Annotated in this window: 55 protein-coding genes, 1 pseudogene and 1 riboswitch (1 of these 57 cut by a window edge); of the genes and pseudogenes, 23 read left to right on the top strand and 33 right to left on the bottom strand. The window is 54.2% G+C overall.

Features of this window, described 5'->3' with window-relative positions:
• Positions 1 to 435 carry the end of an L-lactate permease gene (locus tag KTE_RS41670; protein WP_201392577.1) on the top strand. Its footprint begins 1,362 nt before the window's first position, so 435 of the gene's 1,797 nt are visible here — the last part of the coding sequence; the start codon falls outside the window, past its left edge; it ends in the stop codon at positions 433 to 435.
• Between the two features lie 79 nt (positions 436 to 514).
• Here the strand turns inward: KTE_RS41670 and KTE_RS41665 are convergent, their stop codons facing one another.
• Together KTE_RS41665 and KTE_RS41660 are read right to left on the bottom strand one after the other, a co-directional pair.
• Positions 515 to 1,291, bottom strand: a complete 777-nt coding sequence (locus KTE_RS41665; RefSeq protein WP_201392575.1) for a metallophosphoesterase — start codon at positions 1,289 to 1,291, stop codon at positions 515 to 517.
• A gap of 114 nt (positions 1,292 to 1,405) precedes the next feature.
• Positions 1,406 to 1,624: a hypothetical protein gene (locus KTE_RS41660; RefSeq protein ID WP_201392573.1), complete on the bottom strand. Its 219-nt coding sequence runs from the start codon at positions 1,622 to 1,624 to the stop codon at positions 1,406 to 1,408.
• 147 nt (positions 1,625 to 1,771) lie between these two features.
• On the opposite strand from KTE_RS41660, the gene KTE_RS48460 reads away from it, so the two are divergent.
• Both KTE_RS48460 and KTE_RS41650 read left to right on the top strand, forming a co-directional pair.
• Positions 1,772 to 2,524, top strand: a complete 753-nt coding sequence (locus KTE_RS48460) for a group II truncated hemoglobin (protein ID WP_236600967.1) — start codon at positions 1,772 to 1,774, stop codon at positions 2,522 to 2,524.
• A 52-nt stretch (positions 2,525 to 2,576) separates the two neighbouring features.
• Positions 2,577 to 2,861: a hypothetical protein gene (locus tag KTE_RS41650; RefSeq protein WP_201392571.1), complete on the top strand. Its 285-nt coding sequence runs from the start codon at positions 2,577 to 2,579 to the stop codon at positions 2,859 to 2,861.
• Between the two features lie 73 nt (positions 2,862 to 2,934).
• Here the strand turns inward: KTE_RS41650 and KTE_RS41645 are convergent, their stop codons facing one another.
• The 7 genes from KTE_RS41645 to KTE_RS41615 form a co-directional block, all read right to left on the bottom strand.
• Positions 2,935 to 4,491 (bottom strand): alkaline phosphatase family protein, encoded by a 1,557-nt coding sequence (locus tag KTE_RS41645; protein WP_201392569.1) that lies wholly within the window; start codon positions 4,489 to 4,491, stop codon positions 2,935 to 2,937.
• A gap of 279 nt (positions 4,492 to 4,770) precedes the next feature.
• Positions 4,771 to 5,784 carry an alpha-hydroxy acid oxidase gene (locus tag KTE_RS41640; protein ID WP_201392567.1) on the bottom strand — a complete coding sequence of 338 codons (1,014 nt, stop codon included), beginning with the start codon at positions 5,782 to 5,784 and terminating at the stop codon, positions 4,771 to 4,773.
• 230 nt (positions 5,785 to 6,014) lie between these two features.
• Positions 6,015 to 6,515 carry a hypothetical protein gene (locus KTE_RS41635; protein WP_201392565.1) on the bottom strand — a complete coding sequence of 167 codons (501 nt, stop codon included), beginning with the start codon at positions 6,513 to 6,515 and terminating at the stop codon, positions 6,015 to 6,017.
• A gap of 283 nt (positions 6,516 to 6,798) precedes the next feature.
• Positions 6,799 to 7,398 carry a riboflavin synthase gene (locus KTE_RS41630; protein WP_201392563.1) on the bottom strand — a complete coding sequence of 200 codons (600 nt, stop codon included), beginning with the start codon at positions 7,396 to 7,398 and terminating at the stop codon, positions 6,799 to 6,801.
• Positions 7,399 to 7,426: 28 nt separating this feature from the next.
• On the bottom strand, positions 7,427 to 7,909 hold the full coding sequence (gene ribH / locus KTE_RS41625) for a 6,7-dimethyl-8-ribityllumazine synthase (protein WP_201392561.1): 483 nt from the start codon (positions 7,907 to 7,909) through the stop codon (positions 7,427 to 7,429).
• A complete protein-coding gene (gene ribB, locus KTE_RS41620) occupies positions 7,906 to 9,195 on the bottom strand; it encodes a 3,4-dihydroxy-2-butanone-4-phosphate synthase (protein WP_201392559.1) in 1,290 nt (429 codons plus the stop codon). The genes ribH and ribB overlap by 4 nt, the downstream gene beginning before the upstream one ends.
• A gap of 440 nt (positions 9,196 to 9,635) precedes the next feature.
• Positions 9,636 to 9,793: riboswitch (FMN riboswitch) on the bottom strand.
• Positions 9,794 to 10,002: 209 nt separating this feature from the next.
• On the bottom strand, positions 10,003 to 11,412 hold the full coding sequence (locus KTE_RS41615; RefSeq protein WP_201392557.1) for a PQQ-binding-like beta-propeller repeat protein: 1,410 nt from the start codon (positions 11,410 to 11,412) through the stop codon (positions 10,003 to 10,005).
• A 262-nt stretch (positions 11,413 to 11,674) separates the two neighbouring features.
• Here KTE_RS41615 and KTE_RS41610 point away from each other — a divergent pair, with 262 nt between their 5' ends.
• From KTE_RS41610 to KTE_RS41585, 6 genes are all read left to right on the top strand, one after another.
• Positions 11,675 to 12,574 (top strand): LLM class flavin-dependent oxidoreductase, encoded by a 900-nt coding sequence (locus tag KTE_RS41610; protein ID WP_201392555.1) that lies wholly within the window; start codon positions 11,675 to 11,677, stop codon positions 12,572 to 12,574.
• Entirely contained in the window at positions 12,571 to 14,736 is a 2,166-nt protein-coding gene (locus KTE_RS41605; protein ID WP_201392553.1) for an FAD-dependent monooxygenase, read from the top strand. The genes KTE_RS41610 and KTE_RS41605 overlap by 4 nt, the downstream gene beginning before the upstream one ends.
• Before the next feature lie 21 nt (positions 14,737 to 14,757).
• Positions 14,758 to 15,552: an SDR family NAD(P)-dependent oxidoreductase gene (locus KTE_RS41600; protein WP_201392551.1), complete on the top strand. Its 795-nt coding sequence runs from the start codon at positions 14,758 to 14,760 to the stop codon at positions 15,550 to 15,552.
• A gap of 101 nt (positions 15,553 to 15,653) precedes the next feature.
• On the top strand, positions 15,654 to 16,283 hold the full coding sequence (locus KTE_RS41595; RefSeq protein WP_201387435.1) for an IS607 family transposase: 630 nt from the start codon (positions 15,654 to 15,656) through the stop codon (positions 16,281 to 16,283).
• Entirely contained in the window at positions 16,243 to 17,538 is a 1,296-nt protein-coding gene (locus KTE_RS41590; RefSeq protein WP_201392549.1) for an RNA-guided endonuclease TnpB family protein, read from the top strand. Before KTE_RS41595 ends, KTE_RS41590 begins: the two co-directional genes overlap by 41 nt.
• 185 nt (positions 17,539 to 17,723) lie before the next feature.
• Positions 17,724 to 18,518, top strand: coding sequence for an enoyl-CoA hydratase family protein (locus tag KTE_RS41585; protein ID WP_201392547.1), 795 nt, complete (start codon positions 17,724 to 17,726; stop codon positions 18,516 to 18,518).
• Between the two features lie 121 nt (positions 18,519 to 18,639).
• On the opposite strand, the gene KTE_RS41580 is transcribed toward KTE_RS41585, so the two are convergent.
• From KTE_RS41580 to gvpA, 7 genes are all read right to left on the bottom strand, one after another.
• A complete protein-coding gene (locus KTE_RS41580; RefSeq protein WP_201375110.1) occupies positions 18,640 to 18,801 on the bottom strand; it encodes a hypothetical protein in 162 nt (53 codons plus the stop codon).
• 291 nt (positions 18,802 to 19,092) lie between these two features.
• Positions 19,093 to 19,335, bottom strand: a complete 243-nt coding sequence (locus KTE_RS41575) for a gas vesicle protein GvpG (protein WP_201392546.1) — start codon at positions 19,333 to 19,335, stop codon at positions 19,093 to 19,095.
• Between the two features lie 14 nt (positions 19,336 to 19,349).
• Positions 19,350 to 20,111: a GvpL/GvpF family gas vesicle protein gene (locus KTE_RS41570; protein ID WP_201392544.1), complete on the bottom strand. Its 762-nt coding sequence runs from the start codon at positions 20,109 to 20,111 to the stop codon at positions 19,350 to 19,352.
• 29 nt (positions 20,112 to 20,140) lie between these two features.
• Entirely contained in the window at positions 20,141 to 21,151 is a 1,011-nt protein-coding gene (locus KTE_RS41565) for a GvpL/GvpF family gas vesicle protein (protein ID WP_201392542.1), read from the bottom strand.
• 9 nt (positions 21,152 to 21,160) lie between these two features.
• Positions 21,161 to 23,278, bottom strand: a complete 2,118-nt coding sequence (locus tag KTE_RS41560) for a CDC48 family AAA ATPase (RefSeq protein WP_201392540.1) — start codon at positions 23,276 to 23,278, stop codon at positions 21,161 to 21,163.
• A gap of 1 nt (position 23,279) precedes the next feature.
• Entirely contained in the window at positions 23,280 to 24,086 is an 807-nt protein-coding gene (locus KTE_RS41555) for an Hsp20/alpha crystallin family protein (protein ID WP_201392538.1), read from the bottom strand.
• A gap of 180 nt (positions 24,087 to 24,266) precedes the next feature.
• On the bottom strand, positions 24,267 to 24,482 hold the full coding sequence (gene gvpA, locus KTE_RS41550; protein WP_201392536.1) for a gas vesicle structural protein GvpA: 216 nt from the start codon (positions 24,480 to 24,482) through the stop codon (positions 24,267 to 24,269).
• Positions 24,483 to 24,868: 386 nt separating this feature from the next.
• Between gvpA and KTE_RS41545 the strand changes: the two genes are divergently transcribed.
• From KTE_RS41545 to KTE_RS41520, 7 genes and pseudogenes are all read left to right on the top strand, one after another.
• A complete protein-coding gene (locus KTE_RS41545; protein WP_201392533.1) occupies positions 24,869 to 25,135 on the top strand; it encodes a gas vesicle protein GvpO in 267 nt (88 codons plus the stop codon).
• 13 nt (positions 25,136 to 25,148) lie between these two features.
• Positions 25,149 to 25,958 carry a GvpL/GvpF family gas vesicle protein gene (locus KTE_RS41540; RefSeq protein WP_201392531.1) on the top strand — a complete coding sequence of 270 codons (810 nt, stop codon included), beginning with the start codon at positions 25,149 to 25,151 and terminating at the stop codon, positions 25,956 to 25,958.
• Positions 25,959 to 25,967: 9 nt separating this feature from the next.
• Positions 25,968 to 26,123: pseudogene (gene gvpJ / locus KTE_RS50295) on the top strand (gas vesicle protein GvpJ); the annotation flags it as partial.
• A gap of 285 nt (positions 26,124 to 26,408) precedes the next feature.
• The gene (locus KTE_RS50290) at positions 26,409 to 26,690 is read left to right on the top strand and encodes a gas vesicle protein K (RefSeq protein ID WP_374226887.1); all 282 of its coding nucleotides are present in this window, start codon (positions 26,409 to 26,411) and stop codon (positions 26,688 to 26,690) included.
• Between the two features lie 96 nt (positions 26,691 to 26,786).
• Positions 26,787 to 27,056, top strand: coding sequence for a gas vesicle protein (locus tag KTE_RS41530; protein ID WP_201392527.1), 270 nt, complete (start codon positions 26,787 to 26,789; stop codon positions 27,054 to 27,056).
• A 99-nt stretch (positions 27,057 to 27,155) separates the two neighbouring features.
• A complete protein-coding gene (locus tag KTE_RS41525) occupies positions 27,156 to 27,407 on the top strand; it encodes a hypothetical protein (RefSeq protein WP_201392525.1) in 252 nt (83 codons plus the stop codon).
• A gap of 139 nt (positions 27,408 to 27,546) precedes the next feature.
• Positions 27,547 to 27,900, top strand: coding sequence for a hypothetical protein (locus tag KTE_RS41520; protein WP_201392523.1), 354 nt, complete (start codon positions 27,547 to 27,549; stop codon positions 27,898 to 27,900).
• Between the two features lie 45 nt (positions 27,901 to 27,945).
• Here the strand turns inward: KTE_RS41520 and KTE_RS41515 are convergent, their stop codons facing one another.
• Complete coding sequence (locus KTE_RS41515; protein ID WP_201392521.1) at positions 27,946 to 29,700, bottom strand: serine/threonine-protein kinase; 1,755 nt, start codon at positions 29,698 to 29,700, stop codon at positions 27,946 to 27,948.
• Positions 29,701 to 29,878: 178 nt separating this feature from the next.
• On the bottom strand, positions 29,879 to 30,292 hold the full coding sequence (locus KTE_RS41510; protein ID WP_201392519.1) for an ester cyclase: 414 nt from the start codon (positions 30,290 to 30,292) through the stop codon (positions 29,879 to 29,881).
• Between the two features lie 349 nt (positions 30,293 to 30,641).
• On the opposite strand from KTE_RS41510, the gene KTE_RS41505 reads away from it, so the two are divergent.
• A complete protein-coding gene (locus tag KTE_RS41505) occupies positions 30,642 to 31,796 on the top strand; it encodes an RNA-guided endonuclease TnpB family protein (RefSeq protein ID WP_201392517.1) in 1,155 nt (384 codons plus the stop codon).
• Positions 31,797 to 31,982: 186 nt separating this feature from the next.
• Here the strand turns inward: KTE_RS41505 and KTE_RS41500 are convergent, their stop codons facing one another.
• Positions 31,983 to 33,032 carry a S66 peptidase family protein gene (locus tag KTE_RS41500; RefSeq protein WP_201392515.1) on the bottom strand — a complete coding sequence of 350 codons (1,050 nt, stop codon included), beginning with the start codon at positions 33,030 to 33,032 and terminating at the stop codon, positions 31,983 to 31,985.
• Between the two features lie 282 nt (positions 33,033 to 33,314).
• Between KTE_RS41500 and KTE_RS41495 the strand changes: the two genes are divergently transcribed.
• Positions 33,315 to 33,560, top strand: a complete 246-nt coding sequence (locus KTE_RS41495; protein WP_201392513.1) for a hypothetical protein — start codon at positions 33,315 to 33,317, stop codon at positions 33,558 to 33,560.
• A 72-nt stretch (positions 33,561 to 33,632) separates the two neighbouring features.
• Here KTE_RS41495 and KTE_RS41490 read toward each other — a convergent pair whose 3' ends face one another.
• The 9 genes from KTE_RS41490 to KTE_RS41450 all read right to left on the bottom strand — a co-directional run bounded on the left by KTE_RS41490 (position 33,633) and on the right by KTE_RS41450 (position 43,189).
• Positions 33,633 to 35,432, bottom strand: a complete 1,800-nt coding sequence (locus tag KTE_RS41490; protein ID WP_201392511.1) for an ABC transporter ATP-binding protein — start codon at positions 35,430 to 35,432, stop codon at positions 33,633 to 33,635.
• Positions 35,429 to 37,177, bottom strand: coding sequence for an ABC transporter ATP-binding protein (locus KTE_RS41485; RefSeq protein ID WP_236600966.1), 1,749 nt, complete (start codon positions 37,175 to 37,177; stop codon positions 35,429 to 35,431). The genes KTE_RS41490 and KTE_RS41485 overlap by 4 nt, the downstream gene beginning before the upstream one ends.
• Before the next feature lie 224 nt (positions 37,178 to 37,401).
• Positions 37,402 to 37,893: a hypothetical protein gene (locus KTE_RS41480; protein WP_201392509.1), complete on the bottom strand. Its 492-nt coding sequence runs from the start codon at positions 37,891 to 37,893 to the stop codon at positions 37,402 to 37,404.
• A gap of 179 nt (positions 37,894 to 38,072) precedes the next feature.
• On the bottom strand, positions 38,073 to 38,549 hold the full coding sequence (locus KTE_RS41475; protein WP_201392507.1) for a hypothetical protein: 477 nt from the start codon (positions 38,547 to 38,549) through the stop codon (positions 38,073 to 38,075).
• 21 nt (positions 38,550 to 38,570) lie between these two features.
• The gene (locus KTE_RS41470) at positions 38,571 to 38,903 is read right to left on the bottom strand and encodes a hypothetical protein (RefSeq protein ID WP_201392505.1); all 333 of its coding nucleotides are present in this window, start codon (positions 38,901 to 38,903) and stop codon (positions 38,571 to 38,573) included.
• A 26-nt stretch (positions 38,904 to 38,929) separates the two neighbouring features.
• The gene (locus KTE_RS41465) at positions 38,930 to 39,880 is read right to left on the bottom strand and encodes a S9 family peptidase (protein WP_201392503.1); all 951 of its coding nucleotides are present in this window, start codon (positions 39,878 to 39,880) and stop codon (positions 38,930 to 38,932) included.
• Positions 39,881 to 39,910: 30 nt separating this feature from the next.
• Positions 39,911 to 40,687, bottom strand: a complete 777-nt coding sequence (locus KTE_RS41460) for an SDR family oxidoreductase (RefSeq protein ID WP_201392501.1) — start codon at positions 40,685 to 40,687, stop codon at positions 39,911 to 39,913.
• Between the two features lie 269 nt (positions 40,688 to 40,956).
• A complete protein-coding gene (locus KTE_RS41455; RefSeq protein ID WP_201392499.1) occupies positions 40,957 to 41,943 on the bottom strand; it encodes a carbon-nitrogen hydrolase family protein in 987 nt (328 codons plus the stop codon).
• A gap of 370 nt (positions 41,944 to 42,313) precedes the next feature.
• Positions 42,314 to 43,189 carry a pentapeptide repeat-containing protein gene (locus tag KTE_RS41450; protein ID WP_201392497.1) on the bottom strand — a complete coding sequence of 292 codons (876 nt, stop codon included), beginning with the start codon at positions 43,187 to 43,189 and terminating at the stop codon, positions 42,314 to 42,316.
• Positions 43,190 to 43,462: 273 nt separating this feature from the next.
• Between KTE_RS41450 and KTE_RS41445 the strand changes: the two genes are divergently transcribed.
• The 4 genes from KTE_RS41445 (at position 43,463) to KTE_RS41430 (ending at position 46,719) form a co-directional block, all read left to right on the top strand.
• Positions 43,463 to 43,867 (top strand): RidA family protein, encoded by a 405-nt coding sequence (locus tag KTE_RS41445; protein WP_201392495.1) that lies wholly within the window; start codon positions 43,463 to 43,465, stop codon positions 43,865 to 43,867.
• Positions 43,868 to 43,915: 48 nt separating this feature from the next.
• Positions 43,916 to 45,067: an acyl-CoA dehydrogenase family protein gene (locus KTE_RS41440; protein ID WP_201392492.1), complete on the top strand. Its 1,152-nt coding sequence runs from the start codon at positions 43,916 to 43,918 to the stop codon at positions 45,065 to 45,067.
• A 61-nt stretch (positions 45,068 to 45,128) separates the two neighbouring features.
• The gene (locus KTE_RS41435; RefSeq protein ID WP_201392490.1) at positions 45,129 to 46,475 is read left to right on the top strand and encodes a phenylacetate--CoA ligase family protein; all 1,347 of its coding nucleotides are present in this window, start codon (positions 45,129 to 45,131) and stop codon (positions 46,473 to 46,475) included.
• Positions 46,476 to 46,500: 25 nt separating this feature from the next.
• Positions 46,501 to 46,719 carry a hypothetical protein gene (locus tag KTE_RS41430; RefSeq protein ID WP_201392488.1) on the top strand — a complete coding sequence of 73 codons (219 nt, stop codon included), beginning with the start codon at positions 46,501 to 46,503 and terminating at the stop codon, positions 46,717 to 46,719.
• A 406-nt stretch (positions 46,720 to 47,125) separates the two neighbouring features.
• On the opposite strand, the gene KTE_RS41425 is transcribed toward KTE_RS41430, so the two are convergent.
• Together KTE_RS41425 and uvrA are read right to left on the bottom strand one after the other, a co-directional pair.
• Entirely contained in the window at positions 47,126 to 47,740 is a 615-nt protein-coding gene (locus KTE_RS41425) for a superoxide dismutase (RefSeq protein WP_201392435.1), read from the bottom strand.
• A gap of 283 nt (positions 47,741 to 48,023) precedes the next feature.
• Positions 48,024 to 51,071 carry an excinuclease ABC subunit UvrA gene (uvrA, locus tag KTE_RS41420; RefSeq protein WP_201392433.1) on the bottom strand — a complete coding sequence of 1,016 codons (3,048 nt, stop codon included), beginning with the start codon at positions 51,069 to 51,071 and terminating at the stop codon, positions 48,024 to 48,026.
• Positions 51,072 to 51,463: 392 nt separating this feature from the next.
• Between uvrA and KTE_RS41415 the strand changes: the two genes are divergently transcribed.
• Positions 51,464 to 52,420, top strand: a complete 957-nt coding sequence (locus KTE_RS41415; protein ID WP_201392431.1) for a YafY family protein — start codon at positions 51,464 to 51,466, stop codon at positions 52,418 to 52,420.
• A 73-nt stretch (positions 52,421 to 52,493) separates the two neighbouring features.
• Here KTE_RS41415 and KTE_RS41410 read toward each other — a convergent pair whose 3' ends face one another.
• The 3 genes from KTE_RS41410 to KTE_RS41400 form a co-directional block, all read right to left on the bottom strand.
• Complete coding sequence (locus tag KTE_RS41410; protein ID WP_201392429.1) at positions 52,494 to 54,245, bottom strand: DHA2 family efflux MFS transporter permease subunit; 1,752 nt, start codon at positions 54,243 to 54,245, stop codon at positions 52,494 to 52,496.
• 75 nt (positions 54,246 to 54,320) lie between these two features.
• A complete protein-coding gene (locus tag KTE_RS41405) occupies positions 54,321 to 54,920 on the bottom strand; it encodes a PadR family transcriptional regulator (protein ID WP_201392427.1) in 600 nt (199 codons plus the stop codon).
• 179 nt (positions 54,921 to 55,099) lie between these two features.
• Positions 55,100 to 56,245, bottom strand: a complete 1,146-nt coding sequence (locus KTE_RS41400; protein ID WP_201392425.1) for a pentapeptide repeat-containing protein — start codon at positions 56,243 to 56,245, stop codon at positions 55,100 to 55,102.
• Between the last annotated feature and the right edge of the window lies 1 nt (position 56,246).

The raw sequence follows: 56,246 nt of genomic DNA, 5'->3' as shown, positions 1-56,246 counted from the left end.
TCGCTCCTGACCATTGCGGCTATGCTTGCGATAGGCTACACGACGCGTTACGCTGGCCTGGATGCGACCATGGGCCTGGCCTTTGCTAGCACGGGTCTGCTCTTTCCTTTCTTCTCGCCCGTTCTGGGCTGGCTTGGCGTGGCTTTGACGGGGAGCGATACCTCATCCAACGTGCTCTTTGGAAGCTTGCAGACCATCACAGCCAAAAAACTGGGCATCTCACCTGTACTGGCCGCTGCCTCCAATTCCAGTGGAGGTGTGATGGGTAAGATGCTCGACGCCCAGAGCATTGTCGTCGCGGGCGTCGCTACGGGCCAGAAGGGTGGCGAGGGCGATATCCTGCGCTATGTCTTCGTGCATAGTGTGATTCTGGTTTCCCTGGTAGGCATTCTCGTTCTGCTCCAGGCATATGTCTTCCCGGGCATGATTCCCTAGTGTGAGCGGTGAAAAAATAGCAGGATACAGGCCAGCAACGGAAGTGTGATCGTTTCCGTTGCTGGCCTTCTCGCTTTTCTCACATCTGCGCCCAGGGCGATATTTTTTCGCCGCGCATGAATTGTGTCAGGAACTTCTCCGCTGGATGTGAGATCTTCTGGATGGTCTCGATGACGGCCTGGTGGTCGTAATCGACGAAGTGATGTTGGAGTTGATAGTCGTTTGTATTGGCGTCGAGCAGGGCATAACTGGCTTGTAAAGAGGGGATGATGGGATTACTCACACTACCGAGATTAAGCACATGGATATTATCCACGCGACGCTCCAGGGGGAAATGTGTATGTCCAACAATTACCAGGTCAGCCTCTGCCAGGGCGAGAGCCTTGCGCAATTCCTCCTCACTCAAGGCTGGATGAATGCCTGGACCGTCATCCAGGCCCGGCGCAGCGTGTACGCCCAACACACGTGTGCCATCTGGCAGGATCAGACGAACCTCCAGCGGGAGTTCGGCCAGCCAATCCCACCAGCCTCGTGCCTGAATAAAGCCCTGAGTCCAGGCAAAGTTTGCTGAGAGTTCGGCCAACCTGGCAACCAGGTGGGGCTGAGCCTGCACCTCTTCCAGGGTGGGTCCAGGTCGCTCGCCAGTAATGATGTAGCGATCAGTATTGCCACGTGTAAAGCTGGCGTTGGGCAAGGTTGTGACTCGTTCGAGCACGCCCACTGGATCGTAACCAAGTGCCGAGAAGTCACCCAGTATCCAGTAACCATCGGCGCCTCCCTGCTTCTGAATATCCTCTAGAACTGCATCCAACGCGATGGAATTGCCATGAATGTCAGACAAGATAGCGAGACGCATGTTGTGTCCTTTCGACAGTAATTTTACCAGAAATATGGAGCTCTATCTATAAGAGTATAGATGAGAAGTACAGCTTTGTCACATTCTGAACCAGAAACGTGTTTATATACAACCTTATGGAAGTACTACTATTCCTCTGGGGGTGAAGAGCCCTACATGGTGGATGCCGGGAGCTCCATTCACCAGGCGTAAGGGGACCTGCGCTGTCCCTAACCACTGTTTCAATTGCAGCGGATCTCTGGGTGTGATTTCCAGCCAGGCAATGCCCCAGGGCTGTATCGCATGGTGAACAGTCAGGCAGCCTGGATAGTGTGAGGGATTATCCCACTGCATATCCCAACCACCTGTCAAAATTGTCAGGCTCTATTCAGGAGAAATAGACAGCGACAAGCTGGTGTAAACAACTTATAATATGCAAGAAGTGAAACAAGCAAGCAGGCTTGTTTCGTTCCCATTCTGATACTAGAAGGATACAAAAGTTTGACAGAAAAACAAGAACCAATCCTGTTTGAGTGGGCCGGTGGGTTGGCAGCTTTAACGCGTATGACGCGCATTTTTTACGAGAAGTATGTACCGCAAGATGCGCTCCTGGCTCCTCTTTTCGCAGATATGGCACCGGATCACCCCGAACGTGTAGCTACCTGGCTCGGCGAAGTTTTTGGAGGGCCAAAGACCTACACTGAACACTATGGTGGCTACTCACGTATGGTCTCCCAGCATATAGGGAAGGGACTCACTGAGGCTCAGAGAGCTCGCTGGGCCTACTTGATCTGCCAAGCTGCCGATGAGGCCGGTTTGCCAACCGATCCGGAGTTCCGCTCAGCCTTTGTCTCCTACATTGAGTGGGGATCACGGTTGGCCGTAGAAAACTCGACCCCAGGCGCACATCCCCCGCTTCACATGCCCGTACCCCGCTGGGACTGGGGCACCGCAGGCCCTCCAGGTATTAGAGTCTCCGCCTTGGCCGAGCAGCCTGTAGAGCAAGAGAGTGTCGCCCTTCCTGCAGCCGATGAACCAGTGCATTTCTCAGAGCATATTCAGCCACTATTTCGCCCAAAGGATCGACAATCAATGAAATGGGCATTTGACCTGTGGTCGTACGAGGATGTCAAAAACCACGCCTCTGCCATTCTCCACCGCCTGCAAAGCGGGTCAATGCCATGTGATGGTGCCTGGTCACAAGAAAAACTCGATCTCTTCCAACGCTGGATTACTTCTGGTATGTCACAATAGTCGCAGAAGCGCTCTGCATCAATGTCAAATTGCCATGCAGCAGGGAGTATATGTGGCGCGGCTCATCGCTGCCAGAGTGACTGGTCGAGCTATGCCGCCCTTCCATTATGTTGATAAGGGTAACCTGGCGACCATTGGGCGCGGCTTTGCTGTCTTGCAAATGGGCCGTCTCAAGCTCTGGGGTTTCCCTGCCTGGGTGTTGTGGCTACTCATCCACATCTACTACTTGATTGGCTTTGAGAACCGCATCCTGGTCCTGATGCAGTGGGCCTGGGCGTATATCACGTTCCGGCGCGGCGTACGCCTGATTACCCAGGTTGAGCCACTGGCCTCCTAAGTAGTTACCTTTAAGCTAAAAAGCGGAGTGGCGCGGGACAATCCCGCGCCACTCCGCTTTTTAGCTTAAAGATTTATTTCCTGACGGGTTCGCCGGTGTTGGGATCGAGGATCAGGCGGTGATCATCGCCTCCGCTGTGGGAGAAGTTGAACATATTCTGTATGCTGCCAGCGATGGCATCGGAAGACTGATCGCCAATGCGACCCGTGTTCCAGTTGTCTTCGATGAAGCTCAGAACAGAGCTCTGATCGGTGATAGAGTGATCGACATAGTTCTGTTTGGCGTAGGGCGAGATGACCATCAGGGGCAGGCGAGGACCGTAACCGCAGCGACCAGAGTAGGTGCCAGCCTTAGGTGTGCCACAGGCACCGGTGCCGGTCAGGGCATCGTTAGGATCGTTCGACTGCATCAGGACGGGAGGCATGACATGGTCGTACCAGCCATCGGAGTCGTCATACGAGATCACGACAGCGGTGCTGCTCCAGTCGCGGCTGTGCTGCAAGCGGTTGATGGTATCAACCAGGAAGTGCTGCTCATCCAGAGGGTTGGAGTAGCCAGCGTGTCCGTCCTGGTAAGCAGGGGCCTTCAGGAAGCTGACGGCAGGCATGCTGCCAGCGTCGATGGAGCTCCAGAAGTCGCTCATATCATACTGGTGGTTGGCTTGGTCAGTCTTACCAATCATCTTCGCCGAGGTAGGCGCCAGGTGATGGGGATTGGCGGTCGACTGGTAGTACTGGAAGGGCTGATGGTGAGGGATATAATCGGTGACGGATGAGCCAGCGATATTGGTATGGGCCGAGCCGCAGACGGCTTTACCATTGGTGGTAGCCGTTGGGCGGAAGCCACCCTCGAACCAGCCCCAGGTGACGTTCTTGCTGTTGAGCAGATCGCCAATGTTTTTGCCCGTTAGAGCACCATTGGTAGCGTTAGAGCAATCGTCATAGGTAGGATCGAAGTCGTTGAGTACGGAGCCATTGGAGATCATGGGATAGCCAGGGGATGCGAGAGTGCTAGGGGTGGCGCCATGGGTCTGGCCCGAGATCAGGTTTAGCGCGCCAGGGGTCGAGGGACCAAAGGTGGTGCCGAACGAATTGTCGTTCATGGCATAGTTCTGGGCGTAGTTCCAGAGGCCCGTGACCGTGTTGCCATCATAGTAGTCCATCACGATAGACTTATCTGGGCACTTGCCGCCACTGGCGGACTCTACAAACTTATCGACCAGGCCATGATCATAGGCCTTCTGCTCGTCGGTGTAGGCATGGTCCTGGTCACAGGTAACGGCCTGTGAGCGGTCCAGGCGAGTTGGATTGGCTGCGTTTGGATTATTGTTCAGCAGAGCATTAGTGAGACCATTGACCGAGGGGGTACCAGGGAGCGCTTTGAATGTTGGCTCGCCCGCGCTGTTTTTGGCATTTGGATAGGTGCCAAAATAGTGGTCAAAAGAGACATTTTCCTGAAAGATAACGACAACGTGTTTGATTGGTGTCTGGGTTTTTGGCCCGGACTGCCAGTCTGGGGTATTATCGGTTGGTGCGGCAAGTGCCGAACGTGCGACATTGAAGGATGCAAAGAGCACGCCTAGAAGCGCCACAACACCTAGAACAGCGAATAATTTACGCGATTTCTTCATACAGGTAGCGTCGACTCCTTTTCCGGATTTTTCCATAAGTGCCTTTCGGAAACCTGAGCGCGAAGCGCTAGCCACGATAGCGGCGTTGGTTTCCGCATAAGAGAGGTTAATCGAGTTAAAATTGCCAATATGATGCTCTTTAGCTAATTACTTTGGTAATGATCATACCAACAATTACCAGGTTAATTAGTTAAAGTTATATGCTCCGCGTCTTGATTGTAGCGCTTCTGTGTTAAGGCTTTGCTAAGTAAGCGTTAAAAGGCGTGAAATATTCTTTTTTTAGCGGCGAATGAGCGTGGGTGTGATCTGTTTGAGGGTTGGGGCGCCGCAGAGGGCCATTGCCAGTTCCAGCTCATTGCGGAGGAGTTCTAGGACGTGGCGCACGCCCTCCTGCCCATTGACGGCCAGGCCCCAGAGAACTGGACGTCCAACGAGGACGGCGTGCGCGCCCAGCGCCAGGGCCTTGATGACATCGGTACCCCGGCGAATGCCGCCATCAAAATAGACCTCGCAGCGTCCACTGCTTGCCTCAACTACCTCGGGGAGCGCCTCCAGGCTGGTAATGGCTCCGTCCAGTTGCCGCCCTCCATGATTGGAGACGATGATGCCATCGGCGCCATGCTCCAGGGCCAGGATGGTATCTTCCGCTGTCAGGACGCCCTTGACCAGGATGGGGAGCGAGGTGAGCGATTTGAGCCAGGCCAGGTCTCTCCAGGTCAACGAAGGCTTGAGCTTGGTGACGTCTGGTACATCGAAATTGGCCGATGCAGGCAGATGAAAGGCGTTGCGTAGGTCGCGCTCGCGGTTGCCGAAGCGCGGGACATCGACGGTCAGAACGATGGCTTTATACCCCGCTTGCTCGGCTCGTTGGACCACGTCGACCGTGATAGTGTTGTCGTCAAAGACATACAGTTGGAACCAGAGTGGTCCACTGGCGGCTGCGGCCACATCTTCTAGCCTGCGGGAGGAGACCGAAGAGGCGGTTAGCAAGGTACCTGCCTGGCCCACGCCGCGCGCGGTCTCGCACTCGCCCTCGGGATGAGCAAAGCCGTGTTGCGCCGTGGGGGCGACCAGGATAGGCATAGAGACGGGGTCGCCCAGCACGCTTGTCGAGGTATCACAGGTGGTAACGTCTACAAGCATACGTGGCCGTAAACGAATATGGTCAAAAATGGCGCGATTGGCGTGTAGCGTGATCTCGTCGCCGCTACCGCCCGCGTAGTAGTCCCAGTGAGCGGCGTTCATGCGCGCCTGGGCTGGAGCTTCGTAGTCCATTACATTAAAATACTGCATGCAGTGCCTCCTACCTTATTTCTCGCGTCTGTGGCGTTCGCCTGGTAGATGGTATGGGGCGCCAGGACAGCCATAGGCTGTCCTGGCGCCCCATACCATCTACCACAAATAATTCGCATACGGAGTCAGCTAAAATTAGCTTAGACCATTATGTAGGAGAAAGCAAGGTAGAAGCAAAAGGGGGTGGCTACGTCGAGACGACCATCCCCCTTTGGTAAGGTATCCAGGTTTTAGCGCTCGGGGATGTTAAGAGCATTCGCTACATCGTGGAGGACCTGAGTCTCCTGTGGGCTGATGTTCTGGCCAGCGACATTGCCCTTTTCGGTTGCGGCATTGGCGACATCCTGACCAACCTCTAGCAGCCAGAGCTTGAAGGACTGCGCTTCTTGAGGTGTACCCTTTGTTTGCAGAATACTAGATACCTGGCGACACTCCTCAATGCTTTGATCTCTCAAGCGCTGGGCATTGGACTGACTAAGGGCGCTGCGCGCGGTATTAGTCCAGCTCTCGATCTGGTCACGACCAATGCCTTTGGGCATAATATCTTGCACGAGCTGGCTGTCACGATGGCGATCAGCCGCCTGGCGCATGCTATTGACGATGGTCGTGCCCTCTTTGATGGAACCCACCAATCCGCTGGGGGATGCGGCTGCGACCGCCCCACCAACGCTCAGGGGTGCGTGACAGATAAGTTTCCATTCTTCGGCTGTAAAGTCAGACCTTGAAGTCATGATATGTACCCTTTCTTCTCTGGACTTCTCAGCGCCTGCGGCGCTTCGCGGGGAGGGGTGGTGTGGTGAACTGTGGCAGCTGTAGGCTGCCACAGTTCACCACACCACCCTACTCTTGTTCTCAATGCCAGTATACATGGTGGAAAAATATTGGCCCCGTGTGTAAGACCAACGCTGCTAAAGCACGTACGTATCAAGGAGCGACACGCTTCCCATACTCCATATGTAGGCGCGTGCTTTAGCAGCGTCGTGCTCTCCGGCATCGTTCCTGCACCCTCGATGTTTAAACGCTTGTTTCTTGTCCTACATAGTGTTGCAGGTGTTGAACGACGTAGCGCCCGATGATATCGCTTTCTATGTTGAGTAGCATGCCGGGTCGCGCCTCGCCCAGGTTGGTGTGTTCCTGAGTGTAGGGGATGAGAGCGAAGGTAAAGCGGTCGGCCAGGACGTCGATGATGGTCAAACTGACGCCATTCAGGGCGATAAAGCCCTTGGGGATGATGTATGAGCGTAGCTCCTGGGGTAGGGCTACCTCGACCTGGAGGGCCATACCATCCTGAGTGACGTTGAGGACGGGCGCAGCGGCCTCGATATGACCCTGAACCATGTGTCCACCGATGCGGCCCTGATTGGGAAGCGAGCGCTCCAGGTTGACTTTATCGCCAGGCTTGAGCGTTCCCAGGCGCGTGCGGCGCAGGGTTTCGGGCATGGTGTCGACATAGAACCAGTCGGGTCCCATCTCGGTTACAGTCAGGCAGATGCCGTCGACGGCTACGCTATCTTTGATCTCCAGGTCCGCCAGGACGAGCGAGGCGGAGATGGTAAGGCCGCGCTCACCACAGGCTTTGAGGATTCCTAATTCTTCAACGATTCCAGAAAACATACTGCTTTCTCGCTTTCTTTGCTTTCTTTTAATTATGTGTATGCAGTTGTTGCAGGCTGCGGGCCATTTCGACTGCGGCCCGGGCGCATTCTGTGGCGCGTTCGATGCGCTCTTCGGCTTGTTGCTGGCTCTCGGCGCAGATGACGCCGAAGATGATGGGGATACCGCTCTCCAGAGCAAGGCGCTGGATGCCCTGTGCCGCGGCATCGCTGACGACGACGTCGTGGCGTGTGGCGCCCTTCATGACGCAGCCGATGCAGAGCAGGGCGTCGTAGTGCGCACTGGCGAGCATGCCATGGGCGAGGGTCGCCAGTTCAAACGCGCCGGGGACGCTACGGGCCTGGATGTGTTCTAGTGCGACGCCCAGGCGTATCAGTTCAGCGGTGGCCCGCTCAAGCATGGCGCCCGTGATAGCCCAGTTGTAGCGTGCAACGACGATACCGATGTGTAGATCTCGTCCGTCCAGGTCGGGTTCGGGCAGATGAATAGAGAGGTTTGGCGTTGTCATCATAGGATTGTTCCTTCCTGATTGGCACCATGCGATGTGCCGAGCTGTAAGAGATGACCCAGACGTTGCTGCTTGGTGGCGAGATAGCTCTGGTTTTCGTGTGTAGGCTCGATCTCCAGGGAGACACGCTCAACCTGGATGCCGCTTTCGTTCAGGGCCTGAATCTTGCGCGGATTGTTGGTCAGCAGGCGCACATGGTTCAGCGAGAGGTCGCGCAGGATGGCGAGCGCGCTATCATAGCGGCGCGCATCCACAGGATAGCCAAGCAGCTCGTTGGCGCTGATCGTATCGTAGCCCTGGTCCTGTAGGGCGTAGGCCTGGATCTTGGCGCTCAGCCCGATGCCGCGTCCCTCTTGGGGCAGGTAGATGAGGATACCACGCCCCTCTTCGGCGATGCGCTGGAGGGAGGTGTGGAGCTGAGCCTGGCAATCGCAACGCTGTGAGCCAAAGATGTCGCCGGTGGTACAGGCCGAATGCAGGCGTAATAGCGGTGGTTCTTGCCTATCTGTTGCAAGATCGCCGAGGATGAAGGCCAGGTAATGCTGATCGCTGGCGATCTCCAGGTAGTCGCGCAGGAGAAAGTTGCTGTTCGCGATAGGGAGGCGGGTCGTGGCGATGAGGCGGACCTGCTCTTGTGAGCGATAGTGGGCGATGGCGTCCACAGTCACAATGCCGATCCCCCACTGGCGTGCCAGGGTGTGCAATTTTTCGCCACGGGCCGCCTCACCCTCGTCGTTGAGCACTTCACAGATCACTGCTGCTGGCTCCAGGCCTGCCAGGCGTGCCAGGTCAACCGAGGCCTCGGTATGTCCACGCCGCTCAAGCGTGCCTCGCGGCCTGGCCATGAGTGGAAAGACATGTCCAGGTCGTGCCAGGTCGGAGGGCTGTGTAGCGGGATTGACCAGGGCGTGAATGGTTGTGGCGCGGTCGCGTGCGGAGATACCCGTAGTAGTGCCAGAGCGTGCATCAACGGAGGACGTAAAGGCGGTCCCTTGTAATGGCTGGTCCGACTGATCGAGCATGGGGAGCTTCAGCGCGGCGAGCCGCTCCGCGCTGAGAGAGGTGCAGATCAGCCCGCGTGCCGAATGCAGCATAAAGTTAATGGCCTCGGGCGTGACAAATTGCGCGGCCAGGCAGAGATCGGCCTCATTCTCGCGCTCCTCGTCGTCACAGATGAGCACCATCTTACCCGCGCGCATGGCCTCAATCGCCTCCGGCACGCTGATATAGTGTGTTTGTGATCCCGCCTCTAGTTCTTGAGCATGGATATTCAAGCCAAGAGTTTGCATAGCGCTTTCTCCTTGCGATTCCAAACAGCAAGAATATCTTCAGAGGCAGAACATGGGGAAAGCAGTGTAAGTAACAGACATGGATGGGGGAGACGAGCGCATCATAAGTAGCTCTGTACCTAGTGCCTTTTAGGGGTAGCAAGTAGCAGGTCTTAATAGCGCTGAGAGCGGCCATGACACGTATACGTAGACGGGTTTCTAAGTAGTAAATTCACGCAGTTGGTCGATGTAGGGTCCATGCTGGCATGGACTGCCGAGGCCCGTAGGCCGATACCCGAGCGCAAGCAGATCGCTTCGCTCGCAGTCCATGCCAGCATGGACCCTACAGATGTTGTGAATTCACCACTAAGCAGTGCGCAGCAGCATTGAACTATATGGCCTGACGCTGCTCAAGCTACACATTGGCACCATCATGTACGCGCATAGCGCTCATGTGGTTATTTCGTCTTCTCCCATCCAGACTATACTGTCGGCCCTGGAGTTTCACCAGATCCACCGTGGAACACGGGTCGCGGACTGTAACCGCCGGTCGGGAATTGCAGAGCTGCCTTCTCCATAGAGAATGGCAATCTCTCCTCACCCTGCCCCGAAGACATTCAATTGTGAGAAAAACTTCTATTAAGAAAATAATACAAAATTCATCGAATGTCAAATTAAGATATCTGCATCACAGGATTTTCGGTTTATCCGCCCTGGCTCGCAAGCTTGCCGGGGTAAAGGGGTGTGGTGCCTGGTTGGCTGGTGGAACCAGCCAACCAGGCACCACACCCCTTAGCTCCTGAGCGCCGCAGGCGCGAAGGGTGTTTATTAAGCGGCTAAGTTGATGGAGGTGATGCCTGTGGTGGTGCCGATGAAGATCTGCTGGCCGCTGATGGTTGGCGTGGCGAAGCGTGTCGTCGCATCAATGGCTAGAGAGGCACGAGTGGAGCCATTAGCGCTATTGAGCGCATAGAGCGTCCCCTGGGGGGCTAAGGTGTAGACTGTGTGACCGGCGATGATGGGCGAGCCATTGATCTGTGAAGGAGCCTTCCAGCCGGGAGTAATGCTACCATCCGTATTGACAGTGATCTGCTGAACGCCATCGACACAGGGGAGGAAGACCTGGCTCCCATCAGTGGCGGCGCCGCCGAAGGAGCGGCAGACGGTCTGCTCATTGAGCTGGCCTCCTACGCCACCCAGCGCGTGCGCGCGTACAACGTAACCCTGACCGGACTTGCCCGCGCTAAAGATCAGGCCATTGGAGAGCAGGACGGGACTCATTGAGCCAAGGTCGGCATCGGTAGAGTTATCCTGTGCCCACTGCTGGGGCGCGAAGCCTTCCTCAAGCTCGAGCTCAGGCGAGAGGCGTAAGATGGAATCGGTATGGTCCCAATCTCCACCTGTAGATTCCCCATTCCCGACCGCAACATAAAGTTTCTGGTCGGCGTCGATAACTGGACCTGGAGGCGCCCAGATGCCCCCCTCGCGGTTGGTCGGCACCTGGTAGACGAGGAGCTTTCCCTGGCCATCGGTGCGCGAACCAATCACGGTCCCATGGTAGTTGCCACAGTCGCCAGCCAGGCCACCGAGCGCTACGTAGACCGTGTTATTGGCAAGGGCGAGCGCCGCCCGCTGCTGGTGTGAAACGACCTCGATGCCGGGTGGATCAATGTTGCGCCTGACCTTTACCTGCCCCGATTGTACATCGACGCCCACCAGGATATGAGTTGGCCCCTGGCTAATCTCCGCAACCGCGAAGACCAACCTGGTCGCGGGATCATAGACCGGCGTGCCGGTAATTCCAAGAGGGTCAATATTGCCACATGGCAGGTTGCTACGTGCGGCAGGCGTACCCACATGCCGTTGCCATTGTATTTGCCCTGTTTTGGTATCCAGGGCATAGAGCGTATCATTCTCGGTTGCCACTATGACATGGTTGCCAATTACCAGCGGCTCGGCATACACTGCACCATCCAGCTTAAGGCTCCAGGCCTTGCTGAGGCTGCGTGGATCAGGTGTGTTTGGTAGGTAGCCGCTGCGTGCGTCATCATGATGGTACATAGTCCAATCGGTATTGTTGCCAGGAGTGGGTATACTAGTCGGTAGGGTCGTAGGGTGCGGATTATGAATGGTTGATGTCTTGTCAGTGGATGACTGTGATCCATTTGTCGCGCAGGCCGCAAGTATAAGAGCCAGACAACAGAGGAGTGAGAGCAACGAGATACGTTTTCCAGGCATGGTTTTCCTCTTCAAGAGTCCATGCTGGCATGGACTCTACAAAACGACAATATACGGAGATAGTAATCAATATAATACACGTTTGACGTGTGCGGGTTTTTCGCGCCTACAGCGCCCATAGGTGAAAGGTGTGATGATTGTGTGCAGCCGTAACTGCTGCTTGCGTACGCGGCTACTGCTTGAGATATGGCGATATGATGTGACATACTGTAAAGTGATTCCAGCCGAAAAAAACGGAAAAAAGTAACAAGGGGGTTACTCTATGCGCGTCGGAATAGGCTTACCTGGCGGTGTGCCGGGAACCGATGGGCACCTCATGGTAGAATGGGCGCGCCAGGCAGAATATGGCCCTTTCTCCAGCCTGGGTGTCATTGATCGCGTCGTCTACGATAGCTATGATCCTCTTACCGCGCTTACCGCCGCCGCCGCTGTGACACGGCGTCTCCAGCTTGTTAGCATGATCATTATCGCACCCCTGCGCAATCCTATGCTCCTCGCCAAGCAAGTAACCAGCATTGATGCCCTCTCGGATGGCCGCCTCGTCCTGGGTGTGGCCGTTGGCGCACGCCAGGACGATTACGATGCCGTTGGCATTGAGTACCAGGAGCGTGGCCGGAGCTTTATCGAGATGCTGGGGATGCTGCGCGATTTGTGGGACGATCCAGCCTTTGGTCCGGTGAAGCGGCGCGCGGGCGGCCCGCCGCTGCTGATAGGGGGACAGAGCGACCAGGTGTTTTCCCGCATGGCGCGCTATGGGGAGGGCTATGTACATGGTGGAGGTCCGCCCAAGACCTTTGCGCGCGCGGCTGCCAAGGCCCTTGCCGCCTGGAGCGACATGGGGCGCCCAGGTAGGCCGCAACTGCGCGCCCAGGCCTATTTCGCCCTTGGTGAAGAAGAGAAACTGCATGGTATGAGCTACCTGCGCGACTACTACGCCTTTACAGGCCCCTTTGCCCAGAAGATCGCCGAAGGACTGCTGACTACCCCCCAGGCCATTGCGCAATACCTGCGTGGCTATGCGGAGGCGGGCTGCGACGAGGTCATCCTCTTCCCCACCGTCCCGCGTATAGAGCAGGTCGAGCGCCTGGCAAAGGTGCTACAAGGTCTGGGTTACTCTAATGGGCATACCGTCGCGAGAAAGGGTGAGGAGGGTGGCTGGTGAAGATAGTTATCCTGGGTGGAGGGCCAGCAGGCCTCTATTGTGGTCTCCTGCTCAAGAAGGCACATCCCGATTATGATATCACTATCCTTGAGCGTAACCAGCCCGACGTGACCTATGGCTGGGGTGTCGTCTTCTCAGATCGGACGTTGTCATCTTTCCAGCATGCCGATTACCCTACCTACGAACAGCTCACCAGTGGCTTTGTGATTTGGGACGCAATCGATGTCTACTACCGTGGAGAGACCATCCGCTGTGGTGGTCATGTCATCGCCAGCGTCTCGCGCGTCTTCCTGCTCGACATCCTGCGCCAGCGCTGTGCCGAACTGGGTGTGAACCTGCGCTTCGGCTACCCGGTACAGGATCTGGAGCTGCTTGCTCCCTATGATCTTCTGATCGCGGCCGATGGGATCAACAGCGTCGTGCGCCAGGCATATGTCGAGCACTTTAAGCCGAAGATAGAGTCAGGCAAGGCGCGCTATATCTGGCTCGGTGTCGACAAGGTGCTTGACGCCTTCACCTTTATCTTTCAAGAAAATGAACATGGCCTCTTCCAGGTCCATGCCTATCCTTCCAGCGGCTCCTCAAGCACCTTTATCGTAGAGTGTACCGAGCAAACCTGGCTGAGCGCGGGCCTGGACCAGGCGAGTGAGGAGGAGAGCCTGGCCTATTGTGAGCGGCTCTTTGCCGACTTCTTACAGGGCGCGCCCCTGCTCTCCAACAAGTCACGCTGGATCAATTTTCCCACGCTCAAGACACGGCACTGGCACCATAAGAACATCGTGCTGCTTGGGGACGCCGCGCATACGGCGCATTTCTCCATTGGTTCAGGCACCAAACTTGCCATGGAGGACGCTATCAAGCTCGCCGAGGCCCTGGCGGGTGCAAGTGACCTGGAGAGCGCGCTCAACACCTACGAGCTTGAGCGCAAGCCAGTTGTGGAGCTATTCCAGCGGGCGGCCCAGGAGAGCCGCGTTTATTTCGAGACCTTGAGTCGCTACATGGATCTCGATCCCATGACCTTCGCCTTCCAACTGCTGACGCGTAGCGGACGCGTAACCTATGATGATCTACGCCTGCGCGACACCCATTTCGGTGATGCCATCGCGCGCCACTGGGTCTCTCAAGCTCAGCATACCGTATTGGGTGATTCCGCCTGCTCTTCTCAGGGGGTAGAGCCGTTGGTCGCGCCTCCTCCGCTATTTACGCCCTTTAAGGTGCGTGACCTGCTGCTGACTAACCGCGTTGTCTCTCAGCCAGGAGCGCCAGAAGAGGCTGAGGCGGGTTGTCCAGCTCCCGCATATGCTGAGCTCCTGGAGATGGCCGTTGCCAGCGGAGCAGGCCTGGTCCTGAGCGAGATGGTGGCTGTGGAGGCTGGCGGGCGCATTCATCCCGGCAGCCTGGGGTTATACCAGCGCGATCACCTGGAGGCCTGGCGAGCCATCGTCTCCGCTGTTCATGCGCGCCCCGGCGCGAAGATTGGCCTGCAACTTGGGCATGCGGGACGGCGTGGCGCGACCTATCCTCGCTCGCAGGGCCTGGATAGACCTCTCAGTGAGGGTGCCTGGCCACTTATCTCGGCCTCGCCCATCCCCTATACGGGACGCAGCCAGGTTCCCGAGGAGATGCAGCAGGAGAGCATGCAGCGAGTTTGCCAGGCCTTTGTCGCTGCGACCCGCATGGCGCAGGAGGCTGGTTTTGACCTGCTGACCCTCAACTATGCCCATGGCTATCTGCTTGCCAGCTTTCTTTCGCCGCTTACTAATAAACGTGAAGATATATATGGTGGATCGCTTGAGAGGCGAATGCGCTACCCCCTGGAGCTCTTTGAGACCGTGCGCCAGGCCTGGCCCGCTGAGAAGCCCCTGGCTGTCTCGCTCAGCGTGGGCGATTGCCAGAAAGGCGGGATGGAGGTGGACGAGGCCATCCAGGTTGCGCGCCTCCTGCGCGAGCAGGGCTGTGATCTCCTTATCGTCGAGGCAGGGCAGACCACGCCAGCTAGCGAGCTTACCTATGGTCGTGGCTTCCTCACCGCGCTCAGCGACCGTGTGCGCAACGAGGCGGGCATCCCCACCCTCGTCGGTGGCTACCTGACCACCAGCAACGAAATCAACACCGTCCTGGCAGCTGGTCGCGCCGACCTCTGCCTCTGGCACAGCGAATGAATAGAAACGTGAGGACGAACTATGACACAAGAGCAATATTTGCCGTTGGCGGGGAGATGCGCCATCGTCACGGGCGCGGGTCGGGGGATTGGGCGCAGCATCGCCCTGGCGCTGGCGGAGGCCGGAGCCGCCGTTGGCGTGACGGCGCGCTCGGCTGAAGAGCTGGAGCAGCTCGTAAGTGAGATCAAGGCGAAGGGGCATGAGAGCTTGGCTGTGTGCTGCGATGTGACCGATCCCGAGCAGGTGCGCAGCATGGCGCAAACGCTCCGGGCAGGCCTGGGTGGTGTCGATATCCTGGTCAATAACGCGGGAAACGCGGGCAGCCATAAGTTTGTGGATCACCCCGATGAACTCTGGCATCGCATGCTGGCCATTAACCTGACCAGCGTCTACTACGTCTGCAAGGCTCTGACACCGACCTTTATTGAGCAGCGTGGAGGGCGTATCATCAACATCGCCTCTATCGCCTCGCGTGTGGGGGATCGCTATATCGCGGCCTACACGGCCTCCAAGCATGGCGTGCTCGGCCTGACGCGCGCCCTGGCCGCTGAACTGCTTCCTTATAATGTGACGGTCAATGCCATCTGTCCTGGCTACGTTGATACGCCCATGACGGATGGCAACGTGCGCAATATGATGACCCTGACTGGCAAGAGTGAGGAGCAGGTCCGTGACTTCCTGGCCAAAACAAGCCCCCAGAAGCGCCTGATCGCGCCCGAAGAGGTAGCGGGCCTGGCGGTCTACCTCGCCCAGGACATCGCCAAAGGCATCACAGGCCAGGCCATCAATCTCGATGGAGGCGGCGTTATGTCGTAGGTTGGCAGTGCCGAAGTTGGTAGAACGACGCTGCTGAGGCACACAAAGGAGATGAATACCAGATATTGACAAAGTGTGCAAAAGTGAGCTAAAATCATTACATGTACTCAGTTGCACAGTTTGCCAAGCAAATAGGTGTCAGTGTAAAAACCTTGCAGCGCTGGGATCGGGAAGGCCGCCTCAAAGCGAAACGAACCATTTCCGGGCGTCGCTACTATGATGAGGCCGATCTGGCTACGGCGCTTAACCTTCCTCAACGGCCAGCCATACGCCGAACGGTGGCCTATTGCCGGGTGTCAAGCCCCGCTCAACGACCGGATTTACACAACCAACGGGCCGCCTTAGAAAGCTACGCAGCCTCCAAGTCACTGGTGGTGGATGAGTGGATCATGGAAATCGGGGGCGGCCTCAATTTTGAGCGCAAGCGGTTTCTTCGGCTCGTCGATGCCATTATCGAAGGGCAGGTTTCGCGCCTGCTCATTGCCCATGAGGATCGGCTGGCTCGCTGTGGCTTTGCCCTGATCAAGCATCTGTGCGAGACTCATCACACGGAATTGGTTGTGATGAACACGGAGACACTTTCGCCCGAACAAGAGGTCGTGCAGGACTTGATGAGTATTGTCCACGATTTTAGTTCACGCTTGTACGGTCTCAGGAATTACCGCAAAGCCTTAGAGAAAGCGCTCAAGGATGAAAACCGCGCACAAAATACGGATCAACCCGACGCCTGAACAGGTGGAGTATCTCAAACGTGCCTGTGGTACGAGAAGATTCATGTACAACTGGGGGAGAGAACAGTGGGAGAAACAGTATCAAGCGTACAAAGTGGAACAGGAAACGGTCCCCGAGGCCGAGCGCACGCTCACGTCCCCCAACGCGATGTCCCTGAAAAAGCAGTTCAACAAGATCCGGGAGCAGGAGTATCCGTGGACCTACGACGTGACGAAATGTGTGGTGGAAGGAGCTTTTGATGACCTGAAGAAAGCCTACGATAACTTCTTCGCAGGCCGAGCCGAGTATCCCAGGTACAAGAAAAAAGGAAAATCGCACGAATCCTTTTACCTTTCCAATGACAAATTCACCCTCGGCAGTCATTGGATGTCAATCCCAGGACTTGGCCGCTTCCTTCTGGATCAGCGCAAGATCGGGAAAGGACGAGGGAAACTGCTTCGCAAACTTGGGACCGTCAATCTCGCCGAAAAGCTGCGCTTTGTGGAGGAGGGAAAAGCGCCACAGCCGACGAAGAAGCGCAACCAGCGCAAGCAGGTCATCTGTGAGTCGGTCAAAATGTTGGGGGCAACGGTCTCCTGTGAAGCAGGTCATTGGTATGTGAGTATTCAGGTCGAGATCAAGAAACAGCGCTCTCCCACTCCCACGGCTGTCGTGGGGGTGGATGTAGGCATCAAGCAGGCTGCTGTGGTTTCCGATGGGCGACGACTTGAGAACCAAAAGCCGCTCGAACACCATCTGGGGAAGCTCGGCAAGCTGCAGCGAACCCTTGCACGGAAGCAGAAAACGAAAGACCCGGAGACGGGCCGAACCGTTTTCGGCAAAAATTATGAGAAACAACGGGTGAAGGTGGCCCGCGAGCACCAGAAGATCGCCAATATTCGCCGGGATGTCCAGCACAAGTTTACCACCGAACTGGCACGGACCGCTGGAGTGATCGGCATCGAAGACCTCCATCTGTTGGGGATGATGGCCAATCACAAACTGGCGAGAGCTGTGGCTGATGCGGCGATGGGACAACTCTTGCAGTTCCTCAAGACCAAGGTCGCCACCGCAGGAGGAGACGTGTTCATTGCCTCGCGCTGGTTTCCTTCCACCAAACGGTGTTCGTGTTGTGGGCATGTCAAAAAGCGCATGCCACTCAAACATCGTACCTATCAATGCCTGATTTGTAAACTCATCCTGGACCGCGACCTGAATGCCGCGTTGAATCTCGCGTGGTTCGCCACCGACATGCTTCGCCAGCTTCGCGCCTAAAGCTGGCCGTCCTGGGTAGTGGCTACGACCGATGACGTAAAAGCGCCTGTGGAGTCAATGTGAGACCGAAACGGGAGGGCTGATCCAAAGGTTCCCGTGCGCTGGCAACTGACGATGAAGCAGGAACAACTGACCGCTTAAGGGTGGGTTCGCTCACCTTTGAGTATGAGAAAGGTAGCAGCTTTATGAGTTACGACTTTCTTTATGAGGTAGGTGAGGATGGAATCGCTCACATTACACTTAACCGGCCCGAGGTCATGAACGCCCTGACCTTTGATATCTACGCCCAGTTACGTGACCTCTTCGTTGAACTGCGTGGCAACGACGAGGTGCGTGTCGTGGTGCTGACAGGCGCGGGCGAGCATTTCTGCTCCGGCGGGGATGTGCATGGAATTATTGGTGAGCTATTTAAGCGCGACATGAAGGGGCATCTGGAGTTTACGCGCATGACAGGCGCGGTTGTGCAGCATATGCGCCTGCTCGACAAGCCCATTATCGCGTCCCTTAATGGCATGACGGCAGGCGCGGGCGCCGTCCTGGCCCTGGCCTCAGACTTACGCATCGCCTCGGAGAAGGCGCGTATCGCCTTTCTCTTCTCGCGTGTGGGTCTGACAGGTGCCGACATGGGGGCGGCACATATGCTGCCGCGCGTGATTGGTATGGGGCGCGCCACCGAACTCTTGATGTTTGGCGATACCATTGATGCCGCGACCGCCGAACACTATGGACTTGTTAACCGCGTCGTTCCGCACGAGGCGTTGCAGGAGACCACTCTGCAATGGGCGCGCAAACTGGCCCAGGGTCCACGCTTCGCCCTCTCTATGACCAAGCACATGCTCAACGCCGAACAGCACATGGACATCGTCTCAGCGCTGGAGGCCGAGGCCCAGGCTCAGGCCTTGATGCTCATGGGCGAGGACCATCGCCTCTTCTACGAAGCGGCCAAGGACAAGCAGAAACCTAAATTCACTGGCCGTTAGCTTTATAGAAGGGGGATGTGCGTGTGTTTCTCGGCAGAAACCCGAGAAACACACGCACATCCCCTCTATTTTAAGCGCGTCTGGCTTTCTGGCAGGCCAGGAGAGGATTCAGGGGAAGCATTTATTTCCCTTTACCAAAAATGCCCAGAAATTTTTTTTGCGCTTGCTTTGTCTTGGGTGCCTTGGGCCTGCCAAAGGAAATCAAAGGTTTTTTATTACCTCTCTTCCCTTTACCAGCTGAATTCGTCATTTTGCTCCGACGTTTGGGAAATAAGCTAGACATAACTCACTCCTTCATCTATGTATCTGACTTATCTTCTTCTGGCCTCTTTGTCCAGAGAAGTAAGAGCTATCAGATATAAGTATACAAGCGACCAATAATACTGAGTCTCATACCTCCGAAAGAAGTTATCTTTACTGGCACCTGTATACTAAACATGGTCTGGAGGAAGGCATGATCTCTTGCGGACAAAGTGACTGCAATGGAAGACTTTCTGTGTCTTTCAGGACCTTATCCCTGTCAATTGTGATCTGGTCATTTTCGCAACACAGCCTTTCACACAGCCTCTAGTCTTTATTCGTCTTTATTCTCCCTGGCCATGTTGAGTCTTTCCATAAGCCGGTCCTCTCGCTCATGATACTCCTCTTCAGTGATTTTACCGTTATCGTACAAGTCCTCTAGTTGCACCAACCCCTCCCTGATTTTGGACTCGTCGGTTAATTCTGCCTCCGCCATCTCGGCAATTTTCTTGAAGATCCCTATCAAGCCTTTTGCCGGAAGCATGAGGGCGATTAAGAAACCAGTAAGCATTAACATGGGCAAAGCTCCTCCTACCAATGAATCACGATTTCTACGAAATTGAATGGGACGAGAGAGGACGTGTACTTCAAATTTGTTTTCTCTCCGTACTTCTCTCCCAGGCTATGTACTTTTTCATCAAAAGCACTTTCCCTTTCCCTGAAGGTCAAAAAGGCCGTGTTCAATATGTTCATGTCTCCGTACAACGAATTCTCTTTCCACTTAAGACTGAGCGGCTTCAGGGCTTCAAGTAGCTCTGTACCTTCTCTTTGTTTCTTTTCCGCCAGTGCTTTTTCTACCAACTCTCCCACTTTTACAGCTCCTGCATATCTTTTCTGCTTATCTTTTTCTTTAAGCAATTTCTGCTTTAGTGCTTTAATATCTTTGTGTTCTTCAACTATTTCCGCGTAAACCGCATCTTTATCCCTCCAAAGTGCTCTTATGCCAAATTCCATTTTATCTGACATATCCTTTAATAAATCAACAAATTCCTGATAGCGACCTTTGAGCACTTTATCTATGATTGCATCCTCATTTTCGGCAATCGTACAGAATTTTACGGGTAAGACAGTGCCTTCTTCTACCGCTCTGTCCAACACTTTCGCGTGTGCAAGTGCATTATCCCTGGTCACCGGATATTTGACGACCGGCGAGCAGGAAATAACGGCTGCTATATCCTGGTAGGGTAGGGTATAGACGGTATCGTTTCTGTCGCCAATACCGATTGGCCCCAACTCTTTCTTTTCCCCATCTGCCAAAATGCCATAGAGATAGCGGCCTTCTTGGTTGTTCATCTTTTTCACCTTTCGTTATCTTGCTGGGATCAGCTATCCCATTGAACGTCTTCTTTCCATCGATAGACCTGCGTGTGTATCAGTCCGCCCTCAATGAAATTTCTCAGCGTTCTGTGGGCATTTTGAATCACCTGAAACTCCTGAGAGGTGTCTCCGCTTGTTTTATCAGGATGGTATTTTTTTGCAAGCTGGTAATATGCATCACGGAGAGCTTCCTCCGTTATCTCTCCAGTCAAACCAAGCGTGTTTTTCGCCTCTTCGACTTCTTCTGGATCAATCCTTTTAAAAAGAATTGTGGAGAAACTATAGGGAGGAAGTGGACCTACCTCACGAAAATAGACAGTATTCTCCAATTTTTGATCCAGAGAATGAATGGCATTATCAAAAGCCTCCTGATTTTTCTTTTCCAGCAAAAAAGCAGCATTGAAGATCATATCATCATTTATCATATCGTATGGACAAATATCTACTGATTCTTGTTTAAGATCTTGCAATATTAATTGTTGGTATTTATTCTTTTCTGTCTTCAGAGCTTGATCAATTAATTGGCCAAGCAGAACCTTATCCTCTATACTCGCCTGCTCTCCTTCCGACGCAATTTTCTGTTGCATTTCGCGAAACTGCTCGTTTTGACGAGCAAGAATTGCAAGGACTGCTGGCTGTTCCCACGTGGCCACCACATCCTGTTCTATCTTCCCCTCCACTTTGTCTAACTCATTTCTCAGCAGAGTGTAGCCGTTTTCCAGAAATTCGATGACTCGATCTTCGGTTTCTACCATGGTCCCAAATTTCACTGGCACAGTGGTAAAACGGCCCATTATTTTCTCTATGACCCGTTCGTGGGTGAATAAGTCTTTGATGACTTTTTCTTTACTCAAGGAGTCATAGACCACTAGTGGGTTGTGGGAAATAACAGCGGCTATATCCTTAAACCCTATGGTCAGGACATTAGAGGCTGTAGCATCGCCAATGCCAATCGCGCCAAACTCTTGGTGCTCGCTCGTTTTAATAATGCAGTAGATATATATGCCATTTTGCATATTTTCCCCTTAAAGACGCGTTACTGTGCCTTGCATTGCCTCACTAAAATGCCTCTTTTCAATAGTTAATTTCTCTAAATCTTCTTCTTTGCTTTCTAGAAACTCCCGTATTGCCAGAAGACTGGCTTTCTGGCAAATGGAAGCAATTTCTGCCCCGACCATATTCTCAGTTTCCATGGCCAGGCTTTTTGGCGTGACGCCTTTACCTAAGGGCTTCCCTCTTGTATGAACCTTAAAGATCTCCTCCCGCGCTTTCAAATCAGGTTTCGGCATTTCAATTACAAAATCAAACCGTCCCGGTCTCAACATGGCCGGATCTATCAAATCCGATCGGTTGGTACTTGCCAGCACCAGCACGCCCTTCAACTCTTCAATTCCATCCATTTCGGTTAAGAACTGGGCAACTACCCGCTCGGTTACCTGCTCGCCTGTTGTTTTTCCCCGCCGAGGGACGAGCGTTTCAATTTCGTCGAAAAACAAAATGCAGGGGGAAGCCTGCCTGGCCTTTTTAAATACTTCACGAATGCTTCGCTCGCTTTCACCAACAAATTTTGAAAGCAATTCTGGACCGGAGACCGTGATAAAGTTGACTTCCGCTTCTTTGGCAATCGCCTTGGCCATCAGCGTCTTTCCCGTTCCTGGTTCACCAGTTAAGAGAATCCCCTTGGCTGGCCTGGTATTTGCCCTGACATACACTTCAGGATGATATAAGGGATCTCTGACCGTCTCTTTCAATATTTGCTTGACCTCATCCAATCCACCGATGTCGGAAAAATCGAGTTCTGGTATCTCCGTAAAGAACTCGCGAATGGCGGATGGCTCGATCTCACGCAGCGCATTGAGAAAATCCTCCATGCATACCTCGAGAGAAAGGATGTCCTTTTCTGGCACTACTTTCCGTTCAAAGTCTATATTAGGCATCAGTCGACGAATGGCGTGCATTGCTGCTTCACGCGCTAAAGCTGCAAGGTCCGCTCCCACAAAACCATGAGTTAAAAACGCCAGCCGTTCAAGGTCAACATCATCTGCTAATGGGATGCCCCTGGTGTGAATCATGAGAACTTCGCGTCGCCCATTTTTATCCGGGATCGGAATAACAATTTCTCGATCAAAGCGACCGGGACGGCGAAGGGCTGGATCAAGAACATCAGGTAAATTGGTCGCGCCGATAATGATGATTTGCCCCCGTTCCTCCAAACCGTCCATTAAGGCCAACAGTTGGGCCACCACTCTACGCTCAACCTGTTTTTCCTCTCCCAAACCTTCTCTTTTCGGCGCGATCGCATCCAACTCATCCAAAAATAGGATAGATGGAGCACTGTTTTTGGCCTTCTCAAAGACACTCCGCAGGTGCGCTTCGGACTCACCATAGAACTTATGGATAATCTCCGGGCCGGAGAGCTGGAAAAAGGTGGCATCGGTTTCATTGGCGATCACTTTGGCGATCAATGTCTTGCCACAGCCAGGTGGACCGTGTAAAAGAACTCCTTTGGGAGGATCAACGCCTAAGCGAGCAAAAATATCAGGAAAACGCAACGGGAGCTCTATCATCTCTCGAATGCGCTGCGTCTGATTGCCAAGGCCCCCGATATCTTCGTAAGTCAACCGTGCCTCTGCTGCCTTTCCCTCACCTTTGATAGCAATAGTGGTTCGTGGCGTGATCATCACTGCTCCGGTGGGCCGGGTATCCAGCAGGCGGAAGTCCTGCTTCTTCGAGCCTAAAAAGGTAGTTTGAACTCTATCCCCGGCAATCACTGGAATAGCTGTAAGTTGTCTGGAAAGGTAAGCTGCGTCTGTCGTCGTTCTATCAATTAAGGTCAAAGGTGAGAGGGTCACTTTTTCTGCTTCGGCGATAGTGGTCGTGGCAAGTTTCACCTGTTCGGTAATCCCTGTTTGCGCGTTATCCCTGATGATGCCATCTATCTGGACAATGCCACGCCCCCGTAGCTCAGGAAAGGTTGGCATGATCTTAACAACTGTTTCCCGTTTGCCTTTGAGGCTCACAATCTCCCCCGCGTCGCTAATGCCCAATTTCTCCATCACTTCTGGATCTATTCGGGCAATGCCACGCCCCACATCCCGCGGATTTGCTTCGACTACCTTGAGTTGAACTGCCGTCTCGGACATGTTACCCTTTACTCATCCTTATCTCTAAAACGCCGTTTCTATATTTGCTGGTCAGGGTGCTGGCATCGACCCCTTCGGGTAAGACCACCTCTCGTGCATACTTGCGTCCCCTGCCAGCAGCAGAGAGCACGAGGATGTCTCCTTTGACCTCGGTGTGAATTTGCTTTCCCTCCACTCCTGGCAATTCGATGATGATTAAGACGTGATCTTTCTCATCAAAAACATCAGCTAAAGGCTGAATCTCCTCCTCAACGACTGGGCCATGAGCGGTCTTTTTCACATTGCCAAATGGTTCCACGACCGGCTTTCCACCAATACCCTGTTTGACAGAGAAGCCATAGACACCTTTGATGCGCCCTGAAGGACTGGTAAATTCTCCTTCGCGTCTCTCTTCTCCCCTCCCTTCCTGCTCCATTTTGGCGACAAAATCGACCAGGCTTCCAAGCCCTTGAAAAATGTCGCTGACCGTGAGTTTGCCGAGACCAAAATCAATTTCTAGTTTCTTCTTTTGATCGTCATCTTTCTCTGATGTATTGCCCTCCTCCTCCTTTTGTTTTCCCTCCTGCTCCTCTTTGAGTTGGGGGATCTCGCGGTTCACCGCCTTAGTAATTTCGGCGAGCCTCTCTTCTATCTGAGCTGCCTGCTGTGTAAATTGCTGAAGCTGCTTTTCAAGGACGCTTTTCTCAACATCCAGTTGACGCTTCTCCGAAGTCTTCTCGGTTCCACTATCACGGCTTGAAAAAGCCTCAATAACATCTTTGATACCAAGTCCTTTTTTGATATCACTCATCCCCTTCGGTCTCTTCATAATTCATCCTTCTCTTCCTGTGAATAAGAAGAACATCTCTCTTCTTCCCACTGTGAAGCAGGGAATCAACAGAGCATCCCCCCAAGAGGAGCGTACATTCTCAGTCAGGGGATGACCACGGTTGCTAGAGATGTGATCGTGGAATATTACCAGGATACCTTTAAGATGCTTTCTCACTCTTTAGGCGGGAGCGGCAGTAGCAGTGAGTCCAATAGCTTCAGCATACTTGAGATATGTCTCCACGGAAGCAACGACTGCTCTGGCTTCAATCGATATCACCTCGATGCCTACAAGTGAGACCCTGATCCAGGCATCAATGACGATCCCTTTATCAAGAATACGATCAATTACCTCAGCAATGCTACCAGATGCTGGTGCTGCCTTTTCTACGGGCATGGTTGTTTACCTCCTCTGGTCCAGTAACAGGGACTCCTTTTTGCTTCATATGAATGCCTTAGCCAGCCCAGCTGCTAAAAACTCACATTTAGAAGCAATTGGCATAAATCCCCCAAAGTGCTCATCCACTTTGTTACTTTATCTGTCTTGTGTACACGTTCATTATTTCTAATAAGTTACAGATTAATGGGCTAATAGGAGAAAATATGATTATATTTTTAATTGTGTGAGTTATATAGATGAGGCAAAACACGCGTTGATGAACTTGAAAATCTTCTTATACTGAATTATACTAAATTAGAAGCAGCGGTTCGATGCACGGTTGGAGCTATCCTGAGAATTTTTCTTGTTTGTGACAACTTCAAGACTTTGGAAGGAGATAGAAATTGAACATCACCACAATTAGAGATAGAACCAAGAAATTCTTGAGAGAAGCTCTGGAAGCGAAAGAACTTGGCGAGGAGATAAAAATCATTGGCATTGACAAGACCGAGGATGGTTGGGTTGCCCAAGCCGAAGTGGCAGAAAGAAATATTGCTCTGCCAGGTCACGCGGTATTTGAAAAAAAGTATTACGTTGTCAAACTGGATAGTGAGCTTGAAGTTGTTTCCTTTAAGCAGGTGAAAAGTATTGGAGAGCAGGAGGAAGAATAGAAAGGCTCAAATTATGCTTTCTCACAATGGGCTCTATGCTTATGGACTGGTCAGCAAAAAACCTGAGCATCTTGATATTTTGGGGATAGATAATCAAAACAAAGTCTACCCCGTGTCAGAAAACGATATGTGCGTAATGGTGAGTAAGATTGATATTGATGCATTTCAAAATCGAATTAAAAACCTGGTTTCTGAGTTGACGAGCGGCAAGGATGCTGTCCAGCAGGGGGCTGCGGAGCTGTTACAAGCCCACGAGCACGTAATTGATACGCTTATGCAGGATACTACCGTTATTCCCTTCAAGTTTGGCACTATTTTAAAAGATGAAAAAGCTGCCTCACAGATGCTACAGGACCAGAAGGAGGATTTTCAAAGTCTTCTCGCTAAATTTATGGGCAAGGTGGAATGGGGAGTGAAGGTCTATGTCAATAAACAAGCCTTGACGAAGCATCTTATGCAGAATGAACCCAAATTCATCGGTCTGCAAGAGAAACGAGCAAAATTATCAAGAGGAGCTGCCTATCTCTTTGACAAAAAAATGGAGGCAGAAGTAAAGAATGCCGTCGCAACTCAACTTGCCCAGATCACTGAAAGAATTTTTCATGAGCTAGAGAGAAATGCGTTTGAGGCAAAGTTGAATACTATACTGCCACAAAAAATGACAGGGAAAAAGCAAGAGATGATACTTAATGCAGCCTATTTAATTGAAAGGGGGAGAGAAGCTCTTTTTCGCCAACAAGGGATACAGTTTGTTGAGGAGTATGGTCCCTTAGAATTAGAGCTTGAATTTTCTGGACCATGGCCTCCCTATAATTTTACGTAGGGATAATCTATGAACAGTCAGGAGAGCCTGAATAACGAACAAATACTTGAGAGTCAACATTTTACGCTTTTGGAACTTTTGGACAGGCTCCTTGATAAAGGAGCGATGGTGAAAGGAGAGATCCTGCTCTCTGTAGCTGATATTGATCTTGTTTACCTGAACTTAGGACTCTTACTCTCCTCGGTAAAAACCGTTGAGAACGCTGCCAGAAGAGGTAGCCAAGCAGGCTGGCTCGCTCGCCAACCTTCTTCCCAGGAAGCGTTTTTGAATGAGCGACCCTTGAGAGAAGAGGAAAAGGAGGTTCCACCAGCACCTTTGCCTGAAGAAAAGAGCCAGAGGAGTAGTCATAAGGGGAAAGAAGAAGCATCAACTTCTTTGGAGGAAGAAGAGAGGCGAGGTGAAAATGATGAAGAGTCCATCGTTAGAGCTCTACCATCAGTCAGTGATCCCATTGCGAATCAAACAACGAAGTCAAAAGCGAATATCGACCCTAAAAACGTAGAAAAAGGCCTGGCCAAACTCGTATTAACGCTGATTGACCTCATACGCCAATTGATGGAGAAACAGGCAATCCGCCGCGTAGAGGATGATCAGTTAAGCAGCGATGAAATCGAAAAAGTAGGAAATGCTTTTTTACTCTTAGAAGAGAAAATGGAAGAGCTTAAAGAGACATTTGGTCTCACGGATGAGGATTTAAACTTGGATTTAGGTCCGCTGGGGGATCTTTTATGAGCGCTTTCAACTGCTCAATACACCGCGATTTCGCGAACAAAGGAGGACATTTTTTCGGATAGAGCAAACCAGAGTAGGAGTGAGAAGAGGTTGTCTATGCCAGAACAAATGAGCCGTGTCCAAACAGCGAATTTAGCTGATGTCCTGGATCGAGTTCTTGACAAAGGACTGGTGATCGTTGGAGATATCAAGATTAACTTGGTAGACGTTGAGCTTTTGACAATCAAAATCAGGTTGCTGGTCGCCTCAGTGGATAAGGCAAAATCGATCGGCATTGATTGGTGGGAGCACGATCCATTTATCTCTTCTGGTAAGAAGAAGGCGCAACTTGCCGCGGAAAATGGAGAGGAAGCCGAAGGGGGGTGAGGTTAATCGCATGTGGCTGACAAGTCACTATCTTTGCTACTCTCGTGTAGAGGAAGGATCGAGGAAGGAATCTGCTCAGCGAAAAGGAAAAAACAAACCATGGCAAAAACTTTCGATGTTTCATTCTCTGGTGAGGCAGCATCCATATTAGAGCATGCCAAACACGCCGCCGGCCAGGCGGGAGCAACCCTGAGAGGGGACGAAAAGAGCGGCGCCTTTTCAGGCAAAGGAGTTGAGGGTCGCTACGAAGTAAGCGGCCATACGGTTCATGTGACAATTACCAAAAAACCTATTGTTGTCGCTGATTCCGTTATTGAGTCAAGGCTCCGAGATTTCTTTAAAGAGCGATAACTGTTTCATTTGATGTGTGCGCCACGTGCGGCGGCAGGAAAAGAAGAAGGAGAGGAGAGGGCCCCTTGCCTCGGGCTGCTGTCCTCTGCTCTGTATATGCTTTACTGGGAAGCGGCGATGACCGTAGAGGGAGAAGTTTATGCGTACAAACATTGCGATACCGGCATTCGCGTTAAGGGAAATCTGTATCGATGTAGGGAAAGTATTAAAATTCATACGCTTTGATGTATTTGATGGTCGTATTGTTATAAAAGCTCTGGCATTAGGGAGAGTCGAGATAACGATGAAATTTCGCCCCTTTGCAGAGAACGGCAAACTCGTTCTCCAGGACATAGAAGTTGAGGGAGCGCTCTGGCTTGCGAATATGTCTAAACCCTGGATTGTGTCAAAAATTCAAAAAGCGCTTGAAGAAAGCTCAAAAAAGGTTTTTATCCATGATATCTCCACCGTATCAGATAAAATCTATCTGTCATTCTCTCCACGCAAAAATTGATCGGTTCTGAGTTTTTTGGACCGTGTTGCGAAAAGGCATTGTCAATTATGACCAGACCTTAAGATTTTGGAAACTGGCCTCCACAGGCGCGTTCTGCGCATCTGCTAAAAAACCAATATGGCCGCTACGGTAGGTTGTGTCCTGTATAGTACTCTGTAAAACGCCATTGATGTAGAGGTCAAAGGAGCCATTGTGGGCGTAGAGGCCCAGAGTATTGCTCGCTCCTGTCCCCGTTTTGATATCTGAGGACTTATTGTTTATAAGCATGCGGGCGTGGACGCGTGTATTATCGGTATAAACGATGAGCTGGTAGCTACCATTCAGGTTAATCTGGAAGGCATAGCACACGCCCTCACCTTGCTGCTCATCGAAAATCACACCACCAATATTTCCCTTCAGCATGCGCATATCGACCTGGAGCTTGAAATTGGCCTCGTTTGTCGCGCCAGCCGTACAGGTTGTGAAGTCGCTCAGCATCGACTGGCTGACGTGATAGGCCTGTTGTTGAAATGCGCATTTACCCGGCCCATCCTTGCTAATCTCCCAGTTGAAGGCGGCTCCATTATCTGCCAGCGAACTGCTAAGCGAGGGTTTGACGTTAGTTGTGAAAGTCGCCGCTGGATTTGCTTGAATGACGTTCGGCGACTGTGTGCTCGGTTGATTATATACAAGGAAATAGCCCAGCACGCCAATGATGCTCAGTCCAATCAGGAAACCCAGCAGGAGGAGCATAAGTGTGCCTGAGCCTGAACGTTTGCGCCTTGGCACGACAGGCTGAAAGGCTGCGCTCACCTGACTGCGCGGCTCAACATTTTGCCAGGCATTCTCTTCTGGCCCAACAGGCTGGCGCCTATACATAGGTACAGTTTGCTCGCCTGTATGATAGAGTTTCACGGACCTTTGAGCCTGGACCGCGATGGCGTCGATGGCATTTATATCAGGGGCGTGCGCCAGGGCGCTCTTCAAGGCCCACGCGAAGTCAGTCACATCTGGATAGCGCTCACCCGGCTCTTTGCGCAAAGCACGTAGTAATACGTTATCCGCTGCCTGAGGCAGGTTAGGATTAAGCGTGCTGGGTAGAGGTGGCGTGACGTGAGCATGCTGGTATGTGAGCTGAGCCTTGCCGCCACGGAAGGGTGTGCGGCCCGTGAGTAGCTCATAGGCCATGACTGCGAGCCCGTACTGGTCGCTGGCGTAGACTGGGTGACCTTGAAGCAGTTCTGGCGCCATATAAGGTGGCGTGCCTCGAATCTGTGTGCTGGTCGTCATCATCGTTGCCAGCCTGGCGATGCCGAAATCCGAGAGAAAAATATCCGGCAGCCCCACAACCTCCGTATCTTGAACGCGAATCAGAAAGTTAGAGGGCTTCACATCGCGGTGAATAATCTCGCGGTCATGAGCATGTTGCAGTGCGCTCGCGGCTTGTGTTACCAGGTGGGAAACCTCGTGTGGTGGTCTGGGCACCGTACCCCGCTCGCGCCACCACTGCTCAAGGGTTCCATCCTCAAAATACGGCATCACCATGTATGCCAACAGCATGCGCCTCTGCATCTGCTGCCCCGAATCGAAGAGCTGCACAATATAGCGATGGTTCAGGCGTGCGATGGCTTGAAGTTCGCGCCTGGAGAGCTGAATATCCCTCTCCACATCCTGTTGTAGAGAGGTATCAATTTTAAGCACCTTAATCGCGACATAGCGTGGCACACGTGGATCTTCAGCCAGGTACACCTCGCCCATGCCGCCATTCCCCAATACATGTAGCAGCCTGTAGTGTCCAAGCGTAGAGCCTTCCAGTTGCATCCTCGTATCCTTTACACCCGCCATGTAGATCTGTAGGGATAGTCCATTCTATAACCTGCCTACTATTGTATGACGCGAAAGGATGCCGTTTTTCAAAACGTGTTTTTCAGATTCGTAATTAGATGATGTGGTACACCGTGGCAGCCTGATGGCTGCCACGGTGTACCACATCATCTAATTAACCACCGATGGGCATGCCAAGCTGCTGAGCCAGGTTCAGGCCGTCCTGGGAACTCCACAGCTCGACGATCTTGCCATCGGCGATACGTAGGAAGTCCGCGCCCGTCAACACAATCTCTTTGCCTGTGGGGGGAAAGCCTGCGAACATGCCCTTATGCCTGCCGCGCCTGGCGAAGCGGAAGGCGACGATATCACCCTCGCCAATCATATGCGTGACGGTATGGGTGGCATCGGGAAAACCACTGCGAAAAGTAGTGACGTTCTCTTTGACGCCTTCGGGACCTGGGGCCTGGTGTGGGCGCGTATGATCCATAAAATCGGGTGCCAGGACTTCTTCCGCGATATCCAGGTTGCCCGTATCCCACATCTCCAGATACCTCTGGACAACGGCTTTATTGACTTCAATGCTCATCAGAGTCTCCTTCTCTCCCCGCCCGACGCTGCTAAAGCACGCGTCTACATATCATGGACCAGATGTAGACGTGTGCCCTGTGCCCTTTATGGGTATTTGGTAGCGCCGGTCAGCAGCCTTTTGCATATCGTTATGAGTGTAGTTACTCTATCCACTGCTTTTTATACTTCCAACCACAGCAAATAGTTTCTACCCCGGGAAAGAGCTTTCAACAGTTCTCAAAAAGAGAGGAGAATGTAGGCAAAGCGTGGCAAGATGCCCATAAAGTACCTTCTCCTAGACAGATGCGAAAAAACGTTCTATGCTAGAAGCAATGTGAGGTTTTGACATCTATCAGGAGCGGTGGGCAATGATTCGCGCGCATAAGATACGCCTGCATCCAACAGAAGAGCAGAAAGGCTATTTTGTCAAGGCTGCAGGTGTTGCTCGTTTTACCTGGAACTGGGCACTGGCGGAGTGGAACCGGCAGTATCAAGCGGGCGAGAACCCAAAGGCCCTGAAATTAAAGAAGCAATTCAACCAGATCCGACGGCAAGAGTACCCCTGGACCTGGGAGGTCACCAAGAATGCCTCCGATCAGCCGTTCCTCGATCTGGCAAAAGCCTGGGCCGCGTATTTTGACGGCTTGAAACAGGGAAACAAGACCGGTCGGCCCACATTCAAGAGCAAGAAGCAAAGCAAACTGAGCTTTTATCTGGCCAATGATCAATTCGAGCTTGGGGACCATCGGATCTGGATACCTAAACTCGGCTGGGTGAATATGGCAGAGACATTGCGCTTTGTGGGCAAAGTAACAGGCGCGCGCATTACCAAAACGGCAGACTGGTGGTTTGTCTCGATTCAGGTTGAACTCCCGGATGCGATCCCAGCAAAGAAACCGGCTGCCTGTGGCATCGATGTCGGACTGAACCGATTGGCGACCTTGAGTACCGGCGAGGGATACGAGAACCAGGCCTTCCTCAAAACGGCACTCAAGAAACTTCGTCAGGCGAACAAGCGGCTCCATCGTCGCACACGGGGCTCAAAAAATCGAGAGAAAGCTCGCCGACAGGTGGCACGGTTGCATTATCGGATTACCTGTCTGCGCGATGATGTGCTCCACAAGTTGACGAGCAAGCTTGCCAACGGCTATGGAATCATTGGCATTGAAGACCTCAATCTCAAAGGATTGCTCACCAATCGCACGCTTGCTCGTTCCTTCTCGGACGCAGCGCTTGGCAAACTGTTCCAGCTGTTGACGAGCAAGGTAGAGAGCGAGGGTGGAAGGATCGTGAAGGTGGGGCGTTTCTTCCCATCGAGTAAAACCTGTTATGGGTGCGGGTGGAAGTGGGAAGAGATGCAATTGTCCGATCGCCTCTTTCTTTGTCAAAACGCAACGTGTGCTTATCACCACATTGCGCAGGACCGCGACCAGAATGCGAGTCTGAATATCTTGAGCGAAGCCCTTCGCTTGATCGGGCTGATTGATCAAGCCGTCGGCGGCACTGGCTCGGACGCGACGTAAAACGTGCCTGTGGACTTGGTGTAAGACGGCTTCCACTTCGGTGGGAACGCAACTGGGTGTGAAGCAGGAACAACGAAAGATGTGGGAAGGCTATGCATGCATACGTCTTACTACATTAATTGGAGCAGAAGGCCCCCAGTAGCCGCGTACGCCAGTAGCGGGACCCGCTACTGGCGTACGCGGCTACTAATACTGCACAAACACGCGCTTCTCGACCCCATCGATGCGTATATAACCACCGCTGGGCACCATGAACTGGGGATCGGTATGGCCAAAGTCCATGTTGGAGACGACTGGCATAGAGGGATGATACTCTTGCAAGGCCTTCAGGATGGCTTCCTCCTGCTCTCGATTGTATGCGTCTTTCTGCTCGGCAGAGAGCTGGCGATCAAAATTCCAGGCCTTGGGACGTCCCATAAGCAGTGCGGAGAACTGCCGTAGCAGCCCACGCTCGCCCATGCCAATAAGAACGCGATAGACATACTCCGCCGAAGGCATCTCCTCAGAGGTCTCCAGGAAGAGCACGCAGTCTTTATAGTGCTCAAGCGGCTGGAGGTAGCGGTGTGCGCGCAGGTGGTAGTCGACAATTTCCAGGCAGCCACCCCAGAGCGTCCCCTCAATGATGCGTCCCGCGTTCTGCCATTTCCAGCCAGGATTGCTGAACATAGGCACGCGCAGGCGTAGCTTCTCTGGCTCTCCCCAGTTATAGCTCTCGTCGGACCACTCGGGCGCGGGCCTGATCTCAACCTCGCCTCCCTGAAAGAGGGCATGGCGCAGTGACTGTACCGTATATTCATCCATCGCATAGTAGCGACCAAACTGCGTCATGATCGCGCCCCCATAGTAGGAGACGATGCCCAGGTTCCAGAGATATATGTGCAGATTCGTGGCGTCGCTATAGCCCAGGAAGAGCTTGGGATGGGCGCGCAGCACCTCTGGGTTCAGGTGCTTTAATACCTTAATCTGGTCATCGCCACCAATCGAGCAGATAACAGCCTTGATCTCGGGATCTGTGAAGGCCGCCATGATATCGCGCGCTCGCGCCTCTGGAGATGTGTTCATCTTGCGAGTGCAGGGATATTCCACGGGTATCAGGCCAAACTCTTCGCGCAACCTTTGCAGGCCCAGGTCAAAGACCTCGGGAAAGATCTCGGGCAGGCCCGCCGAGGGTGAGAGTATAGCCACCTTGTCTCCGGGCTGTAACTTTACGGGATAGATAAATTGCTTGTTCTGCATATGTTATTGGCAGACCTCCTTGTGTCTCAACTATAAGTTCTTAGTGTAGCATGTGTGGGCAAGCAATCATGAGTAATATGGCTCTGATACGCTGTTGAGGTATTTTTTCCCTGTTATACCGGAGTTAATTTCTTAGGCGGCGTGACGTGTAGTGAGTAGGGCCATAGCAACGTTAGAAAGGAAGATGATAGTATGGCAGAGAGTAGTTCCCCATTAACAGGTCAAGTGCAAGATACTATTCGTGATTGTTTACGCTGTCACACAGCATGTATGGAGTCTGCAGTGATTGCTAAGCAGAAGCAAGCCGCACATGGCAACGTGATGCTTGACTGTTCAGAACTGGCCCTGGTCACAGCTCATATGTTGCTACGTGATTCTCCATTAGCTGGTTATGCCTGCCAGGCGTGCTCATCCGCCTGCGCACACTGCGCTGATGTCGCGAGCCGGATTGGAGATACCGACTGTGCTAATGCCAGCCGTGCCTGTGAGAATGCCTGTACTCAACTAGTCAAGATGGTACCCTTCTAGGGTCTCTACCCTAAAGGGTACAGGGTACACGGCTACTTACAAGATGGGGCGAGATAGAGTAAGACCCAAGCCTCACTCTATCTCGTCTTTTAGCCAGAGATAGCGCATTTCTGAGCTTTGGTCCAGAACCTCTTCGAGACGCCCGCAGGCCTCGATATAACCCTCCTTGAGTACGATGACCTGGTCGGCGCGTTGTAGTATGGCCCGGCGATGCGAGACAACCAGGCAGGTGTGCTGCTCTTCGCTGAAGAGGCGCTCCCAGAGCCGTGCTTCGGTAGCGACATCTAGAGCGCTGGAGAGGTCGTCGAAGACCAGCAGCTGGGCGGGACGTACCAACATACGTGCCGCCGCGCTTCGCTGGGCCTGGCCCCCGGAGAGCTTGACACCTTTGACGCCAACAACCGTCTCCAGGCCAGCCTCAAGTTGTATCACATCCTCCTCCATAACCGCATTTTGTATAGCCTTATGTAGTTGTTCCTCGCCTACGGGCAGGCCAAGCAGGATATTCTCGCGCAGGGTATCGCTGAAGAGGTGCGGCACTTGTGGCGTATAGGCGCAGTGTGGAGGGACGAAGAAACTGGCGGACTCGGCGACTTTGACGCCGTTCCAGGTGATCTCTGCCCCTGCTTCTGCTGGTAGGAGTCCCAGTAGCGTACGAAGCAGCGTTGTCTTGCCCGAGCCCATGCGGCCCGTAATCACGGTAAGCGTGTTGCCTTTGATCTCCAGGTTAATGCCAGTAATGCCGCGCCCGGTGTCGGGATAGTGATAGGAGAGATTGTGTGTCTGTAAGATGTGGAGTTCCGAGGCGAAGTACTTGGCTGGCAGGGTAGTTTGAGGCAAGGGATGCTGAAGGTAGAGTTCGGCAGGCGCGATCAACGCTGTGTCGGGTGCGCCCTGGAGCAGCGCCCGCAGGCGGGTGAGCGAGACGCGTGTCTGCGTGACCTGTGCCAGCAGAGTGCCGATGCTTTGTACAAAGTTTGTAATATTGCCCAGGAAGGAGATGAAGAGCGCGATATCGCCCACGCTGAGGTGCTCGCTACCACGCGCGATGGCTGCCAGGATCAGGATGGCGCCGATGCCGATCCCAACCGTGTTACCAAAGAGCGAGTTCAGGGCTGCGCTCAGCACGCTATCCTGAACCATCGCGCCATGTCGGCGTTTATTGAGGCGGGAGAAATGCTCGGTTACACGCTCTTCAGCTCCCGCAACCTGGATGGCCTGCACCGAGCCGAAGATCTCACCGATGGCTCCCGTTACCTCAGCCGTGGCGGCTCGGCTGGCGACCCGGTACTTCTCCAGGCGTTTCTTCATGCTCTGAACTACGATGACGACGCAGAGCAATGGCAGGAAGACAAAGAGTGTGATGCGCACGCTGGTATGGAGCATGATAACCAGGGCGATGCTGGTAAAGCAAGTCAACGCGAAAACGTTTAGTAGCCTGCTAAATAGCTGGGCAAAGATCTCGATATCGTCGCGGAAGCCGCTGATGGCCTCGCCTGTAGAGCCTGGAAGAGGCCTGGCACCGGGTCGCTCCAGGATGCGCTTGAGTATATTATGGCGCAGGGTTTGTGTGGTTTTAAAGAGCGCAGTAACCAGGGCGTGGTTGCCAAGGGAACCCAGAATTGCCCGCGCCAGGGCCGCCAGGATAAATGAGAATGGGAGGAGCCAGAGCGCCAGGTCTGGCCCGCTTTGCTGTTGCAACCTGTTGAAGAAGACCTGGAGTAGCAGGCTAAAGGCCAGGCGTCCTGCCAGAAAGAAGGAGAGTGGAAGCAGCTCGCCAGTGGCATAGCGCCACGGCTGCTGGCGTAGTAGGAGCCAGAGCATGTGTGGCAGGCTAAGGGTCTGTCTTGTCGCTGTCTGTGTCATAGTCATGCCAGAGCCTCCTCCAGACCTAGATGCAGGAGTTGCGCGAAGCGTGAGTCGGGATCATGCGCAAGCTCTGTGCGTTTGCCATGTTCCACGATACGCCCTCGCTCAAGAATCAAGATCTCATCGGCGCGCTGGACCGTCGAAAGGCGGTGCGCGATGATTAAGGCTGTGCGCCCGCTGAGGAGATGGTTCAGCGCGCGCTCCATCAGACGCTCGGTTGCCGGGTCCAGGCGCGCCGAGGCCTCGTCGAGAATGATCAGCCCCGGTTTATGCAGGAAGATGCGCGTCAGGGCTAGCAATTGTGCCTCGCCAGCCGAGAGTCCGCTTCCATCCTGGCCGATAATCGTATCCAGGCCCGCTGAGAGCGAGTCGTACCAGCTCTTCAGGCCAACCTGCTCGATCTGTGCCAGGATATATGTGTCGCTAAGAGCGCGATCAAAGAAGGTCAGGTTATCGCGTACCGAGGCGTGAAAGAGCTGTACATCCTGTGTTACAAGCCCAACATGGCGACGCAAGTCGCGCAGATAAGGCTCTCGCAGTGAAACTCCGCCCAGGCAGATGCTCCCCTCCTGCGGATCATAGAGCCGGGCGAGGAGGCGCGCCAGCGTGGTCTTGCCACTACCGGTGCGACCCAGCAGGCCAACGACTCTTCCCGGCTCCATATGAAAGCTAATGTCATGCAGCACCTTCTGCCCAGGTGTATAGCCGAATGAGACCCGCTCAAAGTCGATGGCGAGTGCTCCCTCTGGCAGAGGCGTTCCTTGTCCATCTGAAAGGAGGGTTCGAGTTTGTAGCAGCCCCTCAATACGCTGGATGCAGGCCTCTGCCTGCTGTAGATCCTGCATATGCATTTGGATAGTGTCAAGCGGTTGAGACAGCAGGTCGGTGTAGCGAAAGATAGCGTAGATCGTGCCTACAGCAATCAACTTCATGCTCCACAGGTAGACGCCGATAAAGAGTGAGAGGCTGGTGCCGCAGACGAAGAGGAAGAGCACAGTCACATCCAGGTTGTTTGTCATAATAAGCGTTCGCCGCTGGATGGGAAACCAGGCGCGAATAACCTGGTAGAAGCGCAGCATCACATAAGGTACGGCGCCGTTGCCGCGTAGGTCCTCGCTGCCCGAGAGGTGCTCGCTCAAGAAGCCGAAGAAGAGCGCGCTCTGCTGGCGATTCTCTTTCCACAGGGGCAGCACGCGACGCCTTATAAGTGTGATTACTACGAGCATCGTCGCCGAGAAAGCTACCATTACGATACCAAGTAGCCAGTGAATAGTGAAGAATATGCCGAGAATGCCTGCCAGCAGCAGCAGGTTGATCAGTAGCTCGACGAAGAATTGCGAGAAGAAATTGGAGAGCGCGTCCACATCGCCATCGATGCGCTCGATTAGTTCACCGGAGCTACGCGTCTTATGAAACGATAGGTCAAGCGCGAGGCAGTGGCGCACCAGATCGGTCCTTAGACGGTTAGTAGCCGTCCAGGCGATAGTGCCACTCAGGTAAGCGCTCGATATGGCTACGCCCTGCGTAAGGAGTGCAATGACGATATAGGCGCAGCCAGTGAAGAGCAGCACCGTGATATCGCCGCCCGCGATAAAGGTATTGATGAAATATTCAATGATCTTAGGGCTGCTTAATTGCAGCCCGATATCTACCAGTAAGATACATGTCAGAGCGAAGATTTTTGGCCCCTGTGGCCTGAGGTAGACAGAGAGTAGCGCCAGGTAGCGCCGGACAGGGAAGCGCACCATCAGCTCCTTTCACAGCAAAAAGAGACAACGAGGTCCCACGGGGACTCAACTACGTGAGATGCTCCAAAGAAGGAAAGTACAAAGTTCAAACCATGAGGAACGCGAAAAAAACGCGCGAAGACTATTATAACATATGCATGAGTTGGTGTGTGGATGGTTAGAAGGGTGTGGTCCAGCTCGGGCATTTGCCCGAGCTGGACCACACCCTTCTACTCCTCAGCGAGCTAGCGAGCCGGGATGGTAAGGAGTGGACGGAGCAAGAGCCAGAGGAAACGCGACATCAAGGCTGTTATACAGAGCCAGATGCCACTAAAAACGTAGAGCCAGAGCGCCTCCTGATCAGTAAGGAAGCTCTGGGGATTTTGCGGCATGTACCAGAGTGAAATGTGCTCGCCATTAGTATAGAGGTTATTGCAGACACCTTCACGCGTCTCGCGCACGGCCTTTCCCTGCTGATCTGAAAACTGGAAGGCAAAAATGGCCGTTGTGGCGTTGTCGCCTTGAGTAGCGTAGTCATCAGCACCGCACGAGGCCACTTCTTTTGCGATGGCGCCTGTCTCTACGCCGCCAATTCGTACCAACCACGGTGGGATGCCTAGCCAGCCCGCCAGGCCAAGCAAGATGAGGAGTATAAGTATACAGCCTGCTGTAAGGAATAAATGGATGCTTCTCGGCAAAAGAATATTTGCCGTCTGCCTCTTGTTTACCAGAGCCATGGATCTTTCTCCAGTCAATACATTGTGTTGGCTTTAGAGTCCTTTTGTTCTTCATATGCATAACGTTGCCTGCCTGCACTTTTTGCCTGCGCGATGAATTTCTTCAGTATGTGAACTTGTAAAGGAGACATTCAGGCCAGCCTGAAGCAGTATGCCGTCAATGTTATCAATCACACTTATCAGAACCCTGAAGCGCCGAGTAGATACGTCACAATCGATAATCTGTGATTGATAACGTGGCTCGCTATGTCGCGTAGCTCATAGAGTGCCTTATAGGCTGGAGTATGGATTATGGGTTGCTGGTAGCCAAATTCAGCAGCCCAGTCAGTAGCGACCTGTGCGAGATGGTCGTCGCTCAGCCGGGCAAAAAGCGTGGCGAAGGTATCTGTAAGAAGTGTGAGCGATTCCGTTGCGCCATCATACCAGAGTTCTTCCTGTAAGAACTCGCGGAAGGTTGAGGGAGCCTCAAAGCCGTGTTTTTGTAGTGTGATGGATAGGCGATCCAGGTCTTCAGGCAGTTGCAGGTGCAGCGAAAAGTCGGCCATAGGTAACCCCTCTAAGCGTGCAAAATACTGCTCATCATCCAGCGTGGTATCAGTGAAGAGGGCTACCAACTTCCTTGGCTCAGCCGCGTAAAATTCAATGCTTAATCCCATCCTTTATTCTTTTCCTATCGATCACACTAAACTGGCCTCAAAGTCACGACAATAGAAGCTCAGCTCTCCGTGTTCTGAGCTGATCCGATAGTTTAAGTTTTCCCATTGATGGTCTTTTATGGAAGTAATGTGATTGATGGCGAGATTGCGGCCATGTTGCAGTTGTATGTTAAGTTGTTCTACTCTGTGAAAGAGCAGGCGTAATGATTGTGGCTCAAGGCCGTATAATACGACTTCTACCAGCAAGCCCTCTTCAGCCTCCTCACCTGGATAGACGCGAATGTGCTCAAGGCAAGTAAAACGGCTCGGTTGAAGCGTATAGAAATGTTCAAGCAGTGGATCATTGAGTGACATCGTCTGTTGTTGCTCTCTTTTTCAGATTAAGTATCTTGTAACCAGCGATCAAGGAAGGCGTAGGCTTCGGTTTTGACATTAGAGGGGAAGCTGTGCCCAGCAGGGAAGATGAGGGCCTGGAAGTGGTCGGGCACACCTGCCTGAGAGTAGGCTTGCTGGGCGTGTTTGGCCAGGGCCCGCACTCCATCTATAGGGAAAAGGGGATCGTGCTCGCCTGCTGTAAGCATAAAGGGGCGCGGGGCCAGGGAGGCTACAAGGGCGTCCATGTCGCCTATTTCGAGCATGCCGGGGATGTAGGCAGCGAAATTATGATTGATATTGTCGCGCAGGATGGTGCGCAGCAGGCCAAAGCCACAGGAGGAGACGGAGGCACGTACCCGTTCGTCGTACCAGGTAAGCCAGAGTGTCTCCTGTCCACCGAGCGAGTGGCCGATAGCACCCAGGCGTGAGCGATTTACGTCTGGTAGGGAAGAGAGGAGATCGAGGCCGCAGGAGAGATCATGAAGATACTTTGCCTGTAAGTTTGAGTCGGAGAGGAGGCGTTTGGTGAACTCGAAGCGTTCATAATTCATGCCGTTGAGCGCGAAGTGCGCCTGGCGCTCTTCCTCTGAGGGCCGACGATCCTCGAAGCACAATTGATCAGGGCAGAGTACGATATAGCCACGGCGGCAGAGTTCCTGGCCGTAGAAATACATGGGATCACCAGCTACTCCAGCAGGTTCGGATTTCCCTAGCTCGAACTGGCCTGCGTGCTGGTGAATAGCCAGGATTGCGGGCCAACCACCTTGAGGAGCACCTCCTTTGGGTATGAGAAGCCATGCGGGCACGCGCTCGCTGTGTTCTACCGTGTAGGTCAGGGCTATACGTGTGTAGTCGCCCTCGTCTACGGAACTACTAAAGACTGGCTCGAGGGGTACATGCTCCGGAAAGCGTCCCAACCGTGTTAGTAGGGCCTGGCGTAACTCGATACTGGACATGACTTCTCTCCTCTCAATACCTCTGCTTGTTTACCAGGCCGTGGAGCCGCCGTCGACGACGATGGTTTGGCCGGTCATATAGGCTGCGGCGGGCGAGGCAAGCAGAACGATCACACCTTTGATGTCGTCGGGTGTGCCGAAGCGCGCCAGGGGGATACCCTCCTGCATCTGTTCGCCGAACTTGGCGAGCAGACCCTGCGACATACGTGTGGGGAACCAGCCAGGTGCGATACCGTTGACGGTGATGTCGTATTGCGCCCAGCTCGTAGCCAGGTCGCGGGTCATATTGATGATGGCCGCCTTGCTGGCGTGGTAGCCTGCTGCGCGCATATACTTGGGGTGCCCACCGGTCAGTCCAGCTACGGAGGCGATGTTAATAATGGTGCCACCCTTGCCACGCGCGATCATGTTTTTTCCTACGAGCTGGCTCATCAGGAAGGTGCCTTTGATATTGACATCAATCACGTGCTGGAACTTGTCCAGGGGCATCTCCTCGGCGGGCGCGCCCCAGGTGGCACCGCTGTTATTGACCAGGATGTCGATGGCGCCAAAGTGTTCCTGGGTGGCGACGACGACGCGCTCGACATCCTCTGGTTTGGTGATATCACATTCGAGGGCCAGGGCCTTGCCGCCTTTGGCCGTAATCTCGCGTGCGACCTCCTCGCAGGCTGCGAGCTTGCGCGAGCAGAGCACGACGTTGGCTCCTACCTCTGAGAGCGCCTCCGCGAAATATTCTCCCAGTCCCCGACCGCCGCCGGTGATGATGGCTGTCTTTCCATCCAGGCGAAATAGATCCAATACACTCATGCTAACGTCTCCATTCTTACTTGTTTGCTTCTCAACGCTGAGTCTGCTAGAAACGCTATTAATCACACTCTGGCCTGTCCTTCAGCCAGAGACGGAATCGCTCACACTCTGGCAGCGATTCCTGCTGTTATATCGCTTTTGCTAAATCTATCATACGACATCCAGAACCGAGATCGCTCACACTGTCTCTTTGTACCTGTGGTGATCGGATATAAAGGGGTATTGGTGGTTTGCGTACATAAACCACCAATACCCCTTTATATTATGCGTTACTCTTTGAAGTGTTTGCCCTGGGCATTGACGCGAATGAATGGATATTGAGTTTTTGTCTCAGCGAGAGCGCCATAGAGGTGAGGGCGACGGAAGGTATTGCCCAGGGCCTCGCGTAGGCGGAAGTCGCGCAGGGCTTCCAGGTCAAAACTTGCTATGTAGATGCCTTCGCCCTCACCAGCCTCGATCAAGAGCATATCCCGCGATCCCTGTGAGCTATAAGCGATCCCATCGAAGGCGATCGAGTGGCCGTTCTGCTGGGGCGCGGCATAGTTAGCCATTGCGACACCAACCATATTTTCGTAGGCCCGAGTGCGAAATTGTGTCAGCCGGTTAATCTCCAGTTCACAGGCGTTGGGTACCAGGATAATCTCGGCCCCTTGTAGCATAAGCAGGCGTGCGGTCTCAGGGAATTCGCGATCATAGCAGATCATGGCTCCCACTTGAATGGGGCCTTGAGCTGTGTCCAGCGAGCAGACTTCAACGGTATTGCCGGGTGTCAGGGCTGCTTCGCTCCAGCTAAAGGCACAGGTATGCATTTTGGCATAGGTCAGAACGATCTCGCCATGGCGATCGATTAAGGAGACGCTGTTGCGTGGTGCGCCAGGCCAGGTCTCCAGGTAGGTAAGGGCAATAGCCATCTGGAGTTCACGCGCGAGCTGTTGAAAGTGGCGAATAAAGGAGCTATCGCGAGCAATGGCCTGCCCCTGCCAGACGATGTCCGGGTCGGGCATGCCACGAGCGGCCAACTCTTCATGGTTCTGCCATTTCTCTGGTGCTTTCCACAGATCATCTTCAGGGGTGTCGGACCCCTCAGGAAGAGGTTGGGCGGATGAATAGCCTACATTCCACATCTCGGGGAAGAGCGCGATGTCTGCACCCATGGCTTGTGCCCGGCGACAAAATAGCTCACCTTTCACAAGATTGGCTGCCTGGTCCTTGTCACATGAAGTCATCTGAAGCAGGGCGATATGAAGTTGTTGCATTGTAATATATTCTACCTTTCTTGTAGTCAATTAATTGGTGGAAATTGTTAATGTGAATTGTTAATGGGGGTGTTGATAGAGGTGAGAATGGGTGGTCCACGAGGGAGGTAGACTTTGAAGAAGTAAAAGACACGATAAAATATGCGACAGATTGCGAAATATGCTCTATCTGCCTGGAGGAGAATGCTAGAAGATGTGTTGGCTAGCGCGTGTCAGCGTCAATAGTGTGCAATCATTGTAGTCTCTGTCTGTAGTGAATTTTTCTGTGAGCTTAGAGTAGCATCATGCTCATGATACTGTCAAGCAAATACTAGCCTTTCACAAGGTTTCACAAAGTTTGCTTTTGCGCCTCTGGTGCTCAAGGGTCAAACTATATGTGTGTAGTTTTTAAGGTTTGCCAATGTGTTGGGTGTGTGAGGGATGGCGGCAACTTTGTTTCGCTGTTGCCCCTGGCTGAGTCGAGTTGAGACTGAATGAGAAAGAGGCTCTCAGTGAGATTGGCTCCCCTGAGATCAGCGTCTCTGAAATCGGCCCCGATCAGGTCTGCCAGGCGCAGGTCGGCGTCTCTGAGGTCAGCCCCAATAAGATATGCTCCGCGCAAGTTGGCGCCCCTGAGATCGGCGCCTCTAAGTTTGGCTCCGATCAGGCCAGCTCCTCTGAGTTCTTTCTTCTTATGCTTGAATTCGGCCCGCACCAGTTCGCTCGCGCGTAGCAGCAGGTTATTGATCTCTTGCCGATGGGCCGCCATGTCCAGACTTATAAGGGCATCAGGGCTGTTGTGTGTGAGGCGTTCGGTTTCTTCCAGCGCGAGGCTAAGTTCCTGGTGGAGCGGGCGGGCTAGTTGCAGCGTCAGAGCTTCACTCAGATACCAGAGTAGCTCATGCAGGTCTCGCATGACTGGGAAGACTGCGAACATCTGCCGGGCGTTTTGTGGAGCCTGTCGCCAGTCCTGGCCACCGAAGGTAACCTGGGAGACCTTTTGCCCGGCGCCGAAGCAGTCATAGACGGTGCAGCCCCGGAAGCCCTGCTGTCTGAGGCGCGTATGGATGCCGCAGCGAAAGTTCGCCTGCAGATTGGGACAGGCCTGCCCCGCGTTTTTATTGATCGCGAAATCTACCGAGGCCGAGAAGGCAGGTGCGACACAGCATAGCGCGAAGCAGCGCTCACAGTCAGCTCGCAGGCCGAGGCGACCTCCTGCAACAGTAAGTTCTCTCTGTTCACGTTTTTTAGTCAATGGGCGCGCCATCCTGTCTTATGTCTATGTACTCATTGAGAGCGATAGTTTTTCCATGTGTTATTGTAACAGAATCTTCGCGCCTGCGGCACTTGTGGGAAGGGTGTATGGGTGGAAAGCGGGCCTTGCCCGCTTTCCACCCATACATCCCATGAGGCGAGCGTAGCGAGCCGAGGCAAGAACTGAAAAGCCCTGTATTAAAAAGCATCACTTGAAGCAGTGCATAAAAGGAAGTTATAATACATTCATTAACCAACGTTGTGAATTAGAGTCAGAGAGGCCTCTATGCTCAAAGAGCTTGTGAATCCGCCTGAGCTGGCGCAGCCAAGCGGGTTTAGTCATGGCGTCATCTCCTCGGGTGGGAAGCTCCTCTTTCTGGCCGGGCAAACGGCCAGCGATCCAGAGGGTCAGATCGTCGCTCCAGGCGATATTGTGGCCCAGTATGAGCAGGTCTTGCGCAACCTCAAGACAGTGGTGGAGTCAGCGGGTGGAAGTATGCAGCAGATTGTAAAGATGACTATTTTCGTGCGCGACCGCGATCTCTACCGTCTGCACCTCAAGGCCCTGGGCCGGGTCCATCGCTCCTTCTTTGGCCGCTACTATCCCGCGACCGCCCTGCTAGAAATCTCGCGCTTCTTTCAAGACGAAGCCCTGATCGAGATTGAAGGTATCGCTGTCCTTGAAGCATAGCATCATCAGTAGCCGCGTACGCAAGTAACGTCCAAAGGAGCACCGATCATGGATTTTGCATTAAATCAGGAGCAGCAGCGGGTACAAGAGGCGGCACGTCGCTTCGCCCAGGAAGAGGTGGCACCCCTGGCACGGGCCGCCGATGAGACGGGCGAGTTTCCTATGCACCTTGTAAAACGCATGGGGGAACTGGGTTTTCTGGCGGGACCGGTGGGGCGGGAGTATGGCGGCGCGGGCCTGGATTTTGTGAGCTACGCCCTTCTCTGTGAAGAACTGGGGCGTGTGGACGCCTCAGTGCGCGGCTTTCTGACGGTCCATGCCGGATTGGTCGCGCTCTGTATTCAGAACTGGGGCAGCGAAGAGCAGAAGCGGCACATCCTGCCACGCCTCGCCAGTGGTGAGTCGATTGGCTGCTATGCCCTGACCGAGGTCAACGCCGGGTCAGATGCCGCGAGCATGGAGACCACGGCACATGAGGCGGGGGATAGCTATATCCTTGATGGTGAGAAGATCTGGATCACTAATGGTCTGAGCGCCACCACCACGATTGTCTTTGCCACGCTGGATCGCGGACTGCGCCACAAGGGCATCTGCGCCTTTCTATTGGAGGGTAATCCCCCAGGTTGCCAGCGTGATCCCATGCCAAACAAAGAGCTAGGTCACCGTGCCTCTGAACACGCTCGCATCACCTTTAAGGAGTGCCGCATCCCCAGGTTGGCGCTGCTGGGTGAACCCGGTCAAGGCTTCGCCATCGCTATGTCGGCCCTGGAGTGTGGACGCATAGGGGTGGCTTCGGGCGCGGTCGGTATTGCTCAGGCCTGCCTTGATGCCTGCGTCGATTATACCAGGCAGCGTCGCCAGTTTGGGCAACGATTGGCCGACTTCCAGATGCTTCAGGGGACACTGGCCGACATGGCGGCGGATGTCGACGCGGCCCGCCTGCTAACCTACCGCGCGGCCTGGACCAAGGACTGTGGTCTGCCCGCGACGCGCGCGACCTCCATCGCCAAGCTCTTCGCCACCGAGGCCGCAATGCGCGCCGCCTCTGAGGCCGTGCTCCTGCATGGCAATCGTGGCTACTCCAATGAATACCCCGTTGAACGGCACTACCGCGATATCAAGGGTCTACAAATCTATGAGGGAACCAGCCATATTCAGCGCGTGATTATCGCCCGCGACCTGGTTGGACGCGAACGTTAGCCGTCATCCGGGAGGGTGCTCCTGGTATTTCGCTCTCTCGGGCAAAAGGAGGGACATCTACATGGCCTACGCGGACTACTGGAATCCCAAGAACGAGACTCGCCCACGCGAGGAGCTGCAGGCGCTCCAGCTTGTAAAGCTGCGCCGCCTCTGTGAGTGGGCCTACACCAAGGCTCCCTTTCACAAACGTCGCTTCGAGGCCGCGAACTTTCATCCCGAACAGCTTAAGACGCTCGATGACGTCCGACGCATCCCCATGATGACGCGCGAGGAGTGGATGGCCTCGCAGGTTGAACGGCCCCTCTTCGGCGATATGCTGGCGAGCGAGCAGCGCAATGCCATTCGCTATCACCTGACCTCTGGCACCTCGGGCCGTGTGCCACTACGCGTGCTAGATAGTATGAAGGACTGGGACTGGATCGGCGAGATGTGGTGTTATGGCCTGTGGGGCTTCGGTGTGCGCCCAGAGGATACGGTGTATTTCGCCTTTGGTTATGGCTCTTTTATCGGCTTCTGGGGCGCACACTATGCTTGTGAGAAGATCGGCGCGCTAGTCATTCCGGGAGGCGCGCAGACGACAGAGGCGCGTATCAAGCAGATCGTTGAGATGGGGGCTACCACCGTCTGTTCCACGCCGACCTATGCCCTGCACATGTGGCAGAAGGCCAGCGAGATGGGCATCGATCTCGCCCACGAGAGCAAGGTCGACAAACTGATCCTCTCCGGCGAACCCGCAGGCTCAATTCCAGCGGTTAAGCAGCAGTTGGAGACAGCCTGGGGCGCGAAATGCGGCGATACGGCGGGTATGACTGAGGTGGGAACCATCATGATCTTTGAGTGCGCGCACCAGCCTGGCGGGACGCATATCATTGAGGATCATTTCATCGAAGAGGTGCTTGATCCCCATACGGGCGAGCCTGTAGGCTATGGTGAACTGGGCGAGCGTGTCGTCACCTCCTTTGGGCGCGGCTTCATTCCCGCCATTCGCTACCGTACCAAAGACATGGTGATGAAGGTGCCTGCCAGCCTCTGTGGCTGTGGGCGTACCTATGACATCTACGAGGGCGGCATTCGCGGGCGTTGGGATGATATGAAGCTTATTCGCGGCACCAACGTCTATCCCCGCGCCGTAGAATCGATTGTACGTGAATACGACGCCATCGACGAGTTCCAGATCTATATCTGGCGCAAGGACGAGATCCAGGACGAGATCACCATCAGGCTGGAGATCAAGCCTGGGCGCGAGGGCGAGTGGGAGAGCTTGCAGCCGAGCCTGGCGCGTGATCTCTCCAATGCCCACGAGGGGCTACGCTTCAACCTGGAGCGCATGGAGTACGGCCAGCTCCCCCACTTTGAACTCAAGGCCCGGCGTCTTATCGATAGTCGTCCCGTCGCACAGTACAGCTAACTGTTAGCAGCAGAGGAGAAGAAGTATGACCACATCCACAGCATCTGAAGACCTGCTGGGGCAGCCCCTCAGCCCGGCGGAGCAAGAACTTCTCGGCGCCTACGAAACCCTCAAGCAGCTCGCCAGCCGGGACGACCTCCCCCCCTGCGCCAACAGCAATATCCGTAAAGCCCTCGCCGCCCTCTGGCAAGCCACCAACGACCTCAACCTGCAATATGAGCAGCTCTACGACTTGGGGGTGTAACAAACATTTCTAAGAAATGATGTCAAAGGATGACAGACACTGTCAAACGTCCTCTTGACATATATGGGTCTTCTGTTGTATAGTACGCGTTGATATAGAAACTTCTCCCAACATCGAGAGAAGTGTTCCATCACTCTCTCTTCTGCTCATGTCATCTCGCAAGCCACTTCTCTTGAAGTGAAGCCTGTTGTAGCGAGCTGAGCCTGAGAAGAAGTAGCTCCGACCGTTTGCAAGTGCGGCGAGGAGTAGGGGGCACCGCAGTTTGCCCTGGACGGCTGGCCGTCCGAACGGATGGCAAATAGGCATATTTGCCATCACTTTAAGATACTGTAATCGAATCCAGTGAAGCAAAAAAAGAGGTTGGGCTTTTGCCCAACCTCTTTTTTTGCTTCACTGGATCTTAAATCTAGCGATTGGTTGCCTGCTCGAAGCGGCGACCAACGATATCCCAGTTGACCACGTTCCACCACGCGCTCAGATACTCGGGGCGGCGGTTCTGGTACTTCAGGTAATAGGCATGCTCCCACACGTCGTTGCCGAGCAGGGGAACGTTGCCGTCCAGAAGGGGGCTATCCTGGTTGGGGGTGCTGGTAACTTCGAGCTGACCATTCTTGTTCAGCACGAGCCAGGCCCAGCCAGAGCCGAAGCGTTTGGCACCGGCATCATTAAAAGCCGCCTTGAAGGCATCAAATGAACCAAAGGTGCTGGTGATGGCCTGTGCCAGGGCACCAGTAGGCTCCTTGCTGCCACCAGGGGTCATGGTTTCCCAGAAGAGGGTGTGGTTCGCGTGACCGCCACCGTTGTTACGGACGGCGGTGCGCTTGGCCTCGGGAACCTCGTTGAGGCGGGCGAGAACCTGCTCAACGGCCAGGCTGGCGAACTCGTGCCCTTCGAGGGCCGCGTTCAGGTTGCTGACGTAGGTGGCATGATGCTTATCATGGTGAATCTGCATCGTCTGGGTATCGATGTATGGCTCCAGAGCCTGGTAATCGTAAGGGAGAGGTGGAAGCTGAAATGCCATAACATTACTCCTTTGTTCTCTATCCATGTGTCTTTTTAAACGGAAACACAGCTTATCAACACTTCTTCGCGAAGCGAAAGTGCATGTCGAGTCAGGGTAGGTGTGAGGTCGAGGGGCCAGCGCTAGCGACCCCCTCGACCTCACACCTACCCTAAACGTCCACCTTCTTCACGAAGAACGCGATCAACTGGTGACATTATATCGCGTTTTGCATATACATTGCCATGGCTGAAAGAACAGGAGAGCCTGTTCTTTTGGCCATTGTATTTATGCCCCGTGATTATTACAGGAAGTGTCCAGTGTGGCTTGCTGTTACCTGGGCGACCTGTTCGGGGGTGCCTTCGGCGATGATGTAGCCGCCGTTGTGACCACCTTCGGGACCCATGTCGATGAGCCAGTCGGCATTCCTGATGATACCGATGTTGTGCTCAATGACGATGATGGTGTTACCGAGCTCGACCAGGCGATGCAGTACATCGAGCAGGCGCTGTACATCGGCGAAGTGCAGGCCAGTGGTGGGCTCGTCCAGGATATAGAGTGTGCGCCCAGTGGAGACGCGGCTGAGCTCTTTGGCGAGTTTGATGCGCTGGGCCTCGCCGCCACTGAAGGTCGTGGCGCTCTGGCCCAGTTTGATGTAGTCCAGGCCCACATCGTGCAGCGTCTGGAGTACACGCGCGATCTTGGGAACATTGGCGAAGAAGGCCAGTGCCTCCCGAACGTCCAGGTTAAGGACCTCGTGAATGTTCTTGCCCTGGTAACTCACCGCCAGCGTCTCGCTGTTGAAGCGTTTTCCATTGCACTCTTGGCAGGGCACCCAGACATCGGCCAGGAAGTGCATCTCCACCACATGCTGTCCATGACCCTTGCAGCTCTCGCAACGCCCACCCTCGACATTGAAGCTGAAGCGGTCGGCCTTGTAGCCGCGTTCTCGCGCCAACTCGGTCCTGGCGAAGAGGGCGCGAATATCGTCGAAGATGCCAACATAGGTGGCGGGATTAGAGCGCGGCGTGCGCCCGATAGGCTCCTGCGTAATGTTGATGACCTTGTTCAGGCGCTCGATGCCCTCCAGTGTGTCAAACGGCCCCGCAGGCTCCTGTGTATTGTGTAGCGCCTGCATCAGCGCAGGATAGATCGTGCCATTGACCAGGCTACTCTTGCCACTGCCGCTCACACCTGTCACACAGGTCAGCAGGCCAAGCGGAAAACGTCCATCCACGTGCTTCAGGTTATGCAAAGTGGTGTTCTTGATCATAAGCCAGCCCTGTGCGGGAGCGCGCCTGTTCTTTCCACGAGGCGAGGTGATACGTAGCCGGTTGCTCAGGTAGTGCCCGGTGAGCGAGGTCTCGTGAGCGGCGACGCGTTCAGGAATATCGGCTACCACGACCTCGCCGCCCAGGATACCGGCGCCGGGACCCATGTCGATCAGCCAGTCCGCGCTACGCATGGTCTCCTCGTCGTGTTCGACAACCAGGACGGTGTTGCCCATGTCGCGTAGCTGGAGCAGGGTGTTGAGCAGGGTGTGCTGGTCGCGGGCGTGGAGTCCGATGGATGGCTCATCCAGAACATAGAGGACGCCGACCAGGCCACAGCTCAATTGGCTCGCCAGGCGAATACGTTGTCCCTCGCCGCCGGAGAGCGTGGGCGCGGATCGGTTGAGGGTCAGGTAGTGCAGGCCTACGTTGAGCATAAACTGAATACGCTGGCGCGTCTCCTTAAGGATCTCGCTCGCGATCAGTAGCGGCTCTTCGTCGAGGGTCTCATAGAGTTCGTTGAGCCAGGAGAGCAGTTGGTCGATGGTCATCTCGCCGATCTCGCTGATGTTGCGCCCGGCGAGGGTGACGTTTCGCACTTCGGGTGAGAGGCGTGTTCCCTGGCAGGCTGGGCAGGCCTGCTGGCTCATATAGCTGGTATACCAGTTCTTCATGTTTTCCGAGCTGGTCTGATGGAAGCGGCGATTGAGTTCCTCAATGATGCCGGGATAACTCTCAACGCGGTTATGGGTCCAGCTTCCATTGTTATTAGCCTGCGAGAAGGAGAGATTGAACTCGATCTCCTCATCGCCCGATCCATAGATGAGCACATCGCGAAAGTGCTGAGGCAGCTCTCGCCAGGGAAGCTCTAGATCGATCTGATAGTGCTCCGCTAGCGACATCAAGGCGGAGGTCGTATAGTTAACACCCTTCTTGCGCACGTTGCCGAACCAGCGCAGCGCACCATCCAGCAACGAGAGATTGGGGTCTTCAATCAGCAAGGTGGGATCAACCTCCAGGCTTGTCCCCAGGCCATTGCAGGCCTGGCACATGCCAAAGGGCGAGTTAGGGCTAAAGTGCGAGGAGAGCAGTTCGGGGAAGGATGTGCCGCAGTGACCACAGCGCCGCTGCTCGCTCAAGATCGCCTCATTGCCATGATAGAGGTCAACGACCAGCGAACCTCCACCCAGTTGCATCGCGCGCTTGACGGTTGCCAGCAAACGCTCATGCCAGGCATTATCCCGGGAAGCGGGAACGCTCTCGCGTATGATCAGCAGCTCGATGGTATGTGACTCATGCTCCCCAAGACGGATATCGACGAGCGCGACCTCGGGTGCGCCATCGACGCGGGCGTGTGTATAGCCATCACGTATGGCTTGCTGAATGAGGATGTTGTGGCTGTCCTGGCCTAGAGGAGCGAGCAGGCGAAAGGGTGTCCCAGCTGGGAGCGCGGCGATGCGGCGCGCGATCTCATTGGGCAGGTGTGACCTCTGTATGACCGTGCCGCACTTCGTACAGTGTGCGATGCCGATGCGTGAGTAGAGTAGGCGCAGGTAGTTAATGACCTCGGTAATGGTTCCAACGTTTGAGCGTGGATTCTTGCTCACGGTCTTCTGTTCGATAGCCACGGCTGGACTGAGACCATAGATGAAGTCGACTTTCGGCTTCTCGACCTTATCCAGGTAGTGGCGTACAAAGGGCGAAAGGCTCTCCACATAGCGGCGCTGCCCCTCGGCGTAAATAGTATCGAAGGCCAGCGAAGACTTACCGCTCCCGCTTACACCTGTCAGCACGACGAACTTGTTGCGCGGAATTGCCACATCAATGTTCTTGAGATTGTGCTGTTGCGCACCCCGTACGAAGATCTGCTCCGGTTCAACATGTACCTCCAGGCTCTCCTCCACATAAGCCTGGCGTTTCTGACTGGCCTCTCCCTTGAGATCGGGATTCAAACCCATAAGCATCTCGATATGGGGGTGGAGCTGTACTCCTCCAGCCTGTTCTTTATATTGTCTTGAATCTTTGTCTCTGGGCATACCTTCCAACTTCATATCAGTATCTAATTGTTGAACGTCGTGCATATGTCGGGCTACCTCCTTAGTGTCCTGGCGGAGACAACGCGTCCCCAGGGTCTATATTGTCAGGTGTATAGCTAAGCGTAAGATGATAGCGTAGGATTAGGGGAAGCGCATGGTTGTGAGAACCACAGCAACAGTGAGAAGTATATAAGGGGTAACCTGACATCTTCTGTCAGGAAGGGGGCAATGTGGCCAGAGATACATATGAAGTGAAGGGACGGTTGCTTGCTCCCCATGCTCATGCAAGAGAAAAAAGTAGTGATTCTGAAGGGTGCGTCTTATATCTATAGGGGCGCCAGAATGTTTATGATCTCAAATAAGACATAGGCTGGCATATTTCTCTGGTACAATAGAGAGCAAGAATATGAATGTATGGGAAGGAGGGATGAGAAGCTATGCGTGCTGATCGCTTGCTTTCTATTTTGTTGCTCTTGCAGGTGCACAGCCGTTTGACCTCGCGGGAGCTGGCGCGGCGCCTGGAGGTTTCGGAGCGGACGATTCATCGCGATATGGAGGCGCTGGGTGTGGCGGGTATTCCCGTGGTGGCGGAGCGCGGCAATGGAGGTGGCTGGGGGCTGCTGGAGGAGTATCGCACTAATCTGACGGGCTTGAACGAGGCCGAGATCCAGGCACTCTTCTTTATTAAGCCTGACCGTCTGTTAAATGATCTGGGGTTGCGGAAGGCCTCGGAGGCGGCTTTGATCAAGCTGCTGGCGGCCGTACCCTCCGCGCAGAGGCGTGATGCGGAGTATGCGCGCCAGCGCATTTATGTGGATACCGCCGGGTGGAATACGAGCGAGGGCGAGAGCCTGCCGCATCTCGCGGTCGTGCAGGCTGCAGTCTGGCAGGAGCGGCGGCTGCGTATTGGTTATCTGCGCAATGAAGAGGTAGTTGAGCGTGTGCTTGATCCGCTGGGGCTGGTCGCCAAGGGGAATATCTGGTACCTCATCGCCGCCGTTGATGAGCAGTTGCGTAGCTATCGTGTCTCACGTATCGCCCGTGCCGAGCTGCTGGAGGAGCCATGCCAGCGCCCCATTGATTTCGACCTGGCGAGCTACTGGCGACAATCAATGCGCTCCTTTAAAGCTAATCTGCCGCGCTATACTGTGCGTGTGCGTGTGCCAGAGGAGTTAGTCCACGGGCTGTATCATGCCAGCCGGGCCATGAAGATTGAGCAGACGGGCGAGGCCGATGAGCAGGGATGCCTGGAATTGCTGCTGCATTTTGAGATGCGCGAGGATGCCTGTGGTTATGTGCTCAGCTTCGGTCCACGCGTGGAGATCCTGGAGCCACTGGAGCTGCGCGAACAGATCTATGAGCTGGCAAGAAGCTACGTGGAACAACACAAGTAGCCGCGTACGCCAGTAGCGGGCCCGCTACTGGCGTACGCGGCTACTCGACCATGGCCTCTACAAAGCTTTAGGGTTAGTGGGCGGCCATGACGACGGGTGGCTCGCCGTCGGTGACCTCGGAGGGTTTACGGCGCTCGATGGCGGTCAGGAGCGAGACGATGGTTCCGATGGCGGCAAAGATGGCGGAGATGAGCCAGGTCAGGCGGAAGGTATCGATCGCGCCTGCCTTGAACTCGCGGGCAATGCTGTCGTTGAGCGACTTCAGTTCAGGCTTGAGGGCCTGGCCTGCGGGACCGGGAATCTGGTCGGCCAGCTTTGTCAGGTCGAATGAGTTTTGATTAGCCGGCGAGGAGGCCGCAGCCTCGCCAGAGGCGGTACTGCTGGCGGTGCTCTTCTTCAGACCTGTGACGATACCGTCGCGCAACTGTGGAGGGAGCTTGTTATCCTGGTTCACAATCTGAATGGAGTTCTGTTGCGCCTGGTTAATGTTGGATGTGATCTGATTAGTGAAGACGGCGATCAGGATGGCGATACCCAGCGCGAAGCCGATCTGGCGGAAGGTATTGAAGATACCACTGCCCACACCTAGCTTGGCGCGTGGAAGATCTGAGAGAGCGAAGGCGGGGAAATTCTGAAAGCAGAGGCCCATGCCTATGCCCAGGATCGCCAGGCGCCAGGCCATATCAGGGTAGGAGGTATCCACACTGGTGAAGAAGGTAAGCGTAAAGCCGATTGCCAGTACCGCCAGGCCTATTGTACCCATGATACGGGGATTGAGGAAGCGACTGAAGGCGCCTGAGAGCGCCGAGACGACAAAGGCGGTCAGAGGAATGGGCAGGATGGCATAGGCCGCATTGAGCTGATCATAGCCCTGGGCGTTGATGTAGTAGAGCACGGTCATCAGGAATGCGCCCTGGATGGCGATACCGAAGAGGAACATCGAAATGTTCGAGGCGGTAAAGCTGCGAATCTTGAAGAGGCTGAAGTCGACAATCGGGTCCTTCTGCCTTGCCTCAATGAAGACGAAGAGGGCCAGGCAGACGATCATTGCGGCGAAGAGGCCCAGAATCGTGGGCGAGTTCCAACCCCAGGTGTTGCCCTGCATAATCGCCAGGACCAGGCAGAACATGGAGATGCTCAGGGTCAGCAGACCGGGGAGATCGATGCCCTTGCTCGCACTTGGCTGGCGCGTCTCAGGTACGAAGAGCGCGACCATGATCAGGCCGATAATACAGAACGGAAGATTGACATAGAAGATGGCGCGCCAATCAAAGTTCTGTACCAGGAAGCCGCCTAGGACCGGGCCGATGGCTGAGGCGATACCCGACGAGGCACCCCATACACCAATAGCTGCACCACGCTTCTGGGGCGGGAAGATGGAGATAATAATTGCCAGGCTAATTGGATTGAGGGCCGCCGCGCCGATGGCCTGGAAGGCGCGTGCCGCGATAAGCACCTCGATCGAGGGCGCAATCGCGCAGAGTAGCGAACCCAGACTGAAGACCACCATACCGATCATAAAGGTCAATTTACGCCCAAACTGATCGGCGAAGCGACCAATACTGACCAGCAGCACGGCAAACACCAGGCTATAGGCGTTCAGCACCCAGGTCGCCGTCGTCAGGTCGGTATTGAGCTTGGTCACAATGTCCGAGAGCGCGATATTGACGATGGTTACGTCCAGAAGGGACATAAAAAAGCCAAACATGAGCGCTGTCAAGGCGAGCCAGGGATTGGCTACCTTGCCATTGCGCAGCGTGAATGTTGATTGTTCCCACCGCCCAGGTGTCGCATTTGGGCTTGAGGAATTCTCTGCCGCTGACATAAATGTTACTCCTTAACAAAATTGGTCAAAGTCTTTTTTTGGGTATTATGGCATGTATCTATAGCGATTACCGGGTTATGAGCGCGTTGTCTGCTCTGGTAGGTTGGTTGCATCGTGCGTGCGGGCCAGTTCTCGTTCGCGCAGGTGTTGTGCCCAGGTATACTCAAGTTGCCAGTGCGCAATGAGATGATCAACGCCTTCGAAGATATCGTCACGCAAGGGCTGGCTCCAGCCATAGCTCGCATCACCAGAGCTATGCTGGTGCAGATCTTCACGCTCATTCTGCAGATGCAAGATGTGCGCCTGGCAGTAATTGAGATAGTGATCGATCAGGTAGAGGCGTTCTGAGGGAGCCAGGAACGAGAGAAATGGCATCTTTTGCTGAAAAACCTTCTGGTACTCGCCAGGATTAGAGGTTGTGTCCAGCATTAAGAGGCGAAAGCGCTCCCGTCCTTTATCCGTGATTCGGTAGGAGCGATAAGGGCGGTTACTATGCTCATTTTCTGGCTCTTCTGCTACAAGCAAGCCATTTTCTTCCAGCCTGGCCAGAAGAGGATAGAGGCGCCCATTGCTGAACTTGGCATAGGGACCAATCATGTCGTTAATAATTTTGGCGATCAGGTAGCCATGCGCGGGCTGATAGAGCAGATGGGCCAGAATGAGCAATTCGTACATATCACAGCCCTTTCCCCAATTTTCAGGATTTTGTTTAGAGATCTGTCTATGTAACCCATCATAAAGATAGGTCTCTGTGACCTATTGTACCCACTAAAGAGGAAAAAGTCAATGAAAGAATATAGGTAGTGGCAGCCCTGGCTCATTGCGTGAGCCAGGGCTGCCACTACCTATATTCTTTATAGCTCCAGAAGTGTGTTGCGTAGGATGGCCGGAGGGAGATCCTGGGGGAAATCAGAGAGCCAGGGTAGGAGGCGAGCCAGGTCATCTTCATCGAGTGTGGCTGGTCCGAAGTGAGTCATATGCATTAGCGCGCCCTCAAGATGTGCCTCGCAGAGGTTGGCGCCAGCAAAATACGTCCCCTGAAGGTTGGCTAGCTCTAGATGAGCCCCGCGCAGGTCGGCGGCCTCACAATGTACTCCTTGGAGGTTTGCGCCTTCGAGATGGGTGCGTTTGAGGTCTGCCCCCTCCAGGTGTGCCACATAGCGCCCGCTCAGAGAGACGCATTCCAGGTGCGCGCCGCTGAGATTGGCGCCAACCAGGCTAACTCCACCCATATCGCTGGCTGTCAGAGTAGTGCGATGGAGGTCGGAGCAGTGCATATAGGCCCCGCCAAAGTTGGTCTCGATGGCCTGAACATGGCTCAGGTCTGCATGCTCCATATGCACATAACTCAGGTCCGCTCCATCGAGGATGGCGTGGCTGATATCGGCCTGGCGCAGGTGAGCGCCTACCAGGTAGGCCTGCGTCAGGTCGGCGTCAGCCAGGCTGGCCCCATTCATATGGGCGCCAATCAGATTAGCCTGGCGAAGCTGGCTTTGCTGCAGCTGGGCCTGCTCTAAGATGGCGCCACCTAGCTCAATGGCGTTGAGCAAGGCCTGCTTGAGATTAGCGCCTTGCAGATAGGCCCCATTGCAGGCGGCGTGCTCAAGCAGGGCTTCAGAGAGATTTGCCTCCTCCAGGTGAACGCGAGCCATCTCGCGCTGTTTGTCATTAGCTGGGAGCCAGTCGGACCAGGCGAGACCGAGCAGGACGCCAGAGAGAGGTAGGTTGTGCAGATCGGCATTGCGGAGGTCTGCTCCGCGCAGGTCGAGTCTGCTGTGCTCAGCCTGATGATATGCCAGGAGCCATTCGATGTCGGCACGTTGCAGTGTGATATTGGCGAAGGGGTAGCTGCCCTGTGCAATGTCGGGTTCGATAGCGAGGCGTGCCAGGAGATAAGACTGGCGCGCCGGATCTATTTCAGGCGCGTAGCGCCAGGATTGGCCTGCTGCTTGCCAGTGGCGAGTCCAATCCTGGAGATCAGTGGTAGTTACATTATTCATT

It is taken from the genome of Ktedonobacter sp. SOSP1-85 (assembly GCF_016587415.1).
Taxonomy (GTDB): Bacteria; Chloroflexota; Ktedonobacteria; order Ktedonobacterales; family Ktedonobacteraceae; genus Ktedonobacter.
The sequence above is the reverse complement of the archived record's forward strand: the minus strand, read 5'-3'. Positions and strand labels throughout refer to the sequence as shown.

What these genes read in the sequence shown, in the direction of transcription:
- KTE_RS41455 (WP_201392499.1), bottom strand. Translation starts at nt 41,943, where the DNA reads ATGCAACAACTTCATATCGCCCTGCTTCAGATGACTTCATGTGACAAG.
- KTE_RS41445 (WP_201392495.1), top strand. Translation starts at nt 43,463, where the DNA reads ATGCTCAAAGAGCTTGTGAATCCGCCTGAGCTGGCGCAGCCAAGCGGG.
- KTE_RS41575 (WP_201392546.1), bottom strand. Translation starts at nt 19,335, where the DNA reads ATGTTAATGCTTACTGGTTTCTTAATCGCCCTCATGCTTCCGGCAAAA.
- KTE_RS41485 (WP_236600966.1), bottom strand. Translation starts at nt 37,177, where the DNA reads ATGGTGCGCTTCCCTGTCCGGCGCTACCTGGCGCTACTCTCTGTCTAC.
- KTE_RS41580 (WP_201375110.1), bottom strand. Translation starts at nt 18,801, where the DNA reads ATGTCTAGCTTATTTCCCAAACGTCGGAGCAAAATGACGAATTCAGCT.
- KTE_RS41590 (WP_201392549.1), top strand. Translation starts at nt 16,243, where the DNA reads ATGAAAACCGCGCACAAAATACGGATCAACCCGACGCCTGAACAGGTG.
- KTE_RS41520 (WP_201392523.1), top strand. Translation starts at nt 27,547, where the DNA reads ATGCGTACAAACATTGCGATACCGGCATTCGCGTTAAGGGAAATCTGT.
- KTE_RS41470 (WP_201392505.1), bottom strand. Translation starts at nt 38,903, where the DNA reads ATGTCACTCAATGATCCACTGCTTGAACATTTCTATACGCTTCAACCG.
- KTE_RS41435 (WP_201392490.1), top strand. Translation starts at nt 45,129, where the DNA reads ATGGCCTACGCGGACTACTGGAATCCCAAGAACGAGACTCGCCCACGC.
- KTE_RS41505 (WP_201392517.1), top strand. Translation starts at nt 30,642, where the DNA reads ATGATTCGCGCGCATAAGATACGCCTGCATCCAACAGAAGAGCAGAAA.
- KTE_RS41615 (WP_201392557.1), bottom strand. Translation starts at nt 11,412, where the DNA reads ATGCCTGGAAAACGTATCTCGTTGCTCTCACTCCTCTGTTGTCTGGCT.
- KTE_RS41630 (WP_201392563.1), bottom strand. Translation starts at nt 7,398, where the DNA reads ATGTTTTCTGGAATCGTTGAAGAATTAGGAATCCTCAAAGCCTGTGGT.
- KTE_RS41645 (WP_201392569.1), bottom strand. Translation starts at nt 4,491, where the DNA reads ATGAAGAAATCGCGTAAATTATTCGCTGTTCTAGGTGTTGTGGCGCTT.
- KTE_RS41490 (WP_201392511.1), bottom strand. Translation starts at nt 35,432, where the DNA reads ATGACTATGACACAGACAGCGACAAGACAGACCCTTAGCCTGCCACAC.
- KTE_RS41635 (WP_201392565.1), bottom strand. Translation starts at nt 6,515, where the DNA reads ATGACTTCAAGGTCTGACTTTACAGCCGAAGAATGGAAACTTATCTGT.
- KTE_RS41425 (WP_201392435.1), bottom strand. Translation starts at nt 47,740, where the DNA reads ATGGCATTTCAGCTTCCACCTCTCCCTTACGATTACCAGGCTCTGGAG.
- KTE_RS41450 (WP_201392497.1), bottom strand. Translation starts at nt 43,189, where the DNA reads ATGGCGCGCCCATTGACTAAAAAACGTGAACAGAGAGAACTTACTGTT.
- KTE_RS41400 (WP_201392425.1), bottom strand. Translation starts at nt 56,245, where the DNA reads ATGAATAATGTAACTACCACTGATCTCCAGGATTGGACTCGCCACTGG.
- KTE_RS41660 (WP_201392573.1), bottom strand. Translation starts at nt 1,624, where the DNA reads ATGCAGTGGGATAATCCCTCACACTATCCAGGCTGCCTGACTGTTCAC.
- KTE_RS41475 (WP_201392507.1), bottom strand. Translation starts at nt 38,549, where the DNA reads ATGGGATTAAGCATTGAATTTTACGCGGCTGAGCCAAGGAAGTTGGTA.
- KTE_RS41515 (WP_201392521.1), bottom strand. Translation starts at nt 29,700, where the DNA reads ATGCAACTGGAAGGCTCTACGCTTGGACACTACAGGCTGCTACATGTA.
- KTE_RS41530 (WP_201392527.1), top strand. Translation starts at nt 26,787, where the DNA reads ATGCCAGAACAAATGAGCCGTGTCCAAACAGCGAATTTAGCTGATGTC.
- KTE_RS41640 (WP_201392567.1), bottom strand. Translation starts at nt 5,784, where the DNA reads ATGCAGTATTTTAATGTAATGGACTACGAAGCTCCAGCCCAGGCGCGC.
- KTE_RS41600 (WP_201392551.1), top strand. Translation starts at nt 14,758, where the DNA reads ATGACACAAGAGCAATATTTGCCGTTGGCGGGGAGATGCGCCATCGTC.
- KTE_RS41555 (WP_201392538.1), bottom strand. Translation starts at nt 24,086, where the DNA reads ATGAAGAGACCGAAGGGGATGAGTGATATCAAAAAAGGACTTGGTATC.
- KTE_RS41570 (WP_201392544.1), bottom strand. Translation starts at nt 20,111, where the DNA reads ATGAACAACCAAGAAGGCCGCTATCTCTATGGCATTTTGGCAGATGGG.
- KTE_RS41510 (WP_201392519.1), bottom strand. Translation starts at nt 30,292, where the DNA reads ATGAGCATTGAAGTCAATAAAGCCGTTGTCCAGAGGTATCTGGAGATG.
- KTE_RS41500 (WP_201392515.1), bottom strand. Translation starts at nt 33,032, where the DNA reads ATGCAGAACAAGCAATTTATCTATCCCGTAAAGTTACAGCCCGGAGAC.
- KTE_RS41405 (WP_201392427.1), bottom strand. Translation starts at nt 54,920, where the DNA reads ATGTACGAATTGCTCATTCTGGCCCATCTGCTCTATCAGCCCGCGCAT.
- KTE_RS41565 (WP_201392542.1), bottom strand. Translation starts at nt 21,151, where the DNA reads ATGCAAAATGGCATATATATCTACTGCATTATTAAAACGAGCGAGCAC.
- KTE_RS41410 (WP_201392429.1), bottom strand. Translation starts at nt 54,245, where the DNA reads ATGTCAGCGGCAGAGAATTCCTCAAGCCCAAATGCGACACCTGGGCGG.
- KTE_RS41525 (WP_201392525.1), top strand. Translation starts at nt 27,156, where the DNA reads ATGGCAAAAACTTTCGATGTTTCATTCTCTGGTGAGGCAGCATCCATA.
- KTE_RS41540 (WP_201392531.1), top strand. Translation starts at nt 25,149, where the DNA reads ATGCTTTCTCACAATGGGCTCTATGCTTATGGACTGGTCAGCAAAAAA.
- KTE_RS41440 (WP_201392492.1), top strand. Translation starts at nt 43,916, where the DNA reads ATGGATTTTGCATTAAATCAGGAGCAGCAGCGGGTACAAGAGGCGGCA.
- KTE_RS41585 (WP_201392547.1), top strand. Translation starts at nt 17,724, where the DNA reads ATGAGTTACGACTTTCTTTATGAGGTAGGTGAGGATGGAATCGCTCAC.
- uvrA (WP_201392433.1), bottom strand. Translation starts at nt 51,071, where the DNA reads ATGCACGACGTTCAACAATTAGATACTGATATGAAGTTGGAAGGTATG.
- KTE_RS41415 (WP_201392431.1), top strand. Translation starts at nt 51,464, where the DNA reads ATGCGTGCTGATCGCTTGCTTTCTATTTTGTTGCTCTTGCAGGTGCAC.
- KTE_RS41595 (WP_201387435.1), top strand. Translation starts at nt 15,654, where the DNA reads ATGTACTCAGTTGCACAGTTTGCCAAGCAAATAGGTGTCAGTGTAAAA.
- KTE_RS41665 (WP_201392575.1), bottom strand. Translation starts at nt 1,291, where the DNA reads ATGCGTCTCGCTATCTTGTCTGACATTCATGGCAATTCCATCGCGTTG.
- KTE_RS41430 (WP_201392488.1), top strand. Translation starts at nt 46,501, where the DNA reads ATGACCACATCCACAGCATCTGAAGACCTGCTGGGGCAGCCCCTCAGC.
- KTE_RS41610 (WP_201392555.1), top strand. Translation starts at nt 11,675, where the DNA reads ATGCGCGTCGGAATAGGCTTACCTGGCGGTGTGCCGGGAACCGATGGG.
- ribB (WP_201392559.1), bottom strand. Translation starts at nt 9,195, where the DNA reads ATGCAAACTCTTGGCTTGAATATCCATGCTCAAGAACTAGAGGCGGGA.
- KTE_RS41480 (WP_201392509.1), bottom strand. Translation starts at nt 37,893, where the DNA reads ATGGCTCTGGTAAACAAGAGGCAGACGGCAAATATTCTTTTGCCGAGA.
- KTE_RS41560 (WP_201392540.1), bottom strand. Translation starts at nt 23,278, where the DNA reads ATGTCCGAGACGGCAGTTCAACTCAAGGTAGTCGAAGCAAATCCGCGG.
- KTE_RS41465 (WP_201392503.1), bottom strand. Translation starts at nt 39,880, where the DNA reads ATGTCCAGTATCGAGTTACGCCAGGCCCTACTAACACGGTTGGGACGC.
- KTE_RS41460 (WP_201392501.1), bottom strand. Translation starts at nt 40,687, where the DNA reads ATGAGTGTATTGGATCTATTTCGCCTGGATGGAAAGACAGCCATCATC.
- gvpA (WP_201392536.1), bottom strand. Translation starts at nt 24,482, where the DNA reads ATGCCCGTAGAAAAGGCAGCACCAGCATCTGGTAGCATTGCTGAGGTA.
- ribH (WP_201392561.1), bottom strand. Translation starts at nt 7,909, where the DNA reads ATGATGACAACGCCAAACCTCTCTATTCATCTGCCCGAACCCGACCTG.